Annotated in this window: 52 protein-coding genes, 3 tRNA genes and 2 pseudogenes (2 of these 57 running past the window's edge); 29 read left to right on the top strand and 28 right to left on the bottom strand. The window is 69.3% G+C overall.

The window, feature by feature from the left end:
• Window positions 1-486, top strand: the 3' end of a protein-coding gene (locus OHB13_RS18115) for a S1C family serine protease (protein ID WP_266855305.1). Its footprint begins 936 nt before the window's first position; only the last 486 of its 1,422 coding nucleotides appear in the window; the start codon falls outside the window, past its left edge; its stop codon occupies window positions 484-486.
• A gap of 43 nt (window positions 487-529) precedes the next feature.
• Window positions 530-614, top strand: a tRNA-Ser gene (locus tag OHB13_RS18110).
• Window positions 615-697: 83 nt separating this feature from the next.
• Here OHB13_RS18110 and OHB13_RS18105 read toward each other — a convergent pair.
• The 3 genes from OHB13_RS18105 to OHB13_RS18095 form a co-directional block, all read right to left on the bottom strand.
• The gene (locus OHB13_RS18105; protein ID WP_328377803.1) at window positions 698-1,192 is read right to left on the bottom strand and encodes a DUF3291 domain-containing protein; all 495 of its coding nucleotides are present in this window, start codon (window positions 1,190-1,192) and stop codon (window positions 698-700) included.
• A gap of 32 nt (window positions 1,193-1,224) precedes the next feature.
• Window positions 1,225-1,932, bottom strand: coding sequence for a helix-turn-helix transcriptional regulator (locus OHB13_RS18100; RefSeq protein WP_266855307.1), 708 nt, complete (start codon window positions 1,930-1,932; stop codon window positions 1,225-1,227).
• 110 nt (window positions 1,933-2,042) lie between these two features.
• A complete protein-coding gene (locus tag OHB13_RS18095; protein ID WP_328377802.1) occupies window positions 2,043-3,203 on the bottom strand; it encodes a phosphodiester glycosidase family protein in 1,161 nt (386 codons plus the stop codon).
• 219 nt (window positions 3,204-3,422) lie between these two features.
• Here OHB13_RS18095 and OHB13_RS18090 point away from each other — a divergent pair, with 219 nt between their 5' ends.
• Window positions 3,423-3,863, top strand: a complete 441-nt coding sequence (locus tag OHB13_RS18090) for a DUF6344 domain-containing protein (protein ID WP_266855309.1) — start codon at window positions 3,423-3,425, stop codon at window positions 3,861-3,863.
• Between the two features lie 329 nt (window positions 3,864-4,192).
• On the opposite strand, the gene OHB13_RS18085 is transcribed toward OHB13_RS18090, so the two are convergent.
• Complete coding sequence (locus OHB13_RS18085; protein WP_328377801.1) at window positions 4,193-5,071, bottom strand: bifunctional DNA primase/polymerase; 879 nt, start codon at window positions 5,069-5,071, stop codon at window positions 4,193-4,195.
• A gap of 322 nt (window positions 5,072-5,393) precedes the next feature.
• On the opposite strand from OHB13_RS18085, the gene OHB13_RS18080 reads away from it, so the two are divergent.
• The 9 genes and pseudogenes from OHB13_RS18080 to OHB13_RS18040 all read left to right on the top strand — a co-directional run.
• Entirely contained in the window at window positions 5,394-5,699 is a 306-nt protein-coding gene (locus tag OHB13_RS18080) for a hypothetical protein (protein WP_266855311.1), read from the top strand.
• A 220-nt stretch (window positions 5,700-5,919) separates the two neighbouring features.
• The gene (locus tag OHB13_RS18075; protein WP_328377800.1) at window positions 5,920-7,101 is read left to right on the top strand and encodes an acyl-CoA dehydrogenase family protein; all 1,182 of its coding nucleotides are present in this window, start codon (window positions 5,920-5,922) and stop codon (window positions 7,099-7,101) included.
• 11 nt (window positions 7,102-7,112) lie between these two features.
• A complete protein-coding gene (locus OHB13_RS18070) occupies window positions 7,113-8,090 on the top strand; it encodes a bifunctional MaoC family dehydratase N-terminal/OB-fold nucleic acid binding domain-containing protein (protein ID WP_443063002.1) in 978 nt (325 codons plus the stop codon).
• Window position 8,091: 1 nt separating this feature from the next.
• Window positions 8,092-9,144 (top strand): acyl-CoA dehydrogenase family protein, encoded by a 1,053-nt coding sequence (locus tag OHB13_RS18065; RefSeq protein ID WP_328377799.1) that lies wholly within the window; start codon window positions 8,092-8,094, stop codon window positions 9,142-9,144.
• A pseudogene (locus tag OHB13_RS18060) lies at window positions 9,141-9,521 on the top strand (MaoC family dehydratase); the annotation flags it as partial. The gene OHB13_RS18065 and the pseudogene OHB13_RS18060, both read left to right, overlap by 4 nt.
• A 152-nt stretch (window positions 9,522-9,673) precedes the next feature.
• Window positions 9,674-10,840: a lipid-transfer protein gene (locus OHB13_RS18055; RefSeq protein ID WP_328377798.1), complete on the top strand. Its 1,167-nt coding sequence runs from the start codon at window positions 9,674-9,676 to the stop codon at window positions 10,838-10,840.
• Between the two features lie 282 nt (window positions 10,841-11,122).
• The gene (locus OHB13_RS18050; RefSeq protein WP_328377797.1) at window positions 11,123-12,040 is read left to right on the top strand and encodes a DUF1906 domain-containing protein; all 918 of its coding nucleotides are present in this window, start codon (window positions 11,123-11,125) and stop codon (window positions 12,038-12,040) included.
• Window positions 12,041-12,262: 222 nt separating this feature from the next.
• Window positions 12,263-12,799 carry a SigE family RNA polymerase sigma factor gene (locus OHB13_RS18045; protein WP_266855316.1) on the top strand — a complete coding sequence of 179 codons (537 nt, stop codon included), beginning with the start codon at window positions 12,263-12,265 and terminating at the stop codon, window positions 12,797-12,799.
• Between the two features lie 188 nt (window positions 12,800-12,987).
• Window positions 12,988-13,225 (top strand): annotated as a pseudogene (locus OHB13_RS18040) (fatty acid--CoA ligase); the annotation flags it as partial.
• Between the two features lie 123 nt (window positions 13,226-13,348).
• Here the strand turns inward: OHB13_RS18040 and OHB13_RS38780 are convergent.
• The 6 genes from OHB13_RS38780 to OHB13_RS38775 all read right to left on the bottom strand — a co-directional run bounded on the left by OHB13_RS38780 (window position 13,349) and on the right by OHB13_RS38775 (window position 18,026).
• Entirely contained in the window at window positions 13,349-13,636 is a 288-nt protein-coding gene (locus OHB13_RS38780; protein ID WP_405752926.1) for a hypothetical protein, read from the bottom strand.
• A 137-nt stretch (window positions 13,637-13,773) separates the two neighbouring features.
• Entirely contained in the window at window positions 13,774-14,463 is a 690-nt protein-coding gene (locus tag OHB13_RS18030) for a hypothetical protein (protein ID WP_328377796.1), read from the bottom strand.
• A gap of 82 nt (window positions 14,464-14,545) precedes the next feature.
• Window positions 14,546-15,151 carry a hypothetical protein gene (locus tag OHB13_RS18025; RefSeq protein ID WP_328377795.1) on the bottom strand — a complete coding sequence of 202 codons (606 nt, stop codon included), beginning with the start codon at window positions 15,149-15,151 and terminating at the stop codon, window positions 14,546-14,548.
• Between the two features lie 674 nt (window positions 15,152-15,825).
• Window positions 15,826-16,419, bottom strand: coding sequence for a hypothetical protein (locus OHB13_RS18020; protein ID WP_328377794.1), 594 nt, complete (start codon window positions 16,417-16,419; stop codon window positions 15,826-15,828).
• Between the two features lie 65 nt (window positions 16,420-16,484).
• Window positions 16,485-16,643 carry an Rmf/CrpP fold protein gene (locus tag OHB13_RS18015; protein WP_328377793.1) on the bottom strand — a complete coding sequence of 53 codons (159 nt, stop codon included), beginning with the start codon at window positions 16,641-16,643 and terminating at the stop codon, window positions 16,485-16,487.
• Between the two features lie 750 nt (window positions 16,644-17,393).
• Window positions 17,394-18,026 carry a phage minor capsid protein gene (locus OHB13_RS38775; RefSeq protein ID WP_406072432.1) on the bottom strand — a complete coding sequence of 211 codons (633 nt, stop codon included), beginning with the start codon at window positions 18,024-18,026 and terminating at the stop codon, window positions 17,394-17,396.
• Window positions 18,027-18,066: 40 nt separating this feature from the next.
• On the opposite strand from OHB13_RS38775, the gene OHB13_RS18010 reads away from it, so the two are divergent.
• Together OHB13_RS18010 and OHB13_RS18005 are read left to right on the top strand one after the other, a co-directional pair.
• Window positions 18,067-18,597, top strand: a complete 531-nt coding sequence (locus tag OHB13_RS18010) for a hypothetical protein (protein WP_328377792.1) — start codon at window positions 18,067-18,069, stop codon at window positions 18,595-18,597.
• Entirely contained in the window at window positions 18,549-19,091 is a 543-nt protein-coding gene (locus OHB13_RS18005) for a hypothetical protein (protein WP_328377791.1), read from the top strand. The genes OHB13_RS18010 and OHB13_RS18005 overlap by 49 nt, the downstream gene beginning before the upstream one ends.
• Window positions 19,092-19,122: 31 nt before the next feature.
• On the opposite strand, the gene OHB13_RS18000 is transcribed toward OHB13_RS18005, so the two are convergent.
• The 6 genes from OHB13_RS18000 to OHB13_RS17975 form a co-directional block, all read right to left on the bottom strand.
• Window positions 19,123-20,400 (bottom strand): phage capsid protein, encoded by a 1,278-nt coding sequence (locus OHB13_RS18000; protein ID WP_328377790.1) that lies wholly within the window; start codon window positions 20,398-20,400, stop codon window positions 19,123-19,125.
• Between the two features lie 772 nt (window positions 20,401-21,172).
• Window positions 21,173-21,358, bottom strand: a complete 186-nt coding sequence (locus tag OHB13_RS17995; RefSeq protein WP_328377789.1) for a hypothetical protein — start codon at window positions 21,356-21,358, stop codon at window positions 21,173-21,175.
• Window positions 21,359-21,540: 182 nt separating this feature from the next.
• Window positions 21,541-21,774, bottom strand: a complete 234-nt coding sequence (locus tag OHB13_RS17990) for a hypothetical protein (protein WP_328377788.1) — start codon at window positions 21,772-21,774, stop codon at window positions 21,541-21,543.
• Between the two features lie 40 nt (window positions 21,775-21,814).
• Window positions 21,815-22,447 carry a terminase large subunit domain-containing protein gene (locus OHB13_RS17985; protein ID WP_328377787.1) on the bottom strand — a complete coding sequence of 211 codons (633 nt, stop codon included), beginning with the start codon at window positions 22,445-22,447 and terminating at the stop codon, window positions 21,815-21,817.
• 274 nt (window positions 22,448-22,721) lie between these two features.
• Window positions 22,722-22,982 (bottom strand): helix-turn-helix domain-containing protein, encoded by a 261-nt coding sequence (locus OHB13_RS17980; protein ID WP_328377786.1) that lies wholly within the window; start codon window positions 22,980-22,982, stop codon window positions 22,722-22,724.
• Between the two features lie 1,017 nt (window positions 22,983-23,999).
• A complete protein-coding gene (locus OHB13_RS17975) occupies window positions 24,000-24,206 on the bottom strand; it encodes a hypothetical protein (RefSeq protein ID WP_328377785.1) in 207 nt (68 codons plus the stop codon).
• 363 nt (window positions 24,207-24,569) lie between these two features.
• Here OHB13_RS17975 and OHB13_RS17970 point away from each other — a divergent pair, with 363 nt between their 5' ends.
• The gene (locus OHB13_RS17970) at window positions 24,570-26,219 is read left to right on the top strand and encodes a long-chain fatty acid--CoA ligase (RefSeq protein ID WP_328377784.1); all 1,650 of its coding nucleotides are present in this window, start codon (window positions 24,570-24,572) and stop codon (window positions 26,217-26,219) included.
• A 178-nt stretch (window positions 26,220-26,397) separates the two neighbouring features.
• Here the strand turns inward: OHB13_RS17970 and OHB13_RS17965 are convergent, their stop codons facing one another.
• Together OHB13_RS17965 and OHB13_RS17960 are read right to left on the bottom strand one after the other, a co-directional pair.
• Entirely contained in the window at window positions 26,398-30,618 is a 4,221-nt protein-coding gene (locus OHB13_RS17965) for a PAS domain-containing protein (RefSeq protein WP_328377783.1), read from the bottom strand.
• A 166-nt stretch (window positions 30,619-30,784) separates the two neighbouring features.
• Entirely contained in the window at window positions 30,785-31,303 is a 519-nt protein-coding gene (locus OHB13_RS17960) for an SSI family serine proteinase inhibitor (protein ID WP_405944262.1), read from the bottom strand.
• A 200-nt stretch (window positions 31,304-31,503) separates the two neighbouring features.
• Between OHB13_RS17960 and OHB13_RS17955 the strand changes: the two genes are divergently transcribed.
• From OHB13_RS17955 to OHB13_RS17940, 4 genes are all read left to right on the top strand, one after another.
• A tRNA-Ser gene (locus OHB13_RS17955) sits at window positions 31,504-31,597 on the top strand.
• A gap of 190 nt (window positions 31,598-31,787) precedes the next feature.
• Window positions 31,788-31,860 (top strand) — tRNA-Arg (locus OHB13_RS17950).
• Window positions 31,861-31,924: 64 nt separating this feature from the next.
• Complete coding sequence (locus tag OHB13_RS17945) at window positions 31,925-32,350, top strand: hypothetical protein (RefSeq protein ID WP_328377782.1); 426 nt, start codon at window positions 31,925-31,927, stop codon at window positions 32,348-32,350.
• Window positions 32,351-32,726: 376 nt separating this feature from the next.
• Window positions 32,727-34,220, top strand: a complete 1,494-nt coding sequence (locus tag OHB13_RS17940; RefSeq protein WP_328377781.1) for an FAD-binding oxidoreductase — start codon at window positions 32,727-32,729, stop codon at window positions 34,218-34,220.
• Window positions 34,221-34,484: 264 nt separating this feature from the next.
• Here OHB13_RS17940 and OHB13_RS17935 read toward each other — a convergent pair whose 3' ends face one another.
• Window positions 34,485-34,853 (bottom strand): nuclear transport factor 2 family protein, encoded by a 369-nt coding sequence (locus OHB13_RS17935; protein WP_328377780.1) that lies wholly within the window; start codon window positions 34,851-34,853, stop codon window positions 34,485-34,487.
• Window positions 34,854-34,982: 129 nt separating this feature from the next.
• Between OHB13_RS17935 and OHB13_RS17930 the strand changes: the two genes are divergently transcribed.
• Window positions 34,983-35,930, top strand: coding sequence for a BRO family protein (locus OHB13_RS17930; RefSeq protein ID WP_328377779.1), 948 nt, complete (start codon window positions 34,983-34,985; stop codon window positions 35,928-35,930).
• A 131-nt stretch (window positions 35,931-36,061) separates the two neighbouring features.
• Complete coding sequence (locus OHB13_RS17925) at window positions 36,062-36,934, top strand: DUF2797 domain-containing protein (protein ID WP_266855321.1); 873 nt, start codon at window positions 36,062-36,064, stop codon at window positions 36,932-36,934.
• Window positions 36,935-37,170: 236 nt separating this feature from the next.
• Here the strand turns inward: OHB13_RS17925 and OHB13_RS17920 are convergent, their stop codons facing one another.
• Complete coding sequence (locus OHB13_RS17920) at window positions 37,171-37,704, bottom strand: NADPH-dependent FMN reductase (RefSeq protein WP_328377778.1); 534 nt, start codon at window positions 37,702-37,704, stop codon at window positions 37,171-37,173.
• Window positions 37,705-38,071: 367 nt separating this feature from the next.
• Here OHB13_RS17920 and OHB13_RS17915 point away from each other — a divergent pair, with 367 nt between their 5' ends.
• Genes OHB13_RS17915 through OHB13_RS17900 form a run of 4 tightly spaced genes read left to right on the top strand, consistent with a single transcriptional unit; the run spans window position 38,072 to window position 44,092 of the window.
• Window positions 38,072-38,809 carry a response regulator transcription factor gene (locus OHB13_RS17915; protein ID WP_323183770.1) on the top strand — a complete coding sequence of 246 codons (738 nt, stop codon included), beginning with the start codon at window positions 38,072-38,074 and terminating at the stop codon, window positions 38,807-38,809.
• 9 nt (window positions 38,810-38,818) lie between these two features.
• Entirely contained in the window at window positions 38,819-40,510 is a 1,692-nt protein-coding gene (locus OHB13_RS17910; RefSeq protein WP_328380320.1) for a HAMP domain-containing sensor histidine kinase, read from the top strand.
• A 40-nt stretch (window positions 40,511-40,550) separates the two neighbouring features.
• The gene (locus tag OHB13_RS17905; RefSeq protein ID WP_266855323.1) at window positions 40,551-41,816 is read left to right on the top strand and encodes a bifunctional glycosyltransferase family 2/GtrA family protein; all 1,266 of its coding nucleotides are present in this window, start codon (window positions 40,551-40,553) and stop codon (window positions 41,814-41,816) included.
• Window positions 41,813-44,092 (top strand): ArnT family glycosyltransferase, encoded by a 2,280-nt coding sequence (locus OHB13_RS17900; protein ID WP_328377777.1) that lies wholly within the window; start codon window positions 41,813-41,815, stop codon window positions 44,090-44,092. Before OHB13_RS17905 ends, OHB13_RS17900 begins: the two co-directional genes overlap by 4 nt.
• A gap of 121 nt (window positions 44,093-44,213) precedes the next feature.
• On the opposite strand, the gene OHB13_RS17895 is transcribed toward OHB13_RS17900, so the two are convergent.
• Window positions 44,214-45,047 (bottom strand): endonuclease/exonuclease/phosphatase family protein, encoded by an 834-nt coding sequence (locus tag OHB13_RS17895; RefSeq protein WP_328377776.1) that lies wholly within the window; start codon window positions 45,045-45,047, stop codon window positions 44,214-44,216.
• Window positions 45,048-45,249: 202 nt separating this feature from the next.
• Between OHB13_RS17895 and OHB13_RS17890 the strand changes: the two genes are divergently transcribed.
• The 3 genes from OHB13_RS17890 to OHB13_RS17880 all read left to right on the top strand — a co-directional run bounded on the left by OHB13_RS17890 (window position 45,250) and on the right by OHB13_RS17880 (window position 48,277).
• Window positions 45,250-46,755, top strand: coding sequence for an MFS transporter (locus tag OHB13_RS17890; protein ID WP_266855326.1), 1,506 nt, complete (start codon window positions 45,250-45,252; stop codon window positions 46,753-46,755).
• A gap of 48 nt (window positions 46,756-46,803) precedes the next feature.
• Complete coding sequence (locus tag OHB13_RS17885) at window positions 46,804-47,685, top strand: TetR/AcrR family transcriptional regulator (RefSeq protein WP_328377775.1); 882 nt, start codon at window positions 46,804-46,806, stop codon at window positions 47,683-47,685.
• 103 nt (window positions 47,686-47,788) lie between these two features.
• Window positions 47,789-48,277 (top strand): hypothetical protein, encoded by a 489-nt coding sequence (locus tag OHB13_RS17880; RefSeq protein ID WP_328377774.1) that lies wholly within the window; start codon window positions 47,789-47,791, stop codon window positions 48,275-48,277.
• Window positions 48,278-48,389: 112 nt separating this feature from the next.
• Here the strand turns inward: OHB13_RS17880 and OHB13_RS17875 are convergent, their stop codons facing one another.
• The 4 genes from OHB13_RS17875 to OHB13_RS17860 form a co-directional block, all read right to left on the bottom strand.
• Window positions 48,390-48,860, bottom strand: coding sequence for a PPOX class F420-dependent oxidoreductase (locus OHB13_RS17875; RefSeq protein WP_266855329.1), 471 nt, complete (start codon window positions 48,858-48,860; stop codon window positions 48,390-48,392).
• 201 nt (window positions 48,861-49,061) lie between these two features.
• Window positions 49,062-49,880: a YceI family protein gene (locus tag OHB13_RS17870; RefSeq protein WP_266855330.1), complete on the bottom strand. Its 819-nt coding sequence runs from the start codon at window positions 49,878-49,880 to the stop codon at window positions 49,062-49,064.
• 145 nt (window positions 49,881-50,025) lie between these two features.
• On the bottom strand, window positions 50,026-52,560 hold the full coding sequence (locus OHB13_RS17865; RefSeq protein WP_328377773.1) for an MFS transporter: 2,535 nt from the start codon (window positions 52,558-52,560) through the stop codon (window positions 50,026-50,028).
• 60 nt (window positions 52,561-52,620) lie between these two features.
• Complete coding sequence (locus OHB13_RS17860) at window positions 52,621-53,073, bottom strand: MarR family winged helix-turn-helix transcriptional regulator (RefSeq protein ID WP_266855332.1); 453 nt, start codon at window positions 53,071-53,073, stop codon at window positions 52,621-52,623.
• A 223-nt stretch (window positions 53,074-53,296) separates the two neighbouring features.
• Between OHB13_RS17860 and OHB13_RS17855 the strand changes: the two genes are divergently transcribed.
• Window positions 53,297-53,518, top strand: a complete 222-nt coding sequence (locus OHB13_RS17855; RefSeq protein ID WP_328377772.1) for a hypothetical protein — start codon at window positions 53,297-53,299, stop codon at window positions 53,516-53,518.
• 123 nt (window positions 53,519-53,641) lie between these two features.
• Here the strand turns inward: OHB13_RS17855 and OHB13_RS17850 are convergent, their stop codons facing one another.
• From OHB13_RS17850 to OHB13_RS17840, 3 genes are all read right to left on the bottom strand, one after another.
• Window positions 53,642-54,475 carry a hypothetical protein gene (locus OHB13_RS17850; protein WP_328377771.1) on the bottom strand — a complete coding sequence of 278 codons (834 nt, stop codon included), beginning with the start codon at window positions 54,473-54,475 and terminating at the stop codon, window positions 53,642-53,644.
• A gap of 113 nt (window positions 54,476-54,588) precedes the next feature.
• Window positions 54,589-55,440, bottom strand: coding sequence for an RNA polymerase sigma factor SigF (locus OHB13_RS17845; RefSeq protein WP_266855335.1), 852 nt, complete (start codon window positions 55,438-55,440; stop codon window positions 54,589-54,591).
• Window positions 55,441-55,651: 211 nt separating this feature from the next.
• Window positions 55,652-56,268, bottom strand: the 3' portion of a protein-coding gene (locus tag OHB13_RS17840; protein WP_328377770.1) for an RNA polymerase sigma factor SigF. Its footprint extends 361 nt past the window's final position; only the last 617 of its 978 coding nucleotides appear in the window; its start codon lies beyond the right edge, outside the window; its stop codon occupies window positions 55,652-55,654.

The raw sequence follows: 56,268 nt of genomic DNA, 5'->3' as shown, positions 1-56,268 counted from the left end.
GGCAACTCGGGCGGCCCGCTGCTCGACGACCGCGGGGCGGTCATCGGCATCAACTCGGCCATCCAGTCGGCCAGCAGCGGCAGCCTCGGCGGTGACTCGCAGGCCGGCTCGATCGGCCTGGGCTTCGCCATCCCGATCAGCCAGGCGAAGAACGTCGCCCAGCAGCTGATCAAGACCGGCCAGCCGGTGTACCCGGTGATCGGCGCCACGGTCGCCATGGACGAGCAGGGCAACGGCGCCAAGATCTCCGACCAGGGCGCGAGCGGCACGGCCTCGGTCGTGGCCAACGGCCCGGCGGCCAAGGCCGGCCTCAAGCCCGGTGACGTGATCACCAAGCTGGACGGCACGGCGATCGACAGCGGCCCGACCCTGATCGGCACGATCTGGACGCACAAGCCGGGCGACAAGGTCCAGCTCACCTACAAGCGCGACGGCAAGGAGCACACGGTCGAGGTCACCCTGGGCCAGCGCAAGGGCGACAGCTGACGCGCTAGTCTGTTTCCCGCATCACCCCGGCGGGGTGGTGCGGGGTGGGTTGCCCGAGCGGCCTAAGGGAACGGTCTTGAAAACCGTCGTGGCGAGAGTCACCGTGGGTTCAAATCCCACACCCACCGCAGCAGGTCAGAGAACGTGCTGATCAGAGAAGGGGCGCCCCCGTTCGCGGGGGCGCCCCTTCCGTGTGACCGCTGTCCGGCCGTCAGGGTGCGTGCGGGCCGGAGATCTGCGGGGCCTTCCGGTGCGAAGGCGCCGGGTGGGGCGTGCGGAAGGTGAACGCCTCGGCGCTCTCGCCGTGTTCGCGCAACAGCGCGATGCGGTCCATCGCCTCGGTGACGGTGGGCCGGTGGCCGGCCGGGACCCACCACATGGCCTGATGGTGCTCGGACATCCGCTCGAACCACTCCCGGCGGCGGCTCAGCAGCCGCAGGTGGTCGCTGCGGTAGATGAACTCCTTGAGGGCCTCGACGGACTCCCAGACCGAGCAGTTGATCAGCAGCATGTCGTCATGCCCGTCCGGCCGCAGGCTCGTCGAGTCCGCGCCGTCGTCGTCGACCAGCCGCCAGATGAAGCCGTCGGCGTTGTCGGCCAGTGCGTTGATCTCGGGGAGCTGGGCCACGAAGTCGGCCAGGACGGGCCCGTCGAGCGGGCCGACGATACGTCCGACATTGACCTGGGCCAGCTGAAAGGTCGTCATGACGACAGCATGGCGGTCCCGGCCTTCTATCGTCAAGCTTTATTAGTTTTAGAAGTGAGGGCGACACAGCACCCCTCCGGAACCGGGTCCATCGCGGCTGTCCAGCCCTCGCCGCCGGCGCAGCCGGGAAGCAGGCCCTCGATGTAAGCCAGGTTCATCCCACAAGTGAGCGCCGGGAATTCGTCCGCCAAGGCGTGGAACGGGCAGTTGTTCAGGCGGACGGTCGTCCCGTCCAGGTAGGGCTCGTAACCGCGCGAGCGCAGCACCGCCACGGGATCGCCCTCCACCGCGACGGGACCGTCCCCGTCGACCGGAACCTCCGCGGCGCCGGCCGCCCGCGCAGCCGACTGCAACTCGCGGTCCAGCCCGGCACCGTCGACCACCGCGGCGAGCAGCCGGCCCGCGGAGCCGTACGAACGGGGCGGCAGCGACACCGCCCGCTCGCCCGGCGCTCGCAGGTACAGCTTCGACGGGCGGCCGGCGCCCGGTCCGGCGCGCCCGGACAGCCGCCGGTAGGTGACGGCCAGCAGCCCGGCCTCGACCAGCTTGTCCAGGTGGAAGGCGGCGAGGGAGCGGGAGATCCCGGCCGCCTCGGCTGCCGCGTCGCGGCCGATCGCGTCCGGCGTCGCGACCACGTACCGGTACAGCCTGCGTCGCACCGGCTCCGCCAGCGCGCCCACGGCTTCCAGGACCTCGTCCTCGCCGGCGTCGCTGTGTTCGTTCTCGCCCTTGCTGCTCACGTCGCGAGTCTAGGGTGACGCCCGGTTCGCGCCGCCCGGCCGCCGGTCCGTGCGTGAACCGGGCGCGCGCCTCCCCTCTGCGCCGGCGCGCTTTCCCCTCCCCCCCCCGCTCAGCGCGAGTACACCGCCACGAAGTCCCGCGTCGCCTGGTTGTAATAGCGCTCCGGCGGGTTCTCGAAGTCGAGGATGTTCGTCGGCTTCGGGTTGGCGGGGTCGGCCTTGCCGTCGTAGCTCATGAAGGACGGCCAGGCGCGGTTCATGTCGAGCGGCATCGCGCGTACGGCGCCGGCGCGCTGCATCAGGTCCGCGAGCGTGTGGGCGGTCAGCGCCTGGCCGACCACCATGATGACGTCGCCCTTGGCGGTGACGCCCACGCCCGAGCGCTCCACGAACATCTTGCTCTGGTCGGTGGCGCCCCACTTGGAGTCGCTGTCGATGTCCGGGACGACCTTTCCGCCGTCGACCATCAGCTCCAGGCACTGGCGTACGCCGACGACGTCCGGTGTCATCCGCACGTCGCGGCCCCAGACGCCGATCTTGATCGAGCCGTCGCGGTAGAAGACCTCGGAAGCGGCGCCGTCGCGGAGCGATCCGGCGGTGCGGCCGTTGAGGTAGAAGCCGCCGTTGGAGCCGCCATCGGTGATCTTGAAGCCGCCGTTCCAGGTGGCGATCAGCCCGGTGCGCCGGCCCTTGGGGATGTTCGGCGGCACCGAGAAGGTGCCGCCGGGCTCCCGTACACCCGGGTGGAGCTGGAAGCGCGCGTGCGCGGTGCTGATCCAGGCGACGGCGGCCTCGTACGACGTGTGCTCCGCGTCGGGCCGTACGTACGTCCCCTGCACGATCGGCCGCCCCTTGCTGTCGCTGACCAGCGTGCGGTAAACGCCCTCGCCCTTGAGCGCCGGTGAGACGAGGGGGCGCATCGGGGTGCGCAGTGGTACTTCGGGGTGGGCGCCGCGCGGGGGCGCCTGGGCGGCCGCGGTCTGGTTCATGCGGGCCTGGGCGTCGGCCGACAGGGCGCCGCCGACCTTCGGTGGGTCGAGGTCGTACCTGATGTTCTCCAGCTTGTCGACCACAACGCCCAGGGAGTGCTCGCGGGCCCAGCCCGCGAGCCGTGCCGCCGTGCTGTCGTCGCCCGGGTAGGTCAGGGCGCCACTCACGGACCAGCCGAGGGCTCCGACGCAGACCAGGAGGGCCGCGAGCACCGCACGGGTGGCCTTCTTGCGGGGGCGCAGGCGGCGCTTCCGGGGGCCGGGATCCGTTGCCTGTGACATGACGCTCCTTCACCTGACACACACGCATCTGACGTTCCATCGGAACCCGTCAGCGGAAATCCGCCCAGTCGGGAGGGGCCAACCGGGTGGTGTTCATCCGAAGAACACCACTTCCTGTGCGTTGGTCCCTGTCTGTCCGAAGCCCATCCGCATCATGTGAAAAGTACGTAGAACGTCCCACCGTAAAAACGCTTCGGATCACAGAAATGAGGGGTCGTCATGACCAGCCAGGCCAAGAAGGTGTGGGCCGCCTTCACCACCGCGTTCTTCGCGCTCGTCGCGATGCTCGGATTCTCCACTTCGGCTCGCGCGACCACCGCTGCCGTCCCTTCCGGGGCCCCCACCCCGGTTCCCGCCGACCTGGCGGGCCGCACCGTCCGTACGACGGGTGTTCCGGCCGTACGAACGGCTCCGGAGGCCGCAGAGCCGGCACCCGCGCCGACGCCCGCACCGGCGCCGGTCACCGTCGAACCGGCACAGGTCGCCTGGTGGGCGCTGCCCAAGGACCGTGCGCTGCCCCCGACCATCAAGCAGCGCATCCGGGCCGAAGCACACGGATCCACGCCCAGCACGCGGCACCTCCCGCTCGACACCGACACTTCGTCGGACGACGCGGTCACGGACGCGGCGGTCGGCGAAGCGGTTCTTCAGCCGGCCTGATCGTGCAACCGATGCTGTGGGTCCGACCGAGCCGCACAGGCTGCCGGGACCGCACGGATCGACACGAAGGCCGTTGCTGATGGCGGAGGCTGCACTGATGACAGAGTCCGTACTGATCACGCAGGTCACGCAGGCCGCACAGATCACACGGGCCGAGGTCACACAGGCCGCGCAGGTCACACAGGCCGCGCAGGTCGTACAGGCTGCCGGACCGCACGGACCGCACGGACCGCACGGACCGCACGGACCGCACGGATCGCGAAGGCCGTACGGAACAGGTTGGCCGCGCAGATCAGACAGGCCGAACAGATCAGACAAGACAGCACAGGTCAGACAGACCGCACCGATCGCGGTGCGGGCATCGTCAGGCGGGCTGCCGAGGCGATGGTGGCACGGGCTTCATGCTCGGTGAGTCCGGTACGGACAGCCGCACGGGTGAGCTGGTCGGCGAGTTGGTCGCCGAAACCGTTCTCGTAGGCGCGGCAGGCAGCCCAGAACAGACGGGTGTTGCGCTGTCCCTCATGGGCGGCGAGTACGAAGTGCACCAGGCCATGGCCTTGAGCGGGCCGGCCGGTTGAGTGCGGGGAACGCGCAGGAGGCGTGAGCAGACGGAGCAGAGCACGAGGACAGGGCGCGGGCGCGAGATGTGCCGTGCCGGGCGCGAGGCGGTAGACCCCGTGGGCCGTGAGTGAACCGGGCCCCACGAGATAGCCGCCGGCGCCCCGGACGTCGATGCCGGGAGCGAGCCGGCTCACCGAGTTAGGGACGGCCCTGTCGGGTGGTCCGGTCAGCCAGAGGTGGCTGCCGCCGCTCGGGGTGAGCACGGTGACGGTCTCCGGGATCGTGAACAGATGCTTGAGTGCGAGGCGTTGCAGAGCGGCTGTGGAGTCGGTCTCCGCCTTGGTGTCGAGGTCGATGCCGATCAGATGGTGCGGCGGCCGGCCGCAGGCGATGCCGTAGCCGGTGGCCCAGGGGGCGGCGGCGAATAGCGCGCGCACGGCTGCGGGGTCGGCCGTGGCGTCGTGGACGCCGTGACCCGCACGGCCGCAGGCGCCGCGGCAGCGGACCGGGTCGGCCTCCCCGTGGTGCGGCGAGGGGATCGCCGGGAGCTTGGTGCGGGACAGGGGGATGACGGGGAGCCCGAGCTCGGCGGCGGAGAGCGCGTGGGCGAGGGCCAGGGTGGCGGAGTGCCTGTCGGTGGCGGCCATGCGTTCATTATCGTTCAAGCGTTCGAATCAGGAAAGTGGGGCGGAAAGCTCTTTCGCGCCCCGTCCGGAAGAAGTGCAGGAACGCTTCACCTCCTGGGGTGCCCGGGTTCTGAGCGTGGTGGGCGGCCGTTGCGCAGGTTCGTGACGTGATGGGGGTTTATCGACTTAACGTCACGCTTGCGAGGGAATCAGGTCTTCCAGGCTGGTTCAGCGGGGGTCTCGTGGGCAACTCTGATCTCGCGACAGTCGTGAATCACTTCACCGGGGCGGTCGGCCAACCGCCCCGGAAACAGCCGCACTTCTGGTTCCTGGAGGAAATGACATGGCACACATCCGTACCGTTCGCGTCCTTGCCGCCGTCGCCGCCCTGCCGCTGGCAGCGGCCCTCTTCACGGGTGTGGCAACCGCGGACAACGGCGCCATCGCGGGCAGCGGATCCAACGCCAGTGTTGCCGGGGTCGTCGGCAGTGGCGTCGGGCACAACAACAACGGCAACTCGACCACCACGCAGCAGGTCGCCACCGGCTCCGGCGCGTCGAACCAGAACAGCACGGCCAGTGTGAACGGTTCGGCGTTCACGTCGATCGACCAGGCCCACTACACGGTGAACTTCACCCGGCTCTGGTGACATACGGCCCGATGGGGGGCGGGATCGTGGGGGCCGTGCGGGAACCGCACGAGTACTGCAGGGGTGAATGACGGTCCGGGCGACGGTGCTGAGGCATCGCCGCCCGGACTGTTTTCCGCGTGCTGCGGCGGCAGTTGCGGTCGGGCTCCGGGGTTGACACCGGACAGGTATCTGACGGACAGTCAGAAACCCTGATCCGGATGCCCGGGAGGCCGCCGACGTGCACCTCGCCCCTACGGAACGGCAGTTGGAACTCCGCGCCGAACTCCGTTCCTATTTCAGTGAAGTGATGCGCCAGGGGCCTGGCGGCGACTCCCCTCCGGGCGCCGGCGCACACCCTGCGGAACAGCGGGCGCTGCTGCGGCGCATCGGCGCCGACGGAATGCTGGGGCTCGGCTGGCCCGTCGAGTACGGAGGCAAGGGGCGCGGGCCCGATGAGCAGTTCGTCTTCTTCGACGAGGCGTACCGCGCGGGCGCGCCCGTCTCGATGGTCACACTGAACACCGTCGGGCCGACCCTGATGAAGTACGGGACGCCTGAGCAGAAGGACTACTTCCTGCCGCGCATCCTGACCGGCGACGTCGTCTTCGCGATCGGCTACAGCGAGCCGTCGGCCGGCACCGATCTCGCCTCGCTGCGCACGCGTGCGGTGCGGGACGGCGACACATGGGTGATCGACGGCCAGAAGATCTTCACGTCCAACGCCCAGAACGCCGACTGGATCTGGCTCGCCTGCCGGACCGATCCGGATGCGCCCAAGCATCGCGGCATCTCGATCATCCTGGTGCCGACCGACGCCCCCGGCTTCTCCTGGACCCCGATCGAGACGGTGGGCGGGCAGACCACGACCGCCACGTACTACGACGGGATCCGGGTGCCTGCGGGGAATCTGGTAGGTGCCGAGAACGCCGGCTGGAAGCTGATCACCAACCAGCTCAACCATGAGCGGGTGGCGCTGGCCGCGATCGGTATGCAGGCGGAGGACGCCTACGCGGAGGTCCTGGCGTACGCCCGCACACCCGACCCGGACACCGGCGCACGACCGGCCGACCGCGCGTGGGTCAGGGCGCGGCTCGCGGAGGTGCACGCCCGGCTCGCGGCGGTCAGATTGCTCAACTGGCGGCTGGTCGGGGACGTCGGGGCCGGAACTCTCGCACCGGGTGATGCGAGTGGGGTCAAGTTTCTGGGAACCGAAAGCGCCGTAGAGGTGTATCGAATGTGTCAGGAAATTGCGGGGGAGACGGCGTTGATCCGGGCGGGGGCCCCGGGGGCTTTCGGGGGCGGGGAGCTGGAGCGCATGAACCGGGCCGCGCAGATCAACACGTTCGGGGGCGGGGTGAGCGAGGTGCAGCGGGAGATCGTCGCGACGATGCGACTCGGGATGAGGAGCCGGAAGAGGTGAGCGGTGAGGTGGTGAGGGACGCGGTCGGCGATGGGGCGGTCAATGGTGACGAGCCGAGCGGGAAGGATCTGCTGTACGAGCAGTTGAAGGCCTACGAGGGGCGCCCCGCCACGACCTCGGGGGTGGGCAAGGACACCGTCAACGAGCCGATGATCAGGCACTGGTGCGAGGCGATGGGGGACGCGAACCCGGCCTATCCGGCCGTCGCGCCGCCGACCATGCTCCAGGCCTGGACGATGGGCGGGCTCTCCGGGCACACGGGCAGGACCGCCGCCTACGACGAGCTGTTCGCCCTGCTGGACGGCGCGGGGTGCACGGCGGTCGTCGCGACCGACTGCGAGCAGGAGTATCTGCGGGATCTGCGTCCCGGCGACCGGATCACCTTCGACGCGGTGATCGAGTCGGTCTCGGAGCGCAAGAAGACCGCGCTGGGGACCGGGTATTTCGTCACCACACGGATGGACGTCAGGGGCGGGGGCGAGCTGGCGGGGACGCATCGGTTCCGGATCCTCAAGTACGCACCTGGGGCGAGGACGAAGACACCGGCCGGGGGGACGGGCGCGCGGGCGACCGGGGGCGGGAGGCCGGGGGCGAGGCGACCGCGCCCGGTGGTCAACCGGGACAACGCCGGGTTCTGGGACGGAGTGGCCCGGCATCAGCTGCTGATCCAGCGGTGCACGTCCTGTTCGGCGCTGCGGTTCCCCTGGCTGCCGGGCTGCAACGCGTGCGGATCGCCCGAGTGGGACACGGTCGCGGCGAGCGGAGCCGGGACGGTCTATTCGTATGTGGTCATGCACCATCCCGCCTTTCCGGCATTCGACCCGCCCTATGCGGTGGGCCTGATCGAGCTGGCCGAGGGGGTGCGCATGGTGAGCAATGTGATCGGGGTGCCGTACGACAAGGTGCGGGTCGGTCTGCCGGTGAGCCTGGAGTTCCTCCGCGTGGACGAGGACCTGGAGCTGCCGGTGTTCAGGGGAAGCGGGGGCTGACATGGAGTTCACACCGACGGAGGAGCAGGAAGCCGCGAGGGACCTGGCCGCACATATCTTCGCGGACCTCTCCACGCACGAGCGGCTGACGGAGGCCGGCACCGGGACGGACGCCGGGTTGTGGAAGGCGCTGGGTGCGGCGGGGCTGGTGGCGGCGGTCGAGGAGACGGGGCTGCTCGGTCTGGTGCTGCTCCTGGAGGAGCAGGGACGGACCACGGCCCAGGTCCCCTACACCGCGACCTGTGTGTACGGGCTGCTGGCGGTGGCCGCCCATGGCACGGCCGAGCAGCGCGGGAGGCTGCTGCCCGCGCTGCGGGAGGGGACGGCGGTCGCGACGGGTGCGCTCCCGGCGCGGGGAGGCGTACGGGCCGACGCGGACGGGAGGCTGAGCGGGAGTGTGCCGTTCGTGCCGTGGCTGCGGGACGCCACGCTGGTGCTGGTCGCCGACCAGGACCTCGGGCTCTGGCTGGTACGGGTGGCGGACGCGCGGACGGAGCCGGTGGAGAGCACCGCGCCCTGGTCGGGAGGGCGGCTGACCCTGTCCGGGACACCGGCCGAGGCGCTGGGCGGCCCGGGTGCGTACCAGCAGGTGCTGGCTGTGGCGCGGATCGCGTTCGCGGGGCTCCAGGCCGGTGTGTGCGCGGGTTCGCTCGCGCGCGCCGTCTCGTACACCTCGGAGCGTGAGCAGTTCGGGCGGCCGCTCTCCACCAACCAGGGAGTGCTGCTGCGGGCGGCGGACGCGTACATGGACACCGAGGCGATACGGGTCACGGCGTACGAGGCGGCTTGGCGGCACGACGAGGGACTGCCGTTCGCCACCCATGCGCTCACCGCGGCGTGGTGGGCGTCGGAGGCGGGCAAGCGGGTCGTGCACGCGGGCCAGCATCTGCACGGCGGGCTGGGCTCCGACCTCGACCACCCCGTGCACCGGCACTTTCTCTGGGGGCGGCAGCTGGACGCGTATCTGGGCTGCGGCAGCGAAGTGCTGGACGAGTTGGGCACGTTGCTCGTGGACGGCGATGCGGGAACCGCAGAGATGGAGGAGCCGGTATGAGAGTCGGCGATGAACTGGCGCCGTTGGAGATCCCGATCACCCGCACTCTGATCGTCGCGGGCGCCGTTGCCTCCCGCGACTACCAAGACGTGCACCACGATGCCGAGGCCGCCAAGGAGAAGGGCTCCCCGGACATCTTCATGAACATCCTGACGACCAATGGGCTGGTCGGCAGATTCGTCACCGACCGCTTCGGCCCCGGATACAGACTGCGCAAGGTCGCGATCCGGCTCGGGGCTCCCAACTATCCGGGAGACACGATGGTGTTGACGGGCACGGTCACCGCGGTCGAGGGGGCCGACGCGGAGGTCCGGATCACCGGCACCAACGGGAAGGGCCGCCACGTCACGGGCCGCGTGACAGTCACGGCTCAGGGCGCGGAAGGGGGCGCGGGTGCGGCTCCGGATGCCGACGCCGTTGCGGTTGCGGACGATGCCGTGCACACCGGCTCCGGGTCCGGCACCGGTGCCAGCGCCGACTCCGGCACCCGCGTCGGCGCAGGTGCGGAATCCGGGAGCGGGGTGGCCGCATGAGCAGGCGCAGGGGCGACTCGCTCGGTGGGAAGGCTGCCATCGCCGGGATCGGGGCGACCGAGTTCTCCAAGGACTCCGGGCGCAGCGAGCTCAAACTCGCCGTGGAAGCGGTCCGCGCAGCCCTCGACGACGCGGGACTCACCCCCGCCGACGTGGACGGTCTGGTCACCTTCACCATGGACACCAGCCCCGAGATCACGGTCGCCCAGGCGGCCGGGATCGGGGAGCTCTCCTTCTTCTCCCGCATCCACTACGGAGGCGGTGCCGCCTGTGCCACCGTGCAGCAGGCCGCACTCGCCGTCGCTGCGGGAGTGGCCGACGTGGTCGTCTGTTACCGGGCGTTCAACGAGCGCTCCGGGCGGCGGTTCGGCTCGGGGGTCCAGCACAGGGAGCCGTCGGCCGAGGGAGCCGCGCTGGGCTGGGCACTGCCGTTCGGGCTGCTCACACCGGCCTCCTGGGTAGCGATGGCCGCCCAGCGGTATCTGCACACGTACGGCCTCTCGTCCGAGGTGTTCGGCCATGTCGCGGTGACCGACCGCCGGTATGCGGCGCGCAATCCGGCGGCGTACTTCTACGAGAAGCCGATCACCCTCGCCGATCACGCCGCCTCACGGTGGATCGTGGACCCGTTGCGGCTGCTCGACTGCTGCCAGGAGACCGACGGGGGGCAGGCGATCGTGGTCACCAGCGCCGAGCGCGCCCGTGATCTGCGCCGTCCGCCGGCGGTGATCGTGGCCGCGGCGCAGGGAGCGGGCCGGGCACAGGAGCAGATGACCAGTTTCTACCGGGACGATCTCAGCGGGCTGCCCGAGATGAACGTAGTGGCCCGGCAGCTCTGGCAGACCTCAGGGCTGCGGCCGTCCGACATCGATGTGGGCATCCTCTACGACCACTTCACTCCGTTCGTGCTGATGCAACTGGAGGAGTTCGGCTTCTGCAAGCCGGGTGAAGCAGCGGCCTTCGTCGCGGAGGACGTGCTTCCGCTGAACACTCATGGGGGCCAGCTGGGGGAGGCGTATCTGCACGGCATGAACGGCATAGCGGAAGCCGTACGGCAGGTGCGTGGCACATCGGTGAACCAGATACCCGGGGCGGCCACGACCCTCGTCACCGCGGGTACCGGCGTACCCACATCCGGGCTCATCCTCGGCACGGACGGCTGACACTGCGGCGTGGGCACTGGGTGGTGCGGCCCGGCGGGCCGTTCACTGCGCCCTATGCAACGACAAAAGATGTTCTTGTCCCATCTTCTGGGCGCGGCCGTCCTCCTGGCGCTCGGGTCTCCGGCCGCCGACGCCGCACCGGACGTCACGGCCCCCCCGCCCGGAACGCAGGCCGGTAGAGCAACTGGCGCCCAGGCCGGTGGTGCACAGACCGGTAGCGCACAGACCGGTTCGCAGATCAATACGGGGGCTGCTGCCCCGACCAGTACCGGGGCGGACCCGGTGCCCGGCACTCAGGGGGCCGGTGAGGCGCAGGCCAGCGCGTCCGGAGAAGCAGCCGCCGGGGAAACAGCCGCCGGAGAAGCAGCCGCCGGGGAAACAGCCGCCGGAGAAGCAGCCGCCGGAGACGCAGGTGCCGGCAGGGCAGGTGCGGGCAAGGCTGGCGCCGTAACACCGGCGTCGGTCGCCGCCGCTGACACCGACCGGTTCGACGGCTGGGGGTTCGACACCTGTGTCACCCCGTCCCTGGAGACGATGCGTGCCTGGAAGTCCTCCCGGTACCGGAGCATCGGTGTCTACTACGGCGGCCGGGGCAGGGGCTGCCCGGACCAGCCCGAGCTCAGCAAGGATTGGGTGTCCAGCGTGTACGGGATGGGATGGAAGGTCCTGCCGGTGTTCGTCGGCTCGCAGTCGCCGTGTGTGGCGGCCGAGGGCAAACGGAAGGTCATGATGAGCGACGACGACCCGGCCGGCCAGGGAGCGGATGAGGCGAACGAAGCGGTCGAGCGGGCCCGAGCGCTCGGCATGGTGAAGGGCTCACCGCTCTATCTGGACATGGAGGCATACGACCAGGGCGACAGCGACTGCGCCGCCACCACCCTCTCCTTCATCCGTTCCTGGGACCGCGAGGTGGAGCGCCTCGGATACGTCTCTGGCTTCTACAGCAGCGCGGACTCCGGAGTGGAGCAGCTCGGCGCGGAGCGCAGGGCGGGTACGTCGGACCTGCCATCGGTGATGTGGTTCGCCCGCTGGAATGACCAGCCCTCGGTGACCGGGGAGCCGTCCCTGCGGAGCCAGGACTGGTCGCCGCATCTGCGGATCCACCAGTACGCGGGCGATGTGACGGAGGAGCACGGCGGCTACGAGCTCAGCATCGACCGGAACCGCGTCGACGCCCCGGTGGCCCGGATCGCCGATTAGCGAACGTGCCGGACCGGACCGCCCCTCCTGGCGCCCTCCCTCGGAATCTTCCGGAATCGTCCAGGGACCCTTCCCCGGTCCAGCACCGGAACCCCGACGAGGGGATGGGCGCCCTCCACCTTCAGGAGGTGGGGGTACCACCACTCCTACAACCTGAGGGGGATTCGCCTTCGGCACCTCTGGGCGATCTGCTCAAGGGGGTTCGGCTCCTAGCGTGGAGCTATGACCACGCCAGTCTGTACCAACGCAGCGAAGGTGGCGACGCCGTACTCGTCGTTCGCCACCTACATGCGGGCCCGGGGGCCCGTTCTGCTGCGTACCGCCCGTTCGCTGACTGCCAATCCGAGTGATGCCGAGGATCTGCTCCAGACCGCGCTGACCAAGACCTACGTCGCGTGGGAACGGATCGAGGACCATGGCGCCCTGGACGGTTATGTCCGACGGGCGCTGGTGAACACCCGTACGTCGCAGTGGCGCAAGCGCAAGGTCGACGAGTTCGTCTGCGACGACCTGCCCGAGCCGGAGACCGAGCCCGCGCCCGATGCGGCTGAGCAGCAGGCGCTGCGCGATGCGATGTGGCACGCGGTGATGAAGCTCCCCGACCGGCAGCGGGCCATGCTGGTGCTCCGCTACTACGAGGATCTCAGCGAGCAGCAGACCGCCGAGGTGCTCGGGGTCTCGGTCGGTACGGTCAAGAGCGCGGTCTCCCGCGCCCTCGGCAAACTGCGCGAGGACCCTGAGCTGTCCCTCGCCCACTGACCGGCGCACTCCCACGCAGGGCAAGGCAGGGCGGGACAGGACACGGCGGTACGGGAGCGGTACGGGAGCCGGAGCGGGAGGCGTCGGCGGATTTCCTGAGGACGGGTAGTGACATACCGCTTGGTATGTGCGCAGAATTGCGGCACATTACCCATGCGTAGGCAACGCTGCCCCACCAGGAGGACGCCGTGCTGAGCACGATGCAGGACGTACCGCTGACAGTGACCCGCATTCTCGTCCACGGAACGCTGGTGCACGGGGCCTCCCGGATCACCACCTGGACCGGCGACGCCGACGCGCCGCACCTTCGCCGAGACCGGCGTACGTGCCGTACAGCTCGCCAACGCGCTCCGCGACGAGCTGGGGATCGACGGCGACCAGCGGGTCGGAACGCTCATGTGGAACAACGTGGATAGAACACTCGCCGCGTGACCTGCGGAGATGCAACAGCAGGAACGAGGCGCCCCCGCCGATAGAGGAACTCCAGCTGGGGTGCCTACTCATTCCCGGACCGTGTGCCACAGATTCATCCGGTGAGTGCGAGTGGTATCAGCTGTTGTCTACGCCGCTGCCGGGGAGGACCGGAATAGAGCCGAGGATGTGGGAGAGCGGCCCGTCGGTGTTGTCCTGGGTGGAAGTCGTCGTGCACTGCTGGCTCTGCGGGGCTGACAGGACAGGGACGTCGGGGAGCACGTCGACCAGCTGGCCGTTGGCGGTGGCGGGCCTGAAGGTGCACGCGTTGCTGCCATGGTTGTCGGCGGCGGCGGCGGCACCAGCGGTTCCGGCGATGGCGGCGGCAGCAAGGCCGAGCGCGGCGAGGGCGGTACGGAAGCGCATGTCACTCCAGTGCAGGTCTGTGAACAGATAGAGGTTCCAGTAGATCCACCGGCCCCATGCGTCTACCGCGATTCGCCCGAACGCCGGGGTGTCGGTATCAGGTGGAAGAGTGAGGGTGCATCACCCCCGGTGTTTTCCTACCGGGGAGCGGCAGCAGACGCCCCTGGCACGGGAGAGATCCCGCCCCAGGGGCGTTTCGCTGCTGGCGGGCTTGCCCAGCGCAGTGGGTGGCCGGGGCATCGATGAACCGCTCGTCGGCGTACGCGTCGGCGAGCTGCGCCGAGTTGAGGAACACCCGAACTCGGCCGGGTCCCACTCGTCGCCGAACTGGGCGATGGCGGGGACCATCGCGTCATTCCACGTCGGTCGCGTGAACGCGGTCTTCCCCGCGGCGGTGGTGAACGTGTACGGGTTGCCGCCCCCTGTGCGGTCTCGTCGGCCTGCGCCTGCGCGATAAGGGCCGCGTCCACCTTGCGGGCGGCGAGGATCCCGAACTGTCGGTGTGCCTCGTCGTTGGCGTTGCCGAGCGCGGTCAGAACCGCGGTATCGGTGAGCTCGACCGCCTTACCGGCCTCCCGGATGGTGGCCTTGTCGCTCGTCTGCGACATTTTCGTAGTGCCCATGGCGACACCCTCGGACAGGTCGTCGAGCTCCCCGAGTGCGTTCCACTTCGGGAAGTTGACGGAGTTGCCCGGCTGACCGACCAGCTGGTCATCGGTCATGACGGCGGCCGAGCCGCCCACAAGGACGGTGCCGGTGAACTTGGCCTGTGACATGTCGCCCCATACCTCGGGAACGAACAGATCGGCGGCGGCAGTGTTGGGCACGGTGGGTCTCCTTACTGGGTACTGGCAAGTCGCCGGTAGGTGATGGGGTCGGTCTGGAACAGAGCGGCGCGGGCCGCGTAGTTCATGGCGCCGAACTGAGCGGGGGTGATGCCGTCGGACGGCGGCCGCTGAACTCGGCGCCCGCGCGTGCGGGGCCGGCCGGGGCGGTCCGGTACAGCTCGGGATCGGTGGCGACTTCGGCGGTGATCGCAGCCTGGAGCTGCTCGCCGAAGTCGGCTGCGGCGGGGTCGAGGTCGGCGATCTTCGCGTTGAACGCCACCGAGTTCAGGAGCCGATCGGGGCGGGCCTGCTGCTCGGCCGCGGCGGTCCGGGCGGCGTTCTGAACCTGGGCGGTGCGCAGCTGCGCGGAGAGCTCGGCAACCTGGGCAGTGAGCGCGGCGGGGTCCGGCGGGGCGTCGGGGGTCGGGGCGATGCCGAAGGCCTCGGCGAGCCGCTGCGTGATCACGGCCTCGGCTTCCTGCGCGGCGTTGGCCTTGGCGATCGTGCGGGACTTCGCTGCCTCCGCGCGGGCGCTCGTGAGCTGCTGCTGTGCCCACGGCGGCAGGCTGCTGACGTCCTCGCCCACGGGTACGGCCGGTGCGGCGGTCGGGTCCTGCCCGGTGCTGGACTCGGTCGTGGCCGACGCGATGTCGCCGGGGCCAGCTGCGGGGGCTGCGGGGGTGCTCATGTGGGTGCCCTCCTGGGGCAGTACGGGCCCGCGCCTGGCGGGCCGTTCGGGCATGCAAAAGGGGCCCGCTCCTGGCGGGCCCCGATTGGTGCTGGTCATGCGTTTGCTACGCGGTGCGGTCCTCCTGGCCAGTCGGCTGCCGACTACCGCGAGTTCCGGGGCAGCTCCGCTTCCTCGAATTAAGCAAGCACGAGAAATCAGGTGTCGGGAACTCTCAGTTCTCCGAGGAATCAAGTCGACCCACCGGACATGACCAGTTCGATGGGCGCTTTGGGTCGCGCCACATGACTACATCACCTTCGATAACCGCAACCGCTGGTCGTTGACTTCCGGGAACTATTGGTATTCCCACTTGGAAGAGCTCTACGTACGCGGTGGGAATTCTGTAAGCGAGTTCCAGGGTAATTTCCTGGTCGCTATTTTCTGGATTGATCAAAAATCCGCACCCGAATCCTCCTTCGTCGCTGAGGAGAATATCAACCGCTCCCGGAATGAAGTCTGATGGGGTGTAGGTTACGCACGGATTAAGTTCAGGGCGTTGCACTCGGAGGTCGGCCAACACGATTTCAGTGAGTCGCTGTACTCGCGACATGCAACTTCCTCCTTCTGCTGCGAGGGGGAGGGGTGAAGAAGTATACCAAATTCTACGTCCCCCGGTCCTTAACGGCTGTTGATCAGGTGAACGTGATCGTGAAAGTGAAGGTGGTGGTGATGGTACGGGTGCCGCCCTTGATGGGGAACGATTCTCGAATCGTGAGCACGTAAGGCCCTCCCGTAACCGTCTTAATTGAAGAGTGGAGTATGTAAGACGGCCCTACTGCTGGGTGGCTGTCGTGGTAGTTGTACTTTTTTCCGTTCTTGGTCACCGATGCAACCTCGGACATGGAACCAGTGGCAGCAGCCGTAACGGCTGGCTTCAGCCTCAGGCTCCAAGCCATGGTCTGAGGCGACGCGTAATGGACCTGCCCTGTGAACTTGCCGTAGGACGCGTCGTTCGTGAAGGAGGGGTGTCCGGGATTGAACGTATGGTTACTGATCGGCCAAGTGGTGGCCGGAGCCATACCCTTTTGAACGTCCTTGACCTGTGTGTTTTCAGTGACGTTGTTGATGACCGGAGAGCCCGTGTCGCCGCCAGAGGCTTCCGCCGCCCACGTAGGCGCCGCCATTGTTGAAAGCGAAATAGCCGTGACGGCTGCCGTGATGGCAGTACGCACCTTGTTCATGAAATCCCCGTGGTGTCGATGAATGTCGTTGGCATGAACATTCACTCACAGTTCATAAGCGGACACCACTAGTTAAATTGTGACCAGCGTCATACGTGATGGAGGGAACCTCAGGCTCCGGCCGCCGGTCGGGTGCGGGCGTATCCGCGAATCCATGCCGTGCGGAGCAGAGAGTCACGCAAGTACGGGCAGGTAGTGGGACGATCGCCGCGGCGTCCGGCCGCTGCACCATCCGTCACAGCCTGCACGATCTCTGCGCGCGTTCCCATGCTCATCACCTCTTGTTCTGCTACTCGGACTCCGCCTTACGGGCCCGCGCTGCGGCTTCGGAGCGTACGCCGGTCGCCTGCTCGATGAACTCGGCCTGAGTCATCCGCCCATGGACGCGCCACCACTCCTTGAGCTCGTCCGACGCTCGGGCATACGCGATGTGCGCCGGACCGCTGAACAGCGTTGCAGGGTCGACGCCTTCGGCCTGTGCTTTCCTGCTGAGCAGGTAGCCGCGACAGTCGTCCTCGGCAGCCAGGTACTGGGCATATACGTGTTCGTCGTACAGGGCGCGCGCATGCGCCCGGGTGACCGTCGGGGCTGCCTCCGTGCCGCGCTTCTCGGCGGCCCTTCACCGCGGCCGCGAGCTCCTCGCCGAACGATTCGTCGTAGGCGAGGGCTCCCCACTCCTCCGGAATGGGGAGCGGGTCGAGCGCGTCATCGATGGCGGCCCGGTCGGCGAGCAGGTCGCCGACAGCATCGCCCGTAGCCGCGGGGGCGGGAAGCGGCGCCGGCGGATACCGTCGGTCGAACTCGTCCGCAATGCGCGCCTGGTCCCGCGCGTCGAGCGACGGCGCGCCCATGGCCGTGCCGAGCTGCTCATCGGTCATCTCGCGCATGGTCGCCGCGTCCCCGGACCGTACGCGGGCAGCCTCCATATGGGCTGTGTCCGGCACGGTGCGGGCCGCGGGAAGGTTTGGATGCCCCGGGCTGCTCACGGGCGCGCAGACGGCGCAGGTCGGGGTGTTCGGTCAGGTGCTCGCGCATGGCGCTCTGCCACTGGCGGACCTTGGCGTTCGCGGCGCGCTTCGCGACGGGGTCGACAGCGGCGGCGGCCCGGTTCTTGTGTTCCGGATGTTGCGCTCAATGGCGCGCTGTCGCTGCCCGGCCTCGTCCCCGGCGGGATCCGAGGTGGCGTTGTCCGTGCGCGTGATTCCCGGCGTGTAGGCGCTCACGGAGTGGCGGCAGTTGGGGTGTTGCAGCCCAGCGCGGCGGGCGGCGTCGAGGGATCCGGCAACGTTCACCCGGACCGTACGGCCGTCCTCGATCGCGTGCTCGACCTCGACCGCGTGGGCGCCGTCCGGCCCGCTGATCGTCAGAACCTTGCCTTCCCAGGGGCGGCAGAGCGGGCACTCACGCGGAGCGTTGGACGCCGTGACGAGATCCCCCCGGCGCTTTCCGGCGCCCGCATGTGGCCTTCTGTCGCTGCGCGGCCCACTGCGGTACGTACGGCCATCTCCGCGTATGAAGTGTTTCCACCGACGGCCCGACTTGTCGACGAACGACGTAATGCCCTGATCGGCAAACCGCTGCATCGCGTCCTGTGTGGCTTGCCGGCGGCTGCCAGTACCGAGGAACGGCGTAGCGGCGACGTGGGCGACGATCTCGCGGAACCTTGTCCACGACGGCCCGCAGGATCGCCCGGTGCGTATCGGTGACGCGGTCCACGGTCTGCTCTGCGAGGCGATCGACCGCCTGAGCGTTCGGGGTGACGTCGTCGACCAGGCGGCGGCCGTCGTCGTCGAGCGCGCCGAGCTCGGCGACCCCGGCCCGGTGCCCGACGTTGTACGCCTGCGCGGTCACGTCGAACACCTCGGCGGCCACCGCCTGTTCAAGGAAGCCGACCACGGTCTGAGCGGAGCGCCTGAGCGCCTGCACGGCGGCGAGCTTGCGCTCGGCCCACTGTGGCGAATCGAATCAGTCCGCCAGCTGCCGGGCAATGATGCCCAACAGCCGTTCTTCGGCCTCCGCGTACAGGTCGCGGGTGCCCGCGGCGAGGTCTTCGACCATGCCCGGATGTATCGGCACAGTTCGCCACCACCTTCGTTTTACCGACGCCCCGAGTGCTCAAAGCACCAGCTTCATGGCGAAGTTGGCCCTTTCGATCGGTTGATAACATCCGCCGCATGGATGCTGGCATCGCGGCGATCGGTGGTGCCCTTGTTGGCGCAATAGCAACTCTCGGCACCGCCGCATTGACCACTCGGGCGCAACGACAGGCAGCCCTCACGACGGTGCGAGCGGACTACCAAAAGGAAGTTCGCGAGCCTCGACGTGTGGCATTTCGACAAATGATTTCCGCCGCGACGGACATGGCCGAATACGGGGCGGGGGACGTTATTTGGAGCTCTAGTGAAGCGCTCACGAATGCCCTTGATCTCAAAGAGCCCATCGATGAGGGTTGGCTAGAGATCACTCTTCTCGGTCCTGCCGAGGTGTTGACTGAAGCAGCCGAATTGAGGAAATGGGCATACGCTCTGTTCGGTCATTTGGTGAGTGTTCGTGTATTTATCAATGCACCTGCGGGTGAGGCGGAAATGGAAGAGAGGCGCATTAATGGCCTTGTGAGTCAATTGGATGACGCGTCTATTGATCTAATGGATTCGGTTCTCGCGCTTTCGCGTGCAGCGCAGAGGGCTCTAGAATATACTGGCCTAGAACGCATTTGAGGCTCCAGGAAAGGGCCTCTCTCGTAGATCCTCACTGGTTCAGGGGGAATGTGCCAATAGGGTCGGGGGCCGCCGCGCCGGTCTCGGCGAGGATCGCGGCGGCCTCGGCCTGAACCGCGGTGTCGTCCCAACTGGGGTTCAGGATCTTGACCTTGGTCGCGGTACTCACGGCGGTTGCGCGGCTGAGTAGTTCCAATGACGTTGCGGTCGACTGGAGTGACTCGGCGACGCCATCACCGAAGTCGACGGCCGGCCGCTCCGGGATGATCCGGGAACCGAACTGTGCGACGTCGAGCAGCAACAGCACATGCGCCATGTCGGCGACACTGTGGCGCCAGTAGCCCGTCTTCTTCTTCCTGGTGACCATGCTCCGTTGATCGCGGGAGTCCGATTCGGTTGTGGTGATGGGCTGCCCGCCACCGTCGAGGCCGAACGACTGCGCGGAGTACCCGGCGGACTGTGCGGCCTGCCAAATGATGCTCTCGTGCGTGCGCTGGTGCTCCTCTACCCGGATGTCGAACTGCGAGAGGGTGATATCGGCGCCCTCGTTCGGGGGCATCTTCAGAGCGCTGTATACCTCGCGGTCGTCATCGAAGCTGGCGCCATTGCCGGGACCCTCATTCCTGAGGTACCCGTCTGGGACGATCAGCCTCGCGCGGGCGAAACGTAGATCTCGCATCCACGACGTCCACGTGTCATCGAGCGACTCGAACATGTCGTAGAGCGGGGCGGCATAGTCGCTGCGCCCCATGGGCGATCCGCGGTGCAGCCGGTTCGGGAGCATGTTCGGGACGTACGACGCGGTGAGCAGCGGGATACCTGTGCTGATCGTCTGTCCGTCGCCCCCCTGGTCGAAGCTGTCGGCGAGGCCGGCTGTCTCCGGGTGCTCGGTCAGCGGGACCGGGCGGCCGATGTTGTCGGGGGCGCCCTCGTACAGGGCGTGCATGATGCGGCCGGGCTCGTGCCGCTCAATGTGCCGATACGTCGTCGTGTCCGTGCCGCCGGACAAGTCACGCCAGAAGCTGACGGCGCGGAGCATGCCTATGGAGAACTCTGGAACGGCGGCGCCCGCCTGCACGACGGTCGGCAGGGGGCGCGACGCGAGTTCCCTGTCCCACGTTGCGCGGAGGTACACACCGGAGAGCGCCGATGCCTGCTCGGCTGCATACAGGAACAGCTGATGGGCGCGGCCCTCGTCGATCAGCTCGTCAAGGCGGGCCTGCGTGCCCGTGCCTTCGACGGTGATGGTCGGCATGTCCGCGAACAGCAGATCGGCGGACGTCGAGGCGATATCGCTGGGCAGGGGCACGTGTAGGCGCCGCTCCCGCTTCCCGGCGTGCTGGTCGGGCCCCTGGCGGCCCCAAAAGCCTCGGTGCGCTTTGTGGCTGCTGGTCCTGGCCGTGGTCGTACATGGCGCGGAGACGGCGTTCGCTGCCTCCGTACCACGCGTCATCGCGGCGCATCTCCTGGTACGCGTGAGCCATGCTCGGAGGCGGCCACGCTGCGCCGTTCTCAGGCAGTGTCATGTGACCTCCAATAGTGATCTTTTGACCCGTCGCGTATCTTCCGACGCATGGGTGAACTGGGCGAAGTGAACAATGAGTTGAGCGGTGGGCACGTCGCGGGCATGGTTGTGCAAGCTGGGGTTGTACACGGGGGCGTTCGCTACGATGCGGCAACTCATGCGCGCGTCGCGGATGAACGTGCCTTGAGAGAGGACAGACTCTCTGCCTACGCATCTTTTTTGAATTCCGCGGAGGCTCTCGCGGCTCAACTGCAGAACACTGCGGTACTATCCGAGGAGCTCGTCCGAAAGATCTGGAGCCCGCGCGACCTTGACATGCTCCGAGCCAATCTCGAAATTGATGGGGACTCCCTATCAAAGCTGCGGCCATACAAGTATGCGGTGCAGATGGTCGGTCCAGAGAGCGCCTATTACGCCGCCTGCTCAGTGAGCGCGAATCTGGTCGCCTTATGTTGCTCGTCGAACATTGTTCGCGAGAAGCGTGTGGTCGTGCCTCGTCGGTGGGAACGGAACCACGACCGGTTGCAAGAGGCAGTGTCCGACAGGTTGTCGAAGTTTAGAGACGAGATCCGGAAGGTGCGCGAGGCCTCTCCGGTATAGCGGGGAGGGTCAGCAGGTGGCGCCACTCATGCGCGGTCGAGTGCACGACGTAGCGCAGCGCGTCGACGCTGTGGTAGTCGACCTTGAGCGGCCTGTCCTGGCCCGCGTCGGATGCCTTGCGGTCCCATGCGTAGCTGGGCATCTCGGAGAGTAGCCCTTCGCATGACTCGTGGACGAGCAGGCGGCCGGCGGCGAGCGCGGACGATACGGATCGGATGCCGTCGCCGACATCGTTGGTCGCTTTGGCCAATCCGTCGTGCCCGGCCTGCCACATCTGTACGGAGAACGAGGCGGCCGACGGGTCAATAGACGCCCACTCGGGGGCTAGCCGAGCTCGGACAGCCACCCGCGTATAGCCGCGGAGTACCGGGCGTCGGTCATCTGGCGGTGCGTGGCACGGCCCTCGTGCCGCCACTCGGCGCACACGTACAGCCGGTCGTCGACACCGTGGCCCAGGAGCAACGCCGCGATGGGGTTCGAGGTGCCGTAGTCGATGCCGACCCAGTGGCGGCGCATCGCGGGGAGCTCGGCGACCACGTGCGTGGTCTCGTTCCACATGCGTAGATGGCGCCCTCGGCGACGCACCACGCACCAGCGATCATGCGCTTTCGCCACAGTCCGACGTACTCGGCGGTGAGGCTGGCCACGTAGTCGGGGTCGAGGGACGGGTTATCGGCGAGCTTGAAATGCCAGGCCCGCAAGTCGAGTTTGTCGGCGCGGTCGAGGCAGGCGGCCTCAGCCAGTGGCGCGGGCTGTCGGGGTTCGTAGTGGTGTAGAGGCGGGCGCCCGTGACGGATAGCCGGGCCAGTAGCTTAGTCCAGAAGCCTTCAGGCAGGAGTGTTGCCTCGTCGACGTAAGCGAGTTGCGCGGTGAGGCCACGTAGGCGGCCCTTTGCGCGGGTGTCGGCCGCGCCGATCAGGTGCACGGTACGGCCAAGGATGGTGGCCGTGGTCGCGCCTCTGGTGTGGTGGATGTGCTGAGCGAGAGGCCCGAACAACGCCTGATCCATGAGCGGTTCGAACACGTTCCGCTCGATGGTCTGCAAGCTGCGGCCACAAATGATGATCAAGCCGGACGGCCCGGCGGCGGCGACCGCGATCACGAACGCGAGCAGGCTCGCGATGGTCTTGCCGGACCGCACAGCGCCATGCCACAGATTGATACGGGCGGTCGCGCGGCCGATCGATCGCAGCTGCTTGCGGGAGAGGGGTAGTGCGTCGAGGTCAAGCACGCGTCCCCTCCCCCCCCTCCCCCCCCGGCGCCCCGTCGTCGGGCTCGTCGGCGAACGCTGCGCCCAATGCGGTGCCCAATTTGCTGAGCATGCTTGCAACGCCGTCGGCGTCCGCTCCGCCTTCAAGCGGGGCGAGCTTCACACTGTTGTTGATGGACTGTCCGACCTCGGCGACAATGGCGCGCTGATCGCCGAAGGTGGGCTGTGGGAGGTCTTGCTGCGTCCACACGTTGTCTTTGCCACCGAACGCGCCGATCTTGCACGGCGCGAACAGCTACTCCCGGAGCTTCTCGGCGTCCTCGTGTTGCCGGTGGGCGAGGTCTACGCGGCGGGCGGCGAGGTCGATGCGGCGTGCCTCGGTCGCGGCGATGACTTCGGGGCCGCGGTCGAACGTGAGGCCCTGGTCCTTCGCGATCTTCGAAACGGTCGATGGGGACCGTTTCAGCTTGCGGGCGATCTCGTTTCGGGTCATGCCCGCGGCGTGGCGGCGGACGGCTCGCCGGTCTTTGTCGGTGATGGGTCGAGGCTTGGTCACATTCACCTCCTCGCCGCGGTGATCAGTGGGTTTGCTGGGTGCCGCACCTACCGGGCCGTGCCTGTCTCGGCTACGTCACGATTCGTGCGTTCAGCGAGGTACGCCGAGGGAATCACACAAAGATGGAGCAGTGGAGATAGCAGAGCTAGTGCTCAAGTACTTTGAATCCCTTGCGTGGCCACTGGTCACGTTGTGCGCGGTCTGGGTTCTCCGCACACAGATAAGGGGAGCGTTCGAGCGCCTCATTCGGCTAGAGACTCCAGCCGGCACATTCGAGTTTGCTGCTGAAGCCCGAGATGTTCGGGATGAGGCCGACAGCCTTGCCGTGCCCAACACACCTGATGATCTGATGTCCGAGCCGCCGCTATTCACGCCGCCGGGACCCGGGCCGACGCCATACGGGTACGAGTATCCACAGCCTCCGCCACCCCGGCAGCAGCAATCCCCGCAGCCGCCGCCCCAGCAGCCGCAATCCGGGCCTTTGCCGTCCCAGTCGCCGACTGAGCACCCGTCACCGGCGCCGTGGATGCGATCTCCACCGCTGTCGTCTGACGAGCCTATGCAGGGGCCCACCGTGGGTGAACCGCAGTCAGTCCTTGAGGTTCCGCGTGTGCGTAGGTGGGGGATCTTCCACGAGGCGATGGGAACGGTTGAGGCTTCTCCTGTGGGTTCAGTGATTACTGCCTGGACGATCCTGCAAGCGTTTTGCGTGAACGCGCTTGAGGATCACGGTCAGGCGCCGCAAAGCAGATCGGGTGTCTATGACTCACAAGACCTGTCGAGGCGTCTCAGGGCGTTGGGCTTGCAGCCGGAAACCCTTAACGTGTTTGATCGGTTGAGGTTGTTGCGCAATAAGGCAGCACACAGGCCGGAGTCAGTTACAGCGGAGGCCGCGCGGGACTTCGTTCGCAGTTGCCAAACCGTTGCCACCGAAGTGCAACGGTTTGGCTGAGCAGCTATTTTCGGGCACGCCGGGGTCGCCCTGATTGGATCACAGATCCATAACGGCAGGCAATGTCACTTCGGGCAGAGCGTCTTGCGGAGCGCGGCGTTCAGGGCTTTGCCCTGGGCGCCCGTGAGGGGGTGCGCGTCATTCCTGAACCGCTCGGCCGCGAAGTGGTCGGGGGCCTTCCCGCCACCGTTGAGGGAAGAGCACTGGTTGCGGCCGGCGCCGATGGCCTTGTCCTCGTCCGTGACGAGCGCAGGATCAACGGCCTTGACCACCTTGAGGTAGGCGTCACGGTCGGCGCCGGTCGGCTTCGGCGGGATCCCCGGTGTCAGCCGCGGGGGCGCTGCTCGCTGCCAGTTTGGCGTCGTCCTTCTTGTCGTCGGACGAGCAGCCGGTCACCGAGAGGGCGGCGACGGCGTCGGCGGGGTGTCGACTGGATCGCCCCTGCGTCTACCGCAAATTGCTACGGCGTATCGCGCTCATCCGCAACGGGCCCGGGGCCGAGAACGTGACGTTCGAGTTTCACCCCAGGTGGGAACCGGACCCGTGGGCGCCCGCCGCGCTGCATACCGGCCAGTAGACATACCGCACGGTATGGCTCCACAATCGCCGGACAGCCACCAGCGGGAGGTAATCCGGTGCAGAGCACGATGCAGGACGTTCCCTTGACCGTGAGCCGCATCCTGGACCACGGAACACGGGTCCACGGCAGCTCAACAGTCACCACCTGGACCGGCGACCCCGCCGCGCCGCAGCGCCGTTCGTTCGCCGAGCTCGGCGCCCGCGCCTGCCAGCTCGCCCATGCCCTACGCGATGAACTCGGACTGATCGAGGGAAGTGTTTTGGGCACGCTCATGTGGAACAACGCCGAGCATGTCGAGGCGTACTTCGCCGTTCCCTCCATGGGTGCCGTTCTGCACACCCTCAACATCCGGCTCCCCGCCGAGCAGCTGATCTGGATCGTCAACCACGCGGCCGACCGCGTGATCATCGTCAACGGCTCCCTGCTGCCGCTGCTCGCACCGCTGCTGCCGAACCTGCCGACCGTCGAGCACGTGGTGGTGAGCGGCCCCGGGGACCGCTCGCTGCTCGCCGGGGCCACGGCGACCGTGCACGAGTACGAGGAACTGATCGCGGGCCGCCCGACACGGTTCGACTGGCCCGAAATCGACGAACGCCAGGCCGCCGCCCTCTGCTACACCTCGGGCACCACCGGTGAGCCCAAGGGCGTCGTCTACTCGCACCGTTCGGTCTATCTGCACTCCATGCAGGTCAACTCGGCCCAGTCGATGGGGCTCACGGATCAGGACACGACACTTGTGGTCGTGCCGCAGTTTCACGTCAATGCCTGGGGGCTGCCGCACGCGACCTTCATGTCCGGCATCAACATGCTCATGCCCGACCGTTTCCTGCAGCCCGCGCCGCTCGCCGAGATGATCGAGCAGGAGAAGCCGACGCACGCTGCGGCCGTGCCCACCATCTGGCAGGGGCTGCTGGCCGAGGTGACGGCCCATCCGCGGGATCTGAGCTCGATGAAGCGGGTCACCATCGGCGGCGCCGCCTGCCCGCCGGCGCTGATGGAGGCGTACGACAAGCTGGGCGTCCGGCTCTGCCACGCCTGGGGCATGACGGAGACCTCGCCGCTGGGGACGACGTCCAACCCGCCCGCCGGGCTGACCCCGGAGGAGGAGTGGCCGTACCGCGTCACGCAGGGCCGTTTTCCTGTCGGCATCGAGGCGCGTCTGGCCGGTCCGGGCGGCGACATCCTGCCCTGGGACGGCGAGTCGGCCGGTGAGCTGGAGGTGCGCGGGCCCTGGATCGCGGGTGCGTACTACGGCGGCGCGGGCGGCGAGAACTTCCGGCCCGCCGACAAGTTCAGCGCCGACGGCTGGCTGAAGACCGGCGATGTCGGTGTCATCAGCCAGGACGGCTTCCTGACGCTCACCGACCGCGCCAAGGACGTCATCAAGTCCGGCGGGGAGTGGATTTCGAGTGTCGACCTGGAGAACGCGATCATGGCGCATCCGGCGGTCGCCGAGGCCGCGGTGGTTGCCGTCCCGGACGAGAAGTGGGGCGAACGGCCGCTCGCGACGGTCGTGCTGAAGGAGGGCGAGAGCGTCGGGTACGAGGAGCTCAGGGCCTTCCTCGCGCGGTCCTTCGCCAAGTGGCAGCTGCCCGAGCGGTGGGCGATCGTGCCGTCCGTGCCGAAGACGTCGGTCGGGAAGTTCGACAAGAAGGTGCTCAGGAGGCAGTACGCGGACGGCGAGTTGGACACGACCCAGCTCTGATCCCTGAACCCTGATCCCGGCACCCGCTCCCGCACCTGCTCCGTCCGGAGGGGGCGGGGACGGCGGCAGACCGGCCCTGATCCGGTCCCACATGAGCAGGGCCGGTCCGGAGCGAGCCGGTCCAGAACGAGCCGGTCCGGAGCGAACTGGCTCGGAGCGAGCTGGCGCCGGCTCCGTTTCAGTTGGTGCCGATCTTCGCCAGCAGGTCGACGATCCGGCCCTGTACCTCGGTGCTGGTGGAGCGTTCCGCCAGGAACAGCACGGTCTCGCCCGAGGCGAGCCCGGACAGTTCGGACGCATTCATCCCGGCCGACGTGTAGACCACCAGCGGGGTGCGGTTGAGCTGCCCGTTCGCGCGGAGCCAGTCGACGATCCCGGCGCGTCGGCGGCGTACCTGCATCAGGTCCATCACCACCAGGTTCGGCCGCATCTGGGCGGCCAGCGTGACGGCCTCCGCGTCCGTGCCGGCCCGGGCCACCTGCATCCCGCGCCGCTCCAGCGTCTCCGTCAGGGCGAGCGCGATCTCCTCCTGCTCCTCGATCAGCAGGACGCGCGGCGGGTGCTGTTCGGTGTCGCGCGGGGCCAGCGCCTTCAACAGGACGGCCGGATCGGCCCCGTAGGCCGCCTCCCGTGTCGCCTGCCCGAGCCCTGCCGTCACCAGGACGGGCACCTCGGCAGCCACTGCCGCCTGGCGCAGTGACTGCAGCGCCTTACGGGTGATCGGTCCGGTCAGCGGGTCGACGAAGAGCGCTGCGGGGAACGCGGCGATCTGGGCGTCGACCTCCTCCCGGGAGTGCACGATCACCGGGCGGTAGCCGCGGTCGCTCAGGGCCTGCTGGGTGGAGACGTCGGGCGCGGGCCAGACGAGCAGCCGGCGCGGGTTGTCGAGCGGCTCGGGAGGCAACTCGTCGTCGACGGGCTGCGGCTGCGGCCGGTTGGCCACCTCCACGGCGCCACCGGGACCGTCCAGCGGTTCGGGCCCCTCCGCCCCCTCGTCGGGGGCGCCTATGGCGTACGAGCGGCCCTCCGACTGGCGCGAGAGGCGCTGCTGAGCCTGCTGGGAGGCCTGAGCCTGCGGGGGAAGCGGGACCTGCTGGGATGCCTGCGCTTGCTGAGGAAGCTGCGCCTGCTGTGACGTTTGAGCCGACGGGGACATCTGGCCCTGCTGGTTCGCCCCGTGCTCTGTCGCCCCCTGCGGCGTGTGGCCCTGCGAGAGGTGATGGCTCGGCTGCTGCGGTGTGCCCTGCTCGCCGGCGGTCTGCGGATGGGGCCGGGCCGCCGGTTCGGGGCGTTCGCCCTCCGGCGGGGCTGCGAGCTTGCGCCGTCGGCCGGAACCCAGCGAGTGCGGCTGGTTCTGCTGTGCCGCGATCTGCTCGGCGAACGGCACGCCCTGGCCGAGCGTTCGCACGCTTATGGCACGTCCCTGTGCGCCGTCCGCGAGCATCGGCTCCTCGGCGGGCAGCGGCTGGGCCGCGGCCTCGTCGGCTGTCGCCCGCTCGGTGACGGCGGCCCAGCCCTCGGGCGACGCATACAGCGTGCCGTCCTTCGGCAGCTCCTCGTCCGCCCCTGGATGGTGCTGCGGCGCGAGCGGGTCGGTGCCGGGGTGACCGGCCGTCCGTACGGCGTCCTGGCGGCCCGGCATCGAACCGATCGCACCGAGCGAACCCGTCGCGCCCGTCGAACCGATCGAACCGTCGGACGGCACCGGCACCGCTTGAGACTGGCCCTGTCCTTGCCCGTGCCCCTGTACCTGCCCGTGCCCCTGCCCCCGGTCGGCGTCCGCGGGGGGAAGCGCGAACGGCGTACGCGGGCGCTCGGCCTCCGCGGCCGCCGAGGCCGAAGCGGTTGCCAGAGCCCGGCGCGCCCGGCGGCCGGGAGGCGGTGTCTGCCCTGCCTGTGTCTGCCCTGTCTGGCCCGGCTGAGCCAGGCCTGTCTGTGTCTGTCCCGGCTGGCCGGGTGCTGTGCCCCCCGGCTGCGGGGCGGCAGGCGCGGGTCCCAGGGCGGGGCGAGCGCTCTCGATCTCGCGCACGCCCTCCGCGCGCCGGGCGCGCCGTCCGGTGGGCACCGGCGCATCCGCCGGTACACCCTGCGGAGGCACGGTCGCCCCGCGCTGCGGGTGCCCCGCACCGGGAGCGTTCGCCCGGGCGTTCTCGGCGGAGGTCACCACGGAGCCCTCTGACGGCAGCCCTCCTGGCGGTACCGAGCCCCCGGAACCCGCGGCCCCACCGGCCGGCTCCGTACGTCCGCGCCTCCGGCCCGACCCGCCGTCACCGGCGCCGTTCTCCTGCGCGGGAATCGCCGGACCGGGGCGGCCTGCGGCTGGTCCGCCCGCGGTACCGGCCACACCCTGCCCCCGGCCACCCGCGCCGGAAGCACCCATGCCAGACCCGTCCGTACCGCCCGCACCCGCGGCGCCGCTCCCCGGAGCAGGAGCCGACGACTGAGCAGGAATTGGCGCAGGAACAGCCGGAGAAACGGCTCCAGGACCGGCTCCAGGACCGGCTCCGGGAACAGCTCCAGAAACAGGTGCAGGTACCGGCGCCCCACCAGGACCGGCGTGACCGGCTTCCCCACGGCGCGCCCTGCGGCGCCCTGTGGGCGGCTCCGGCGCACCGGCACTCGTGGCGTCTCCCGGGCTCGTGCCCCCGTCGCCGCCGGAGCCCTCCAGGAAGGCATCGGTGGACGAGCGCCTGCCCCGGCGCCGCCCCCCGCCCGATGTGGCGTTCGGCTGGCTCGTCGGGCCGGGCGCCGGACCGTCGGCCTCCGACGCCGCGGCGGCCGGATCCACCGTCCCCGAACCGCCCCCGAGAGGCAGCTCCAGAACGTACGCACTGCCGGTCGTCCCCGGCACCTCATGGGTCTGGAGCACGCCGTCGTGCGCCCGGACGATCCCGCGCACGATCGGTTCGTGCACCGGGTCGCCGCCGCTGAACGGCCCGCGCACCTCGATCCGTACGACCTTGCCGCGCTGCGCGGCGGCCACCACGATCGTCGAGTCCACATAGGCGCCGCCCGGTGTGACCCGCGCCTTGCCCGTGGCGTCGACGCCGGCCACATCGGCGATCAGATGCGCGAGAGCGGTCGCCAGCCGCCCCCCGTCGACCTCGGCCTCTATGGGCGGCGCGTGCACCGCGAACTGCACCCGGCCGGGGCCGATCAGCTCGACCGCACCCTCCACACCCGCTGCCACCACGGTGTCGACCATGACCTTCGTCCTGGTCAGCTCCTCCGTTCCCGCGGCGAGCCGCTGGAAGCCGAGCACGCTGTCGACGAGCGTGGTCATCCGCGCGTAACCGGCGGCCAGGTGGTGCAGGATCTGGTTGGCCTCGGGCCACAGCTGGCCGGCCGGGTCGGCGGCGAGCGTGCCCAGCTCGGCCCGCAGCTCCTCCAGCGGTCCGCGCAGGGCGTCCCCGAGCACCGCGGTCAGCTGCTGCTGCCGCTCTTCGAGCGACTCGTACTGTTCCGTCCGCGCCGCCAGTTCGGCCGCGTGCTGCTTGTCCCGGGCGGCGAGCTCGTCCGTGTGCCGTGTCTCGGCGGCGGCGTTCCGCTCGTCCTTGGCCCGGAGTTCGGCGGCGTGCTGCTTCGCCTGCTTCTCGTACGGGCGGCGGTCGGCGAAGGTCAGCACCGCGCCGACCAGCTGTTCGCCGTCCCGGACCGGCGCCGTGGTCAGGTCGACCGGCACCGGGCTGCCGTCCTTCGCCCACAGCACCTGCCCGCGCACCCGGTGCTTGCGCCCGGACCTGAGCGTGTCGGCGAGGGCGCTTTCGTCGTACGGGAAGGGCTCACCGTCGGCGCGGGAGTGCTGCACCAGCGGGTGCAATTCCTTGCCGCCGAGGTCGCTCGCCCGGAAGCCGAGGATCTGCGCGACGGAGGGGTTGACGAGCACGACGCGCCCGTCGGTGTCGGTCCCCACGACGCCCTCGGACGCCGCGCGCAGAATCATCTCGGTCTGCCGCTGCGAACGCGCCAGTTCGGCTTCGGTGTCGACGGCACCCGACAGGTCCCGTACGACGAGCATCAGCAGCTCGTCCCCGGTGAACCCGCCGCTGTAGGAGTCATAGGCCTCCCGGCCGTCCTCCAGATTCGCGCTGGTCACCTCGACGGGGAACTCCGCGCCGTCGGTGCGCCGCGCGAGCATCCGCGTCGGTTTGGTCCTGCCCTGCTCGTCCGCGCCTTCGGGCCGTCGCATCGAGCCCGGGATCAGCCGGGAGTCGAACTCCGGCAGCAGATCGAGCAACCCCCGGCCGACGAGCGCCGTGCCCGGCGTCTCAAAGGCTTCGAGGGCGATGGAGTTGGCGTTGACGACCGTTCCGTTGCAATTGACGAGCAACAGCCCGTCCGGGAGGGCGTCAAGTATGGCTGCGAGGCGAGCAGCGCCTCGGGATGGCCTGCTGCTCACGACGACGCTTCCTCCCTGAACTACTGCACCTTGCTGACAACCCGGCCCATCTTGCCCCTCGGGCCATGGCGTGTCACTGCTGGAAGTCTAAAGGCAGGCGCTCCGGACATGCGGCGGATGAGGGGGGCTCTCACCAAGGTTGTGTGGAAGAACGGCTGGGCCGGCCTCAGCCGACGGTGTGCGGAAGGACGGGTTCGAGGGCGCCCCAGCGGGAGATCTCGCACCCGTTGGTACGCCGGAACATCGCGTCGACGGGCTGTCCCCGCCAGACCCCGGTGATGTGCGCGGTGGCCGGGCCGCCGTACTGCATCGTGCACATCATGGTGGCGGGAACGGGCGCGAACGGCGTCCGCCGGTCGGCGGCGAGCTGGTCCAGCCGGTCGCAGGCCTGCTGCGGCGAGGCGTGTGTCCCCCCGGCGGGGGCGCAGTACAGGCGGTGCGTGCCGTCGGCGGCGGGGCTGCCGGAATCGGCGACGGTGATGGTGAGCCGGTCGCGGACCCGCGACCCGGGAAGCCGGTGACCGGGCTGTCCTCCGGGGGCGGGGAGCGGGGTGATGGCACGAGCGGTGGTGCCCGCGACGGGACCGGCGGGGGCGGCGGTCGCGGCGGGGGCGGCGGCCAGTGCGGAAAGACAGGCAGCGGCGGCGGTGAGAGCGAGGCGGCGCAGCATGACGTAACTCCTCATGACAAAACTCCTCGATACGGCTCAGGGGCGGCGCCCCTGCCTCCCTAACGCTCCTGCGCGCCGGGCGTTGCGCGACACGAACGACTTTGCTCTGCCACCCCGCGGCCTAGTACCGTGGGCCGCGATTGGTGACGGCCCGCAAGGCTGTGTCATCATCTGCACGCACCACTTCGCGCTCGCGCGACTGTGTTCGGTGTGCTGGAGGCGTCGCCTAGTCCGGTCTATGGCGCCGCACTGCTAATGCGGTTTGGGTTTTACGGCCCATCGAGGGTTCAAATCCCTCCGCCTCCGCCAGCTGGATCACTGAAGCCCCGTCCGTGATGGACGGGGCTTCAGTCGTCCCGCGGCGGCGCCCACAAGGGCGCAGGAGGGTGTGTCTTCGCAGCTCAGCGGGGATGCGGTCAATGGATTTCACCTGACGCCGCAGGTCATGTAATGTTGTTCTCGCAACGCCGACGGGGCAGTAAACAGCCCGGAACGCCAAGCACTCGTAGCTTAACGGATAGAGCATCTGACTACGGATCAGAAGGTTGCAGGTTCGAATCCTGCCGAGTGCACAGCAGGCCAGAGGCCCTCAGGAGAAATCCTGGGGGCCTTTGTCGTATGTCGTGATGGCAGCGGTTGACGGCAACTTCTTCCGATCGTGGTCGTCGGATCGATCAGACGGCTACGGGGGCATCAGCCGCAACGTCGGCATCGTCCGACCCTGTTGCCCTCATCCCTCGGTGCATCAATGACCAGGCCAATCCCTCCGTCGTCGAGGCGACGGAGGAAGCCGGCATCGGCATTGCCGGCCAGAAGCCGAAGGGCCTCACCATCGAGGCCGTTCAGGCATCCGACTACGTCATCACCGTGGGCTGCAGCGCCGGCACTGCCATGGAGGAAATCACCCTCCTCACCCGTTTCGCCCGCTCCGTGATCGTCGTCCACCACACCTGCCGCCAGGCCGTCACCGGCGGCGGTTGCGCGGCCGCCCTCGACGCAGCGCCACCTCGCCGCGCGAACAGCGGGCGAGCCCGGGCGGAACTGGACGCCGTTCCGGCGTAAAGAAAAGAAGGGCCCGACGAAAGGCCGCTCCGCAAGTATTGTCCGCAGGTGGCAGTCGATGAATTATCGCTGTTAACGGAGACAGTTCCCGAAATTTCCCCTGAGATTATTGCTCGGAAACAGAATAACTAATGAGAGGCTAAGAAGATCAAGCCCAGTCGGATGCGTCCGGCTGGGCTAGGTAATTCCCCTGTGTACGTCATCCTCCGGCAAGTCGTCCTTTCGCTCAACCAGCGTGTCCTGTGGCGCCGTCACGATATCCCCTGCTGATCTGTGGGACCCATAGATCGTCCACCAGGGATCGATCGTGCCAGCCGACAGACGCGATGTGCATCTGTCGATCTGCGGGCGTAAGCCCGTCGAGAGGATACGGACCATGCAGGACTTTTCTCGTCGCGGAGTGCTCAAGGCCACAGCGGTCGCCGGCGCGGGCGCGGTCGTTCTCCCCGGCGTCGCGGCCGCGGAGGCTACGGATGCGAGTGCCGTCACCCACGAGGCCGAGAGCGCGAAGTGCGGGCCGGCGAAGCTGACCGGCCGCATCGTCCGTCCCCACGACCCCAACTACGCTGAGTCGAGCCTGGGCTGGGACGAGTTGTTCGTCCACTATCCGCTGGTCATCGTCTACGCCCAGCGGACCCAGGACGTGGCCAACGCCCTCACGTGGGCACGGCAGCACGATGTCGCGATGCGGGTGCGGAGCGGCGGCCACAGCCTTGAGGGGTGGTCGAACGTGGACAACGGCATCGTGATCGACGTCAGCGAGCTGAAGTCGGTCCACATCGACACAGCCGGCCGTACGGCGACGGTCGGAGCCGGGCTCAACCAGTTGGAAGCGGTGACCACGCTCGCGAAGAAGAACTTTGCGGTGACGACTGGTACGGAAGGCACCGTCGGTCTGGCCGGTGCGACGCTCGGCGGCGGTTTCGGCTTCCTCACCCGCTACCTCGGAATGGCCTGCGACAGCCTCATCGGGGCCGAGATCGTTGTCGCCTCGGACGGTGACTGCGCCAAGGTCATCAAGGCCGATCTGAAGAACAACTCGGACCTGCTCTGGGCGCTCCGCGGTGCGGGCAACGGCAACTTCGGAATTGTCACGTCCCTCACCTACAAGCTGGCTCCGCTCAAGAGCGTCACTTATGTGCAGGCGACGTGGGACGGTCTCGGAGACCTGAACAGAGTCTTCGAATCATGGCAGCGCACGGCTCCCTTCGCTGACAACCGTCTCGGCACGCAGGTCGAAATTCACAGAAACCAGATCCTGCTGTTCGCGGTCCTCGCGGAAGGAACTCCAGCGGAGGCGAAGAAACTGCTGGCCCCGATCCTTTCGGTCGGTCGCCCGGAGGTCTCGGTGCAGGTCGGCAACTGGGGCGAGGTGTACGCGGGATTCCAGATTCCGACCGCGGACGAGCCCGCCAACTGGAAGTTCTTCTCGCAATTCACCAACAAGCCGTTCCCGAGAAAAGCGATCGGCGTGATCGCGTCGTTCATGCGGGAGGCGCCGACGGACGACAGCAACTTCTTCACTCAGGCCTTCGGTGGAGCGGTCAGGAAGAGTCCTCGCGGCGGCACGGCATTCCCGCATCGCGATGCGCTTTTCTACTCCGAGCCGGGTGCCGGCTGGGGGACCCGTGGAGAACCGGGCAGTGGCGACGAGCTGACCCCGCGGGCCCAGGCGTGGATCGCCGAGTTCAGCCAGGCGCTGCGGCCCTACGTGCACGGTGCCTACGTCAACGTCCCGAACATCGGCATGCAGGGCTGGGAAACCGCCTACTGGGACGGCAACTTCGACCGGCTACGCCAGATCAAGCAGAAGTACGACCCCTGCAACGTCTTCCAGTACGAGCAGAGCGTCCCGCCCGCGTCCTGCTGACAAGCCTCACGGGGCCTCGGCTCGGGCTGGGGGCGGCACACAGACGCCCGTGAAAGCCATCCTGATAGATCGCAACGAAACAGATCGCAACGGAGGGCCGCCGAAACTTCTCGTCACGTGCCGCCCGATGCTACGGATCAGAAGATTGCAGGTTCGAATCCTGCCGAGTGCACAGCAGTCAGAGGCCCTCAGGAGAAATCCTGGGGGCTCTGGCGTTGTCGTGCAGCAGTGGAGTGCGGACTGCGGCGAGCGGTTGGACTTGTATCAACCGACTTCGGCCTTGCCTTCGCGGTAGATCTTTGCCGACGCGATCCGCCGGTTGTGGAGCAGGTAGAAACCAGCGATGGAGAAGGTCTGCTCGTCACCGTGGACCGTCAGCGTCTCGGTCAGCTGGCAGGCGGCCTCGCTGCCCTCGGTGACGAGGCTCTGCACCGTCAGCGTGGGAAGCAGTCCCTGCATGGCGTCCTGGAAGAACTCGGCGAGCGCGACACGGCCTCGCACAGCAGTCGTCCCGGTAACCCATAGGGCGTCTTCGGTGAAGCCTGCCAGGAGGGCGTCGAGGTCGCGGGCGTTGAAGGCTCGCACGTGCTCGTGGATCACCGCAGCTGTATCCGTTGTCTTCGTCGCTGTCACGCTTGCAGTGTCGCAGCTGCCCGGCCGCTGTTGAGTCAGGGGTTCCTGTCGCCTATCGAGTGAACTTGCCTTCTTTCGGGGGGAGTTGCATATGCCCACGGCTAGGTTCCGGGGCGGAGGTGGTGCTCGATGCGCGAGCAGGACATGCCGGAGGACGAGCCGATGGCCCACGCTCGGGACGCGGTCGATGTCGGCGACTTCGTGTACGCGGCCACGGGCGCGCGGGTGCGGCGGTTGACGTTGCCCGACGGGGCGCACTGGTTTCCGGCGGTGGATGTCGCGGGGAATCTTGGCTATGCGAACACCCGGCAGGCTCTGCTGTGGCATGTCTCCCCGGACTGCCGGCAGAGCCTCGGTGATATTGCGAGAGGTGTCTATGGGACAGACGCTTCGCGCAGGATCGCTGGTCACGGCCTCAAGAAGTCCATGAAGATGGTGACGCTCGCCGGGCTCGTCCAACTCGTCAACGGCTGTACGAAGCACGAGTGCGCGCCCTTCAGGAGATGGGTGGCCGAGGTGGTGGCCACGGTGCAGCGTGATGGTGCGTACGAACTCGTCCCGGCCCCCGTTCAGCCAGTGGACGATCTGCGTACCGCCTATGTCATGCCGGAGGAGATCGTCGACGCGATCGTGCGGCTGGAGGAGCGGAGCATCCGGGCTGAGGAGGCGTGTGCGGTCAGGGAGGCGGAGGGGCATCTGCTGATGCGTGAGGTCAGTCGGGGGCAGGATCTGCTGACCCAGGCCTTCCACCGGATCGCCGATTCGCTGGACCGGCTTGCCGAGCGGGCGCAGCCGGGCGGGGCCACGGCTGCGGTGTCGGCCGGCACGCCTCAGGAGCTGCTCGCGAGCTGGCAGGACAGGAACCTGGTCATCACCGAGGACATCCGTACGGTCGCTGCCGTGCTGGCGCCCGGTCTGGTCGAGGGCGCTGCCCGCTGCAGCGCGGAGGAGATCGCCACGCGCACCGGGCTGTCCCCGGCCCGGGTCCAGGACTGTGTCCGGCATCTGCTGCGGCGTGGATGCATACGGCACTCGGGGCGCGCTCCGGACGGTTCGCCGGTCTACGTCCTTGTCTGAGACGTTCCGAGGTGTGCGGGCCGCCTCTGCCATAGGGGCTCGGGGGCCACTGTCAGTGGTGGGTGTCATGCTGCGAGTGACGCGGATTCGCCGTCCGCGCACCGGCGGATCAGGGAAGGGGGCACGGGACCATGTGGCGTTCCGGTGGGCTGCGGTGGGGGGACGAGGGCCCCCGGCTCGCGTGGGAAGGGCGGGCGCGGGCCAGTCCGCTGGTGTACGGGACCGACGTCGGCTTCCGGGTCGAGGCGGCGGGGGAGCGTACGTGTGTGGGGGCGCGTGGTCATGCCTGCCCGGTGCGGGCACGGGTGCCGGGGCGCGGTACGCAGGCGCGCTGCGGGGAGTGCGCGCGGCTCGACCGGGCGCACTCGGTGGCGGCCGACACGATCGCCGACGATCCCCGGGTCTACCGCGTCTACCTCGCCTGGTTCGGGGCCGGGATGGTCAAGGTGGGGATCACGGCGGAGGAGCGCGGTCCGGCGCGGCTGAGGGAGCAGGGGGCGGTGGCTTTCAGCTGGCTGGGGCGGGGGCCGTTGATGGCGGCCCGGCGGACCGAGGAGCTGTTGCGTACGGCGCTGGGTGTGCCGGACCGGATTCCGTACGCGGACAAGCGGGCGGTGCGGGCCCGGCTGCCCGGACGGGAGGAGCGGGCGGCCGAGGTACGTGCGGTGCACGCACGGGCCGTCGCGCTGGCCGGGTGGCCGGATTCGCTGGAGCGGCTGGTGTGCGAAGTGGCCGATCACGGGGAGGTGTTCGGGCTGGCGGGACTCGGTGACCCCGCGGGGGTGGTGAGCGAGCTCGTGGCGGGCGGGGCCGTCGCGGGGCGGCTGGTGGCTGCCGCAGGGCCTGACCTGCATCTCGCCGGGGACGACGGTGCGGTGATCGTCCTCGATACGCGGTTGATGGCCGGCTGGGGGCTGACGGGCGCGGAGCCCGGTGCGGGGGTGACCGTGCCGGTGCGGGTGGCCCCGGCGGAACCGGAGGTGGAGCAGCCTGGGTTGTTCTGAGGGTGGGTGCCACCCCCTTGTGTGGCCCTCTCTGCCTGTGGCCTGATCTCGTGTGGTTGTTGTGCGATGAGGTGGCCGAGAGTGGGATGGGCGGGGTGTGGGTGGTGGGATAGGTGGTGGTTTGCGGTGATTTGGCCCGTTATTCTGGGCTGGGCTGGTCTGGTCTGGTCTGGGCGGTCCGGTCGGGGCGTTGCTGCTCGGGTTGTTCTGTTGCAGGTGGGGGCGGGGGCGCTTGGTCAGGGCGTCGTCAGTGCCTTCAGCGCCGCCTTGAGCTGTGTCGTGAGTTCCGGGTCCGTGATCTCGCCCGTGTCCCGGTCGAGCCTGGTGGTGACTGTTCCGACCATCAGGCAGGCCTCATCGACCACGGTGCCGGTCATCATCCGCAGCGTTTCGCGCAGTTGGGTGTTGGCGTAGTCGCCGCCCGTCGGGCTGGGTGACGCGGTGATCACGCCGACTCTGCGGTCGATGAACTCGCCGCTGCTGACCAGCCAGTCCAGGGCGTTCTTCAGTACGCCGGGCACGCCGTGCGCGTACTCGGGGCTCACGACCAGCACCGCGTCCGCCTCGGCCACAGACTTCCGCAGGGCCGCCACCGGGGCCGGGGGCACGGCGCCCTCGCCGTCGAGGTCCGGGTTGAAGTGGGGCAGCCCGCCGATGTCGGCTGTCGTGACGGCCGCCCCGTCGGCCGTGGCCAGGGACCCGGCCGCATGCAGCAGGGCGCCGTTGGTGGAACGGGCGCGCAGGCTGCCCGACAGGGTGAGGATCCGCATGGGGTGACCGTACGTGAGGGCCGGAGCGACCGTACGTCAGGCCGGGAGTGACCGTACGTACAGCCCCGGAGGGTGGGCAGTTCGGGGGCCGGGCAGCGCCGGTATTGGGGCAGCCCCGCCCGAAGTGGGCGGCCCCGGCTGGGATAGGGACAGCCCTGCCCGTGGTTGGGCGGCCCCGGCTGGGGAGGGGATGAGGGGATGAGGGGATGAGGGAGGAGGGGAGCGAAGGAGGAGGGGAGCGCCGGACAGGGCTGTGTGTGGTGGGGCCGTTCGTCCGGGGGTGTGCCGTCTGCGGGTGCGGGCGTTTCTCAGGAATTTCACAGGTTGGGGAAAGGGGTCTCTCAGAGGTAGCTCGGAGGCTGGGCCCATGACTACGACCTCGCCCCAGGGGCGTACCGAAATGTGCAGGCCCGACGGCACCGCGGTGCGCGTTCTCGTCGTGGACGACGAGGCCTCGCTCGCGGAGCTGCTCTCCATGGCGCTGCGCTATGAGGGCTGGCAGGTGCGCAGCGCCGGTGACGGGGCCGGAGCCGTGCGGACCGCGCGGGAGTTCCGGCCCGATGCCGTGGTGCTCGATGTGATGCTCCCCGACATGGACGGTATCGCCGTGCTCGGCCGGATGCGCCGCGAGCTGCCCGATGTGCCGGTGCTCTTCCTGACCGCCAAGGACGCCGTGGCGGACCGGATCGCGGGTCTGACGGCGGGCGGCGACGACTATGTGACCAAGCCCTTCAGCCTGGAGGAGGTCGTGGCCAGACTGCGCGGGCTGATCCGCAGGTCAGGTACGGGCGCACAGCGCAGCGAGTCGGTGCTCGCCGTCGGTGACCTGACCCTCGACGAGGACAGCCACGACGTCACCAGGGGCGGGACCAACATCCATCTGACCGCGACCGAGTTCGAGTTGCTGCGCTTCCTGATGCGCAACCCGCGCCGGGTGCTCTCCAAGGCGCAGATCCTGGACCGGGTCTGGTCGTACGACTTCGGCGGCCAGGCCAACGTCGTCGAGCTCTACATCTCGTACCTCCGGCGCAAGATCGACGCGGGGCGTACGCCGATGATCCACACCCGGCGCGGGGCCGGATATCTGATCAAGCCCGGGGAGTAGCCGGTGTCGGTGCGGCGGCGCTGGTCGCTGCGTACGAGGCTCGTCGTCTCGGCCGTGGCGCTGATCGCCGTGGTCGTGGCCGTGATCGGTACGGTCACCACGATCGCCATGCACTCCAATCTGGAGCGGCAGCTGGACAAGCAGCTGCTGGCGGCGGCCCAGCGGCCCGACCACGATCCGATGGGCGGCGACCGTTCCATCGTCCAGCAGCCCGGGCTGCCGATAGGATCCGTCGGCGGGCACACCGTCGTCGACAGCGACGATCTGGTCGACGGGGTGAAGAGCGTCGCCACACCGGGCGCCCGGCCCGACAGCTCGCCACTCGGCGACGACCAGCTCGACGCACTGGAATCGGTCCCCAGGGACGGGTATCCGCACACCGTCTCGCTCCCCGGCCTCGGGGACTTCCGGGCTATCTCCTCCAGCAGCGGCACGTTTGTGCTCGGCTTCCCGCTGACCGGTGTCCAGTCCACCGTCACCACCCTGATCGTGGTCGAGGTCTGTGTCACAGCGGCCGGGCTGCTCGCGGCCGCCATCACCGGGACCGCGCTGGTCGGAATAGCGCTGCGCCCGCTCAGGCGGGTCGCGGCGACCGCGACCCGGGTCTCCGAACTCCCGCTGCACAGCGGTGAGGTGGCCCCGCTGGAACACGTCCCCGACGCCGAGGCCGATCCCCGGACGGAGGTCGGGCAGGTCGGTGCGGCGCTCAACCGGATGCTGGGCCATGTGGGTTCGGCGCTGGCCGCCCGGCAGGAGAGCGAGACACGGGTACGGCAGTTCGTCGCCGATGCCAGTCATGAGCTGCGGACCCCGCTGGCCTCCATCCGCGGCTATGCCGAGCTCACCCGGCGCGGCGGCGAGGAGACCGGACCGGACACCCGGCACGCGCTGGGCCGCATCGAGTCGGAGGCCGGGCGGATGACCGGTCTGGTGGAGGATCTGCTGCTGCTCGCACGGCTGGACGCGGGACGCCCGCTCGCGTACGAGGGCACTGGACTGTCCCCGCTCGCGTACGAGAGCACTGATCTCTCCCCGCTCGTGGTCGACGCGGTGAGCGATGCGCGCGCGGCGGGCCAGGACCACACCTGGCGGCTCGAACTGCCCGACGACCCCGCCCTGGTGCCGGCCGACGGGCCCCGCATCCAGCAGGTTCTGGTGAACCTGCTGGCCAATGCCCGTACGCACACCCCGCCCGGCACCACTGTCACCGCACGGGTACGGCGGGACGGGGGCTGGGTGCTGGTGGAGGTGCTGGACGACGGCCCGGGCATTCCGGTCGAGTTGCTCCCGCACGTCTTCGAACGGTTCGCCCGCGGGGATGCCTCACGGTCGCGGAACGCCGGTTCGACCGGGCTCGGCCTCGCGATCGTGCAGGCGGTCGTGGTGGCGCACGGCGGGGCGGTGACCGTACGGAGTGTGCCGGGCCGCACGGAGTTCGCGGTCAGGCTGCCGGGGGTTCCGGGGGTTCCGGGGGTTCCGGGGGTCCGGGAGAGTCTGGGGGCTCCGGTGGTTCCCACGGCTCCAGGGGCTCCCACGGCTCCAGGGGCTCCCACGGCTCCGGCTGCTCCCGCTGCCCCGGCCATTCCGGCGATTCCGGGGACCCCGTCGGTTCCGGCGCCCCCCGCCGCCCCCGCGATTCCGGCGCATCCACCCACCGTCCCCGCCCCGCACCCCCCGACTCACAGCCCCACCACAGGTTGACCACACAGGGGTGACAGCGCCGCTGGCGAGTGTCGTCGGTATGCGAACCGACACTTCTCCGGGCACCCTGCCGGCACGGGAGCATCTCCCCGTGACAGCGGCCGACGCCCCGGTGCTCGATGTGGTGATCCCCGTGTACAACGAGGAGAAGGACCTCGAACCGTGTGTGCTGCGGCTTCGCGACCATCTCGCCGGGACCTTCCCGTACAGCTTCCGGATCACGATCGCCGACAACGCGAGCACCGACCGGACCCCCGAGGTGGCCGCGGGGCTTGAGGACATGCTGGACGAGGTACGGGCCGTCCGGCTCGACCAGAAGGGGCGCGGGCGGGCGCTGCGGAGTGTGTGGTCCGCATCCGACTCCCCCGTTCTCGCCTATATGGACGTCGATCTCTCCACCGGCCTCAACGCGCTGCTGCCCCTGGTGGCCCCGCTGATCTCCGGGCATTCCGATCTTGCCATCGGCTCCCGGCTGGCGCGGAGTTCGAGAGTGGTGCGCGGTCCCAAGCGCGAGTTCATCTCGCGCGCGTACAACCTGATCCTGCGCTCGTCGCTCTCCGCCCGGTTCAGCGACGCCCAGTGCGGATTCAAGGCCATCCGCCGGGATGTCGCGCAGCGGCTGCTGCCGATGGTCGAGGACACCGGATGGTTCTTCGACACCGAGATGCTGGTGGTCGCCGAACGCGCCGGGCTGCGGATCCATGAGGTGCCGGTCGACTGGGTCGACGACCCGGAGTCCACGGTGCACATCGTGCGGACGGCCGTCGACGACCTCAAGGGCGTCTGGCGGGTGGGGCGCGCGCTGGGGGTCGGGGCGCTCCCGCTGGACCGGCTCGCGCGCCCCTTCGGGGACGACCCGCGCGACCGCGAACTGACCGGCGTGCCCGGGGGACTGGCCCGGCAGTTGGTCGGTTTCTGTGTCGTCGGTGCGCTCTCCACGCTGCTCTATCTGCTGCTGTACTCCCTGTTCCGTACGGAGGTGAGCCCCCAACTGGCCAACGCGGGCGCCCTGCTGGTCTCGGCGCTGATCAACACCGCCGCCAACCGGAGACTCACCTTCGGGGTGAGCGGGCGCGACAGCGCGGTACGCCATCAGGCCCAGGGGCTGGTCGTGTTCGCGATCGGCCTCGCCCTCACCAGTGGGTCCCTCGCCGCGCTCGGCGCGGCGTCCGACGACCCCTCGCACGGCACCGAGCTCGCGGTGCTGATCGCGGCCAACCTCGCAGCGACGGTGCTGCGTTTCCTGCTCTTCCGCGCCTGGGTGTTCCCCGAGCGGCGCACCGACGACCCGAGGACTGCACGATGACCACCGCCGATATCCCTACCCATCAGATCCCGGAGGCTGTTTCGCCGCCGTCCGGGCAGGCGCGCATCGCCCGGCTGTGGCGCGGACGCGCCGAGGACCCGCGCTGGGTGCGGCCCGCGTTCCTCGGGCTGCTGCTGCTCACCTTCGTGGCGTACCTCTGGGACCTCAGCGCCTCCGGTTACGCCAACTCCTTCTACTCCGCGGCGGCCCAGGCCGGCGGGGTGAGCTGGAAGGCCCTCTTCTTCGGCTCGCTCGACTCGGCCAACGCCATCACCGTCGACAAACCCCCGGCCGCCCTCTGGCCGATGGGGCTCTCGGTACGGATCTTCGGGCTGAGTTCGTGGGCGATCCTCGTCCCGCAGGTGCTGATGGGCGTCGGCACGGTCGCGGTGCTGTACGCGGCGGTGCGGCGGCGGTTCAGCGCGGCTGCGGGGCTCATCGCCGGCGTGGTGCTGGCGACGACTCCGGTCGCCGCGCTGATGTTCCGCTTCAACAACCCCGACGCGCTGCTCGCGCTGTTGATGACGGTCACCATCTACTTCGTGCTGCGTGCGCTGGAGGACGGCCGGACCAAGTGGCTGGTGTGGGCGGGCGTGGCGATCGGCTTCGCCTTCCTGACCAAGACGCTCCAGGCGTTTCTGATCCTGCCGCCGCTGGCTGTCGTGTACGGGGTGTTCGCACCCACGACGGTACGCAGGCGGCTGGGCCAGATCGGCCTGTCCGCTGGGGCGATGGTGGTCGCGGGCGGCTGGTGGACGGCGATCGTCGAACTGTGGCCCGCGTCCTCCCGCCCGTACATCGGCGGCTCGCAGAACAACTCGTTCCTGGAGCTGACCTTCGGCTACAACGGGCTCGGCCGGATCAGCGGCGATGAGACCGGCAGCGTCGGCGGTGGCGGTGGCGGTGGCGGCCGGGGTATGGGGGGCGGCGGCTGGGGTGAGACCGGTCTCGACCGGATGTTCAACTCCGAGATCGGCAGCCAGATTTCGTGGCTGCTGCCCGCCGCGCTCATCCTGCTCGTCGCGGGAATCGTCATCACCTGGCGGGCGAAGCGTACGGAGACCGCGCGCGGGGCGTTCCTGGTGTGGGGCAGCGCGCTGCTGATGACCCTGCTGATCTTCAGCTTCATGGCCGGGATCTTCCACCAGTACTACACGGTGGCGCTGGCGCCGTACCTCGCCGCCCTCGTCGGGATGGGCGTCACGGTCCTCTGGGAGGAGCGCGGCCGGTTCGTGTGGTCGGCGGTGCTGGGTGTGGTGGTCGCGGCGACCGCGGTCTGGGCGTATGTGCTGCTCGGCCGGACGCCGGACTATCTGCCCTGGCTGCGCTGGGCGGTGCTGGTCGTGGGGCTCGTTGCGGCGGTCGGCCTGGCGGTGGCCGGCCGGTGGAACCGCAGGTTCGCGCTGAGCGCCGCGGGCGTGGGCCTGGTGGCTTCGCTGGCCGCGCCGTTCGCGTACACGGTGTCCACGCTGAACACCGGGCACACCGGGTCGATCGTGACCGCGGGTCCGGCGGGCGCGAGCCGGATGGGCGGCATGGGCGGCTTCCCCGGTCGGGGCGGCCGGGACGGCGGTGGCTGGGGCGGTCCGAGGATGGGACAGACACCCACCGGGAAGGTCGGACAGGCCGGGCAGGCCGGTCGGACAGGAATAAACGGTCAGACCGGGGCGAATGGTCAGGCCCCGGGTAATGGCTCGGGCGGTCGGACGGGTCAGCCGCCGATGGGCCGGCAGGGGAACGGTCAGCAGGGCCAGGGCCAGTCGCAGACCGGCCAGGGCCGGTTCGGCGGCGCGCCGGGCGGCTGGATGGCCGAGCGCGGCTTCGGTGGCCGGGGCGGTGGCGGTATGGGCGGTCTGCTCGACGGCCAGCAGGTCAGCGCCAAGGTCAAGACCAAGATCAGTGCGCACGCCGACGATTACACCTGGATGGCCGCAGCGATCGGCTCGCAGAATGCCGCGAGTTACCAGCTCGCGACCCAGAAGCCGGTCATGGCGATCGGCGGCTTCAACGGCAGCGATCCCTCCCCCACGCTCACGCAGTTCAAGAAGGACGTGACGGACGGGAAGATCCACTACTTCGTCGCAGGCGGCGGAATGGGTGGCGGAATGGGCCGCGGCGGATCCGGCAGCGGCGCCGCTTCGAAGATCACGTCCTGGGTCGAGGGACGGTTCGTGAAGGTGACGGTGGGGTCGGTGACGCTGTACGACCTGACGCAGGTGAAGGCGAGTACCGGCAGCTCCGGCACCTCCGGCAGCTCCGGAACCTCGGGCAGCTGACGGACGGGAAACCGGAAGGGGTGGGGCGGGGAGATCTTCTCCCCGCCCCACCCCTTTGCGCGCTTCCGCCTCTGCTTCCGCCTCCGCCTCTGCTTCCGCTTCCTCTCCCGCTTCGCTTCGCCTACCGCCGCAGCGACAGGTCCGCCACGATCGGCCGATGGTCGGACGCGAGCGTGTCGGGCACCTCCGCGCCGCGCACCCCCACTCCGTGCGACACCGCCACGTAGTCGATCCGCTTCACCGGCTTCAGCGCCGGGAACGTCGGTGCGCCCGGCTCCACATCCGTCAGCTCGCGCCACAGCGGCGCCAGCTCGGGCGCGTCCGGGGTCGCGTTGAAGTCGCCCAGGAGGATCTTCCGGTTCCGGTCACGGCCCATGATGCGGCGGGTGTCGGCGACCTGGCTCACCCGTACGGAGGGGTCGACGCGGTAGTCCAGATGCGTCACGTACACATGCAGCGGTACGCCCTTCACCCGTAGCTCGACCTCACCGAAGCCGGGGGCCGGCGCCGGGACCGGGTTCGGGTCCTGGGTGGAGAGGCGGGTGATCTTGTGGTTCACGGCTTTCAGGATGCGGTACTTCGAGAGCACCGCCACCCCGAACTCCCGCCCGTCGATGCTGTATATCGGGGCGAAGGACATCTGCATCCCGAGCCGCTTCGCCAGCTCGCCCGCCACGTCCCGCCACTCGCTGCGAGCGGCCCAGTGGACGTCGACCTCCTCAAGCCCGATCACGTCGGCGTGCATCGCGCGCAGGGCCGCCGCCTGCCGGTCGAGGTCGAAGACGTTGTCCATCCCGGCGCCCGCATGGATGTTGTACGAGGCGACCCGCAGCGGGACGTCGCGGGTGTGGGCGCGAGCGGGGGCAGGTGCCTGCGCCTGCGCCGGGGGCGCGATCGTCGCGGCGAGGACACCTGAGACCAGAAGCACTTCAGCAACACGAGCAGTCAGCTTCATCGGACGTAGCTACCCGGAAGCGGCTCGGCGCAAAACGAATTTACACCGTAGAAGACCGTCCTCTACGGTGTACGACTCCAGGGTCTCGTGACTTCGCGCCCCCTGCCCCCGCGACTCCATGCCGTCGCGACCACACGACCCCACGCCCCCCGATCCGACCACCACGTCGCGACTTCGCGACCCCACGAATCAGGAGCCCGGCATGACGGCCACCGCCGCCGAGCACGAGAGCGCCACCACCCGGCACCCCCAGCGCTGGGTGATCCTCGGAGTGATCTGTCTCGCCGAGCTCACCGTGCTGCTCGACAACACCGTCCTCAACGTCGCGATCCCCTCGCTCACCCGCGATCTGCACGCGTCCACCGCCGACATCCAGTGGATGATCAACGCGTACTCGCTGGTGCAGTCCGGTCTGCTGCTCACCGCGGGCAGCTCCGCGGACCGGTACGGCCGCAAGAAGATGCTGATCGCGGGCCTCACGCTCTTCGGGGCCGGGTCGCTCGTCGCCGGGCTCGCCCAGTCCACCGGTCAGCTGATCGCGGCCCGCGCGGGCATGGGCATCGGCGGCGCCCTGCTGATGACCACCACCCTCGCCGTCGTCGTCCAGATCTTCGACAACACCGAGCGCGTCAGGGCCATCGGCCTCTGGTCCACGGTCAACTCACTCGGCTTCGCCGCCGGACCGCTCATCGGCGGGGCGCTGCTCGACCACTTCTGGTGGGGCGCGATCTTCCTGGTCAACATCCCGGTGGCCGTCATCGCGCTCGCCGCGGTCGTCGGCCTCGTACCGGAGTCCAAGAACCCGGCCGGTGACCGCCCCGACCTGCTCGGCGCGCTGCTCTCCACGGTGGGCATGACCGCGGTCGTGTACGCGATCATCTCGGGCCCCGCGCACGGCTGGGCCTCCACTCATGTCCTCGTCGCGGCCGCCGTCGGCATCGTCTTCCTGGCCGGGTTCGTTGCCTGGGAGCTGCACATCCCGTTCCCCATGCTGGACATGCACTTCTTCCGTAACCAGCGCTTCGTCGGCGCCGTCGCCGGGGCGGTCCTCGTCGCCTTCGGCATGGGCGGCTCGCTCTTCCTGCTCACCCAGCACCTGCAGTTCGTGCTCGGGTACGGGCCGTTGGACGCGGGGCTGCGGACCGCACCCCTGGCCCTCACCATCGTGGCGCTGAACCTCACCGGGGTCTCGGCCAAGCTGCTGCCCCGGCTGGGCACGCCCGGCACCATCGCCACCGGGATGACCGCGCTCGCCGCCGGTCTGGTGGCCATCGCGCTGCTCGGCGGGGACAGTTATCCGGGAATGCTGCTCGGTCTCGTGGTCATGGGCGCGGGTATCGCGTTCGCCATGCCCGCGATGGCCAACGCGATCATGAGCGCGATCCCGCCGGAGAAGGCCGGGGTCGGCGCGGGCGTCAACGGCACCTTGGCCGAATTCGGCAACGGTCTCGGTGTCGCGGTGCTCGGCGCCGTACTCAACTCCCGTTTCGCCGCCCTGCTGCCGGCGGCGCTGGGCGCGGCCTCGCTGCCCGCGGCTCTCGCCGCCGCCGACGGTCCGGGCGAGCGCAGCCGGGTCGCGGACGCTTTTGCCTCAGGTTTGCAGACCAGCCAACTGGTGGGCGCCGCAGCGGTACTTGCGGGCGGGCTGCTGGCCGCGGTGCTCCTCCGGCGGGCCGAGCGGGCGGATGCACCGGGAGCGGCGGCCTAACATCGGTATCGGTACCGGTGGATCCACACGTTCCGGAGGAGGCGCGCCATGGTGACTGCGGCCGACCGCGCGAAGGGTCCCGCGCGGGCCAGTGTCTGGCTGGGCGGAAAGGCGACACGCACCCGCAGAACGGATCAGCCGGCCGGGCTCGACCTGGACAAGATCACCGCGGCGACGGTCCGGCTGCTGGACTCCGAGGGCCTCGCGAAGTTCTCCATGCGCCGTCTCGCCGCCGAGCTGGGCGTCACAGCGATGTCGGTCTACTGGTACGTGGACACCAAGGACGACCTCCTCGAACTGGCCCTGGACGCGGTGATGGGCGAACTGGTGCTGCCAGGAACGGTGGACGGCGCCGAGACCGGCACCGGCACCGAGACCGAGACCGGCACCGGCACCGAGACCGGCACCGAGACCGAGCCTGACGGAACGGAGACCGGGCCTGACGGAACGGAGGGCGGAACGGAGGCCGGGGCCGACTGGCGCATTCAGCTGCGGCGCCTCGCCGCCGGATACCGGAGCGTTCTGGTGCGCCACCCGTGGGTCTCCCCGCTCGTCGGCGTGTTCCTCAACATCGGCCCGCACGCGCTGAAGTTCGCCGCGGTGTCCCAAGAAGTGATGCGCAGCGCCGATCTGCCGCTGCGCGGCCAGACCGGCGGCCTGGCCGCGGTCTTCCAGTTCGTGTACGGGTTCGGCACCGTCGAGGGCCACTTCAGGGACCGGTGTGCGCGGGCCGGGATGACTCAGGACGAGTACCACCAGCACGCCATGGGCGGCATGAGCGAACAGCCCTCCCTGCGCCGGACGTTCGAGCAGGCCCAGGACCTGATGGCGGCGCGCGGCGGAGACACGGTCGAGGAGATGCGGGAGCGCGACTTCGACTTCGCCCTCGACCTGCTGATCGCGGGCATCGAGGCCAAACGCGGAGCATAAGAGGAAAAGGGCCCCGGCTCCGCGACCTCCCGGGGGACACTGAGCGGACGGTGAGCCGCCCGCTTGGCCGTCCAAGGGCGCGGGCCGCAGGGGGAGTTGGCACATGCAGAGCACGAACGGCGGGACCGCGCCCGTCATAGCCGTGGTGGTCGTCGGCCTGGTGATATTCCGGCAGCTGCGCACCCGCCGGATGACGCGCTACGGCTCGCTGATCGCCCCGGCCGTCCTCGGCGTCCTGGGCGTTGCGGGGATCGCCTTCGGTATCGCCACGGTCATCGAGGACCACCACCCGCTGACCGTGCTGCCCGTGGTCCTTCTGGCGGTGAGCCTGGCCGTCGCGGCGGGTCTCGGCATGGTCAGATCACGGACCGTGCGGCTGTGGCACGACCCCACGGGCCAGGTGCTGCGCAAGGGGACACCGGCCACGACGGGCCTCTGGCTGACCTCGGTCGCCGCGCACATCGGGCTGGGGCTGTGGATCGACCATGCGGCCGGTGCCGGGGTGCTGGGGGTCGCGTCGCTGTACGCGTACCTGGCGATCGGGCTGGGAACGCAGAACCTCCTGCTGCGCGGCCGGGCCGCCGCGCTGTGATCCCGGCCCGGCGGCCCGGTACCGGCTGAAGAGCGGGTCCGGGGGCCGGCCCCGACGCCGCCGCCGACCGAGGAGCCGGCCCCTCGGGCCACCCCGTCGCAGCTGTCAGCGGTCAGCTGTCCTCGGCCAGCCGTGCCGGGAAGCCGCCGGTCGCGATCGGGCTCCACCGCTCCGGGGTGATCCGGATGATCGACTTGCCCTGCTTGACCATGGCCGCCCGGTACTCGTCCCAGTCCGGGTGCTCACCGGAGATGTTGCGGAAGTACTCCACCAGCGGCTCCACCGAGTCCGGTGAGTCGATGACCTCGCCCGCTCCGTCGACCTGGACCCACGGGCCGTTCCACTCGTCCGACAGCACGATGACGCTCACCCGTGCGTCACGGCGGACATTGCGGGTCTTGGCGCGCTCGGGGTAGGTCGACAGGACGATCCGGCCCGCGTCGTCGACCCCGCAGGTCAGCGGAGAGCCCTGGGGGCGGCCGTCGGAGCGGGTGGTGAGCAGGATCGCCCGGTGCCTGGGGCGTACGAAGTCGAGCAGTTCGGGCAGTTCCACGGGGGTGTTGGTCGCGATGTTGGGTGCCATGGCTGCACGATACGTCGCACCGCACGGACGGGTCCGGCAGCACACGGGCTCCTCCCCCAGCACCCCAGCACCCCAGCTCCCCAGCACTCCAGCACCCGTCCCGGGCAGCAGAACGCCCGGCCCCCGCAGCGCACACTGAGGAGTGCGGCGCCGAGGGGGCCGGGCGGGGTCCGCGAAGACCGGTGCGGGCCGGTGCGGCCGTTACGCGGTGGGCAGCGAGTCGCCCTGCACGGCCTGGATGTCCAGCTCGACCTTGAGCGTGGTGCCGATGGCCGAGATACCCGCCTGGACGACCTGGTTGTAGTTCATCTTGAAGTCCTCGCGGCGCAGTTCGGCCGTCGCGTGGAAGGCCGCGCGCACGCCGCCCCACGGGTCGGGACCCGTACCCAGGTAGCTGAGGTTCAGGTCGACCTCGCGGGCGACGCCGTGCAGCTGGAGTTCGCCGTGGACCGTCCAGCGGTCCGGGCCCGCGGGGGTGATCCCGGTGCTGCTGTAGGTGATCTGCGGGTAGCTCTCGACGTCCAGGAAGTCCGCGGACTTCAGATGGCCGTCGCGCATGCCGTTGCCCGTGTCGATCGAGGCCGTGGCGATGACCGCCTCGACCCGCGACTTCTCGACGTCCTCGGCGATCTCGATGCGGCCCACGAACTCCGTGAACCGGCCGTGCACGCTGGAGATGCCCAGGTGCTGGGCGACCGCGCCCACCGACGAGTGCGCCGGGTCCAGCGTCCAGGTGCCGGGCGGCGGGAGTTCCACGCCGCCCTGCCTGGCCAGTACCACCGTGCCGACATCGGCACGGCCGCTCGCCGTGACGAAGGCCGTGGACGCGGCGGGCGCGTAGCCGACGGCCGTCACGATCACGGTGTGCGGGCCGGGGGCCAGAGCCGCGTCGGCGCTCACCGTGCCGTCCTCGCCCACCTGCGCCCGCAGTACCTGGGCACCGGTCATGTCGGTCACGGTCACCACGGCGTGCTGGACCGCCCAGCCGTCGCGCGTCCGTACCTGTGCGCGAAGTCCCATTCCCGTTCTCTCTCCTTCAAAAAAGTGGGCCCCGGGCGGTGGTGGCGGGCCGTCCCCTGCCCGCCACCACCACGTCCGGGGCTTGGAGGGGGGCCGGTCCTGCCGGGCCCCTCCGCGCCCCGCATCCGCTGGGGCAGCCTGGTGACTACTCGCCCGGGTGGGCCAGTTGGATGTCGTGTCCGTCGATGCCGCTTCCCGCGACGATCAACGAGCCCGCCACCGGCGGGTAACCCGTCGCGATGACCGTGTACTCGCCGGAGTTGAGGTCGGCGAAACCGTAGGCTCCGTCGGTCCCGGTGGTCGCCGTGGCGACAACGTTGCCCGCGGCGTCCACGAGCGTCACCCGGGCGTCGGGCAGCGGGCGCCGGTCGGCTCCACCGCGTACGACACCCTGGACCAGCGAACCGGACTCCAGCGTGACCTCGACACGGGTCACACCCTGGCCGCCGACGTCGACCGGCAGGGCCATCGGCCGGAAGCCGGTCGCGTTCACCGCGACGGTCACCGAACCGGGGATCATCTCGCTGAAGGTGAACTCGCCCTGCGCACCGGACGTGCCGGTGGCCAGCACGTCGCCGCGCACATCGGTGACGACGACCATCGCGCCCTCGACGGCCTTGCCGCCGTCGGCGGACCGCACGGATCCGGCGAGACCGCTCGTACCGGAGAGGAGGATGTCGTACGACAGCGCCTCGTCCCCGACGGACACGGTGGAGGCCTGCGGCTGGAAGCCGTCGGCGGACGCGATCAGGACGTACGAGCCGGAGTTCGGCGCGTCCACCGCGTAAGCCCCGTCGCCCTGCGCCATCGCGCGGCCCAGCTGGCGCCCGGCCAGCGAGATCAGCGTGACGGCCGCCTGGCCGACCGGTGCGCCCTCGGCGCCCCTGACGACACCGTGGATCGTGATACCTGGGGTGGGGGCGGGCTGCATCGGCATCGTCTCCTCAGTGGTCGGGCCACTTCCGTACGGAGTGGCGGGGGCCGGCAGAGTGCCGGCCGGAACGGCGTTGACAGGGACAGTCTCCGCCACCGCTGCCGGGACGGCTGCGGCGGGTGCCTCCTGGTCGGGTGCGCCCACGGCGCGGGTACGCAGAGGTACCTCCTTGATGAAGAGCGTCACCAGGAACGCGAGCAGTGCGCAGGCGGCGGCGTACAGGAAGACGTTGGCGACGCCGTGGCCGTACGCGCTCTCCATGATGGTGCGCAGCGGCTGCGGCAGGGCACCGATGTCGGGAACCGATCCGTCGGACATGCCCTTTCCGGCCAGCGCCGCGCCCTTCGGACCGAGGTCGTGGAGCCCGTCGGTGACGAAGTGGGTGACCCGGTTGGCGAGCACCGCGCCCAGCGCCGAGACGCCGACCGCACCGCCGAGGGAGCGGAAGAACGAGACGGTGGAGGACGCCGAGCCGAGGTCCTTCTGGGAGACCTGGTTCTGCGTGCAGAGCACCAGGTTCTGCATCATCATGCCGATGCCGAGACCCATCAGGGCCATGAAGACCGCCATGTGCCAGTACGTGGTGTCGTACCGGATGGTGGAGAGCAGGCCGAGCCCGGCGGTCACCAGCACACCACCGCTGACCAGCCAGATCTTCCACTTGCCCGTCCGGGTGATGAACTGCCCCGAGACGGTCGACGAGATGAACAGACCACCGATCATCGGGATCGTCATCACACCCGACATCGTCGGCGACTGGCCGCGCGCCAGCTGGAAGTACTGGCTGAAGAAGACAGTGCCGGAGAACATCGCGACACCGACGAACAGCGAGCCGATGGAGGCGAGGGTGATCGTGGGGTTGCGGAAGAGCCGCAGCGGGATGATCGGCTCGCTCGCCTTGGACTCGACGAGCATGAAGAGCAGTCCCAGGACGACCGAGCCGCCGACCATGGCGGCCGTCTGCCAGGACATCCAGTCGTACTTGTCACCGGCGAAGGTGATCCAGACCATCAGCAGCGACACGGCGGCGGCGATGAAGAACGCGCCGCCCCAGTCGACCTTGACCTCGCGCTTGATGACGGGAAGCTTCAGGGTCTTCTGCAGAACGATCAGCGCGATGATCGCGAAGGGCACACCGACGTAGAAGCACCAGCGCCAGCCGAGCCAGCTGGTGTCCGTGATGACACCGCCGAGGAGCGGCCCCGCGACGGTCGCGACCGCGAAGGTGGCGCCGAGGTATCCGCTGTACCGGCCCCGCTCACGGGGGGAGATCATCGCGGCCATGACGATCTGCGCGAGTGCGGAGAGACCGCCGACGCCGATGCCCTGGACGACGCGGAAGATGATCAGCGTCGACGAGTTCTGCGAGAGCCCGGCGGCGGCCGAGCCCAGGACGTAGATGATCAGAGCTATCTGGACGAGCAGCTTCTTGCTGAACAGGTCGGAGAGCTTGCCCCAGAGCGGGGTGGTCGCCGTCATCGCCAGCAGGGACGCGGTCACGACCCAGGTGTACGAGGACTGGCTGCCGTGCAGATCGGAGACGATCTTCGGCAGCGCGTTGGTGACGATCGTCGACGACAGGATCGCGACGAACATACCGAGCAGCAGGCCCGACAGGGCCTCCATGATCTGCCGGTGTGTCATCGGCGCACTGCCGTCGGGGGCGGGATTCCCCCCGTGGGAGGCGGGACCGCCCCCGTGCTTGGCGTGGCCGCCCCGCACACCGGCTGGTGTGGTCGTAGCCATGGCATTCCTCTGTCTCTACTTACGCGGTGATACGCGAGTGATACGCAGGTCTGTGGTGATTTATTCGTGGTGTCCGGCCCAGGCCCGGCAGTCGCCGAAGCTGGCGCGCAGGCGTTCCAGGAGCACGTTGAGATGTCCGACCTCGTCGTCGGACCAGTCGCTGAGAGTGCGAGCGAGAGAGTCGATGTACCGCTCGGCGAGGACGCCGAGCATGTCGTTGCCCGCGGGGGTGAGCCGCAGGATGCGGGAGCGCTTGTCGGCGGGGTCCGGAGACCGCTCGATCCAGCCGCGCTCCGCGACGTGGGCCACATGCCGGCTGGTCACCGACATGTCTACGGCGAGCAGTTCGGCGAGTCTGCTCATCCGCATCTCGCCGTGCCGGCCCAGCAGGGACAGCGCGGCGGCCGATCCGGTCGGGCATTCCGGCGGAAGGATGCGGGAGAGGCCGCGCTGGACGGCGCCGATGGCACTCAGCTGCCTGGCCAGTTCTTCGTACTGACTCTGCGCTGCCACGGACACCTCCCTGTGGGCTTCCTGTGAGCACTCTATGTTGTTGCTCCAGGCAACATTAAAGCCGTTGGTTGCTGCAGGCAAGTTAAATGGAACCAGGAAAGGCAAAGGAAAGGCAAAGTGTTTGCAAGTGTGAGGTCAATGAGGTGACGGAAGGGTGTTCGAAAGGTGTCGCCCTTCGCCCGGGGGTTGGGCGGAACCGCAGGGTTCGCTAGGGTCCTGCCTCATGGCACACAACCCCCAAGCGCCCCAAGGCCCCGAGGGCAACCACGACCCCGCGGGCAGCACTCAGATGTTCCGCGCCTTTGTCGACGAGGGCGTACCGCAGGGCGCCGCCCGGCCCGCGGCCGCTCCGCAGCAGCAGTCGGGCCCGAGGATCGGCGTGATCGCCGGGGTCATCGCCGTGATCGTGGTGCTGGCCGCTGTCGCGTTCCTCGCGCTGGGCTGACCTCGGTCCCGTTTCCTGCTGCGCAGCGGGCCCCGGCGCGTCCGGACTCCGGTCCGTACGGGGCTACTTGCCCGGCGGCGGTCCCGTACGGGGCCACGTGCGCCGCAGTCGGTTCCACCGGGATCACTTCCAGCTGACGGAGACCTTCCGGGTCTCTATGTGCATCCCCAGCGGCACCCGCCAGTCGTCCACGCACACGGTGTACGTCTTCGACCTGTCCGCACCGGCGGCGATCGGCCCCGGCAGCGGCTGGGTCGACGTCCGGGTCGCCCAGTCCACTCCGAGCCCGCCGATGATGTGCGTCGAGAAAGTGACCGTGCCCGAAGCGACCGGTGAACCACCGGTGTTGCTGAAGCGCACGGTCACTTTCTCGCACCAGCGCTTGTCCGTCGCCGCGCGGTCGGGGGCGCCGACCTTGAGTACGGCGGGGCCGTCCGTCGGGGCGGGCGAGGTGCTGCCGGAACCGCCGTCGGATCCCCCCGAAGTGCCGCTTCCGGAGCCGGACCCGGGCGGGGAGGACGTGCTGCCGCCGCCGGTGCGGCCGGGTGCGCCAGGGGTGGCTGATCCGCCCGGTCCGCCAGGTGTTGGCGAGGTGCCTGAAGCTCCCGTGCCGCCTGTGCCGCCTGGGGCCCCTGTGCCGCCTGCCGTATTCGGCGACTGGTGCCCGGAGTTGGCTCCGCCGGCCGCGGAGGAGCCCTGTGCGCCCTCTGAGGCCCCGGAGCCGCCGGGTCCGGGTGTCTTCCCCGTGTCGTGCCCCGCGGCTGCTCCCGGCCCGTCCAGAGGCGTCAGGGTGACTTTCCCGGAGGGCGGTACGGGTGTGGTGAGCGTCTGCCCGGCGCCCGCGGCGCCGACGGCGGCGTAGCCGTGGTGTGCGGTGCCGCCCGCGCAGGCGGCCACCAGGCCGCCCAGGCAGAGGGCCGTTGCGGTGGCGGCGATGGCCGCGTGCTGGCGTCGCATCGCGCCAGTGTGTCTGACGGACCGTCAATTAGGAACCCGGCGAGCGGGGAAGAACCGGAGGAGCCCGTGGACGCCGGGCCCCGCCCGTCCTGCCCGTTTTCGCCGGCTTCCGCCTACTCCCCGATCAAGCCCTCGCGCAGCTGCGCCAGCGTCCGCGTGAGCAGCCGGGAGACATGCATCTGAGAGATGCCGACCTCCTCGCCGATCTGTGACTGGGTCATGTTGGCGAAGAACCGCAGCATGATGATCTGCCGTTCCCGCGGGGGCAGTTTGGCCAGCAGAGGCTTCAGGGACTCCCGGTACTCGACTCCCTCAAGTGCCGTGTCGTCGTAGCCGAGACGGTCCGCGAGCGACCCCTCGCCGCCGTCGTCCTCGGGCGAGGGCGAGTCGAGCGAGGACGCGGTGTACGCGTTGCCCACCGCGAGCCCGTCGACCACGTCCTCCTCCGATACGCCCAGCGCCAGGGCGAGTTCGGGGACGGTCGGTGAGCGGTCGAGCTTCTGGGCCAGCTCGTCACTGGCCTTGGTCAGCGCGAGCCGCAGCTCCTGGAGGCGGCGCGGTACCCGTACCGACCAGGAGGTGTCACGGAAGAAGCGCTTGATCTCACCGACGATGGTCGGCATCGCGAACGTCGGGAATTCGACGCCGCGTTCGCAGTCGAACCGGTCGATCGCCTTGATCAGGCCGATCGTACCGACCTGGACGATGTCCTCCATCGGCTCGTTGCGGCTGCGGAACCTGGCCGCCGCGTAACGCACCAGCGGCAGGTTGAGCTCGATCAGTGTGTCGCGTACGTACGTGCGCTCCGGGCTGTCCGGTTCCTGGGAGGCCAGCACGGCGAGCCGCAGGAAGAGGGAGCGGGACAGAGTGCGGGTGTCGATGGCGCCTGAGCTCGGCAATTCGGAGCTGAGTGTCTCCGGTGCGTCTTTCGTGAGCACCTTCGAGCTGCCCTGTTCTGCGGACATGCCACCCCCTTGAGGTCGCGGACGGTCACGGCGGACGCTCCCGTCGGAGGAACGCAGCCTCCACCTGAATACCGGAGGGCGGACTGCGGCAAACGCGGTTCCAGCAGAATGTCACATGTCGGCAACGCGCTGTAGCGCCAAGTCGACAAATGTGCGCCGGAAAGAGGGGGTGTGGGGCATTTCTTCTTCGGGCGAGGGTCACCCGTACCGGTTACGCCTCGATCCGGTTTGCGGATCGGAGCCGGGCGAAGCTTCTGGCCAGCAGTCTTGATACGTGCATCTGGGAGACGCCCAGCTCCTGGCTGATCTGTGACTGCGTCAGATTGCTGTAGTAGCGCAGCATCAGGATCCGCTGCTCCCGCTCGGGCAGCTGGACGAGCAGATGCCGGACCAGGTCGCGGTGTTCGACTCCGGCCAGTGCCGGGTCCTCGTAACCGAGCCGGTCGAGCAGTCCCGGTAGCCCGTCGCCCTCCTGGGCGGCCTCCAGCGACTGTGCGTGGTACGAGCGGCCCGCCTCGATGCAGGACAGGACGTCCTCCTCGCTGATGCGCAGCCGCTCGGCGATCTCCGCCGTCGTGGGGGACCGGCCGTGCATCGTCGTGAGGTCCTCGGTGGCCCCGGTGACCTGCACCCAGAGCTCGTGCAGCCGCCGGGGGACGTGGACGGTCCGTACGTTGTCGCGGAAGTAGCGCTTGATCTCGCCGACGACGGTCGGCATCGCGAAGGTCGGGAACTGTACCCCGCGCTCCGGATCGAACCGGTCGATGGCGTTGATGAGCCCGATCGTGCCGACCTGGACGACGTCCTCCATCGGCTCGTTGCGGCTGC

Source organism: Streptomyces sp. NBC_00440 (genome assembly GCF_036014215.1).
In the GTDB taxonomy this organism is placed as follows: domain Bacteria; phylum Actinomycetota; class Actinomycetes; order Streptomycetales; family Streptomycetaceae; genus Streptomyces.
This window is presented reverse-complemented; position numbering and strand designations above follow the sequence as displayed.

Excerpts from the sequence above, each read along its gene's own strand:
- OHB13_RS18105 (WP_328377803.1), bottom strand. The coding sequence starts at position 1,192 with ATGACGACCTTTCAGCTGGCCCAGGTCAATGTCGGACGTATCGTCGGC.
- OHB13_RS18095 (WP_328377802.1), bottom strand. The coding sequence starts at position 3,203 with ATGTCACAGGCAACGGATCCCGGCCCCCGGAAGCGCCGCCTGCGCCCC.
- OHB13_RS18090 (WP_266855309.1), top strand. The coding sequence starts at position 3,423 with ATGACCAGCCAGGCCAAGAAGGTGTGGGCCGCCTTCACCACCGCGTTC.
- OHB13_RS18085 (WP_328377801.1), bottom strand. The coding sequence starts at position 5,071 with ATGGCCGCCACCGACAGGCACTCCGCCACCCTGGCCCTCGCCCACGCG.
- OHB13_RS18080 (WP_266855311.1), top strand. The coding sequence starts at position 5,394 with ATGGCACACATCCGTACCGTTCGCGTCCTTGCCGCCGTCGCCGCCCTG.
- OHB13_RS18065 (WP_328377799.1), top strand. The coding sequence starts at position 8,092 with ATGGAGTTCACACCGACGGAGGAGCAGGAAGCCGCGAGGGACCTGGCC.
- OHB13_RS18055 (WP_328377798.1), top strand. The coding sequence starts at position 9,674 with ATGAGCAGGCGCAGGGGCGACTCGCTCGGTGGGAAGGCTGCCATCGCC.
- OHB13_RS18045 (WP_266855316.1), top strand. The coding sequence starts at position 12,263 with ATGACCACGCCAGTCTGTACCAACGCAGCGAAGGTGGCGACGCCGTAC.
- OHB13_RS38780 (WP_405752926.1), bottom strand. The coding sequence starts at position 13,636 with ATGCGCTTCCGTACCGCCCTCGCCGCGCTCGGCCTTGCTGCCGCCGCC.
- OHB13_RS18025 (WP_328377795.1), bottom strand. The coding sequence starts at position 15,151 with ATGAGCACCCCCGCAGCCCCCGCAGCTGGCCCCGGCGACATCGCGTCG.
- OHB13_RS18015 (WP_328377793.1), bottom strand. The coding sequence starts at position 16,643 with ATGGGAACGCGCGCAGAGATCGTGCAGGCTGTGACGGATGGTGCAGCG.
- OHB13_RS18005 (WP_328377791.1), top strand. The coding sequence starts at position 18,549 with ATGGATGCTGGCATCGCGGCGATCGGTGGTGCCCTTGTTGGCGCAATA.
- OHB13_RS17995 (WP_328377789.1), bottom strand. The coding sequence starts at position 21,358 with ATGCCCAGCTACGCATGGGACCGCAAGGCATCCGACGCGGGCCAGGAC.
- OHB13_RS17990 (WP_328377788.1), bottom strand. The coding sequence starts at position 21,774 with ATGTGGAACGAGACCACGCACGTGGTCGCCGAGCTCCCCGCGATGCGC.
- OHB13_RS17960 (WP_405944262.1), bottom strand. The coding sequence starts at position 31,303 with ATGAGGAGTTACGTCATGCTGCGCCGCCTCGCTCTCACCGCCGCCGCT.
- OHB13_RS17940 (WP_328377781.1), top strand. The coding sequence starts at position 32,727 with ATGCAGGACTTTTCTCGTCGCGGAGTGCTCAAGGCCACAGCGGTCGCC.
- OHB13_RS17930 (WP_328377779.1), top strand. The coding sequence starts at position 34,983 with ATGCGCGAGCAGGACATGCCGGAGGACGAGCCGATGGCCCACGCTCGG.
- OHB13_RS17925 (WP_266855321.1), top strand. The coding sequence starts at position 36,062 with ATGTGGCGTTCCGGTGGGCTGCGGTGGGGGGACGAGGGCCCCCGGCTC.
- OHB13_RS17920 (WP_328377778.1), bottom strand. The coding sequence starts at position 37,704 with ATGCGGATCCTCACCCTGTCGGGCAGCCTGCGCGCCCGTTCCACCAAC.
- OHB13_RS17915 (WP_323183770.1), top strand. The coding sequence starts at position 38,072 with ATGACTACGACCTCGCCCCAGGGGCGTACCGAAATGTGCAGGCCCGAC.
- OHB13_RS17905 (WP_266855323.1), top strand. The coding sequence starts at position 40,551 with ATGCGAACCGACACTTCTCCGGGCACCCTGCCGGCACGGGAGCATCTC.
- OHB13_RS17900 (WP_328377777.1), top strand. The coding sequence starts at position 41,813 with ATGACCACCGCCGATATCCCTACCCATCAGATCCCGGAGGCTGTTTCG.
- OHB13_RS17895 (WP_328377776.1), bottom strand. The coding sequence starts at position 45,047 with ATGAAGCTGACTGCTCGTGTTGCTGAAGTGCTTCTGGTCTCAGGTGTC.
- OHB13_RS17890 (WP_266855326.1), top strand. The coding sequence starts at position 45,250 with ATGACGGCCACCGCCGCCGAGCACGAGAGCGCCACCACCCGGCACCCC.
- OHB13_RS17885 (WP_328377775.1), top strand. The coding sequence starts at position 46,804 with ATGGTGACTGCGGCCGACCGCGCGAAGGGTCCCGCGCGGGCCAGTGTC.
- OHB13_RS17880 (WP_328377774.1), top strand. The coding sequence starts at position 47,789 with ATGCAGAGCACGAACGGCGGGACCGCGCCCGTCATAGCCGTGGTGGTC.
- OHB13_RS17875 (WP_266855329.1), bottom strand. The coding sequence starts at position 48,860 with ATGGCACCCAACATCGCGACCAACACCCCCGTGGAACTGCCCGAACTG.
- OHB13_RS17870 (WP_266855330.1), bottom strand. The coding sequence starts at position 49,880 with ATGGGACTTCGCGCACAGGTACGGACGCGCGACGGCTGGGCGGTCCAG.
- OHB13_RS17865 (WP_328377773.1), bottom strand. The coding sequence starts at position 52,560 with ATGGCTACGACCACACCAGCCGGTGTGCGGGGCGGCCACGCCAAGCAC.
- OHB13_RS17855 (WP_328377772.1), top strand. The coding sequence starts at position 53,297 with ATGGCACACAACCCCCAAGCGCCCCAAGGCCCCGAGGGCAACCACGAC.
- OHB13_RS17850 (WP_328377771.1), bottom strand. The coding sequence starts at position 54,475 with ATGCGACGCCAGCACGCGGCCATCGCCGCCACCGCAACGGCCCTCTGC.
- OHB13_RS17845 (WP_266855335.1), bottom strand. The coding sequence starts at position 55,440 with ATGTCCGCAGAACAGGGCAGCTCGAAGGTGCTCACGAAAGACGCACCG.